The organism is Roseateles sp. GW823-FHT07B05, assembly GCF_058794515.1.
On sequence record NZ_JBXAGX010000003.1, the window covers coordinates 384,001 to 438,127 of the forward strand.

The following is a 54,127-nucleotide window of genomic DNA, read 5'->3' on the forward strand; positions in this document are numbered from 1 at the left end:
GGCGATGGCCAGCGCATGCGTGTCGTTGTTGGCGAGGTGGTCGGCCACGCCGGACAGCCGTGTGTGCACGTCGCCGCCGCCCAGGTCCTCGGCCGTGACGACCTCGCCCGTGGCGGCCTTCACCAGCGGCGGGCCGCCCAGGAAGATGGTGCCCTGGTTCTTCACGATGATGGTCTCGTCGCTCATCGCCGGCACGTAGGCACCGCCGGCCGTGCACGAGCCCATGACGACGGCGATCTGCGGGATGCCTTCAGCGGACAGGTTCGCCTGGTTGAAGAAGATGCGGCCGAAGTGGTCGCGGTCGGGGAAGACCTCGTCCTGGTTGGGCAGGTTGGCGCCGCCGCTGTCCACGAGATAAATGCAGGGCAGCCGGTTCTGCTGCGCGATCTCCTGCGCGCGCAGGTGCTTCTTGACGGTGATGGGGTAGTAGGTGCCGCCCTTCACGGTCGCGTCGTTGCAGACGATGACGCACTCCACACCCGACACGCGGCCGATGCCGGCCACGACGCCGCCGCCCGGCGCCGCGTTGTCGTAGAGGTTCAGCCCGGCGAGCGGCGCCAGTTCGAGGAACGGCGTGCCCGGGTCCAGCAGCATCTCCACGCGGTCTCGCGGCAGCAGCTTGCCGCGGGCGGTGTGCTTGGCGCGCGCGGCCTCACCGCCGCCCTGGGCGATCTGGGCCAGCTTGGCATTGAGGTCGTCGATCAACCCGCGCATGGCGTCGGCGTTGGCCTTGAAATCGGCCGAGCGGGGGTTGAGCTGGGTGGTCAGGACCGGCATGGTGTCTCCCGGCGAGCCTTGACTAAGCAAGGCTCAATTTATTGAATGACGGCCTCGTGAGCCGTTTGAGGCGCGCCAGAATAATCCAGTGGGAACATGGATGCAACGCCGACTTGAGTAATCCTCAATAGTTGCGCAGAATGTGACCGCCATGACCTCGCTCGCCGCCACGCCTCCCCAGCGCCGCTCGCCCGTCGGCCCCAAGGCCGAGCAGCGCGTGCGCGACCTGCTGCGCGTGGGCCGCGAGGTGTTCGCCGAGCGCGGCTACGAGCGCGCGACGACCACCGAGATCGCGCAGCGGCTGGGCATCTCCGAGGCCACGGTGTTCACGTATTTCCGCGGCAAGCGCGAGCTGTGCATGCGCGTCATCCAGGACTGGTACGACGAGATCATCGCGGCCATCGAGGCCGGCCTGCCGCGCGAGGCGCCGGTGCGCGAGCAGCTGGAGTTCATCGTGCTGACCCACCTGCGGCTGTTCCTGATCCAGGGCACGGGGCTGTGCGCGCTGGTGTTGTCGGAAGGCCGGACCAAGGGCCAGGACCTCGGCGAAGGCTTCGTCGAGCTGCAGCGCCGCTACACCGCGCCGCTGATGGACCTGCTGGCGCGCGGCCAGCAGGCCGGCGAGGTGCGCCAGGACATCCCGCTGCGGCTGCTGCGCTCGCTGGTGTTCGGGCCCATGGAGCACATGCTGTGGGACGTCGTCGTGGCCGGCCGGCAGATCGACGTGGAGGCCAGCGCGCGCGATCTCGTGGCGCTGCTGTGGCCGGCGCTGCAGGCGCCCGACCGGGAGCTGCAGCAGCTGCGCCGGCTGCGTGCGCAGCTGCAGGCGGCCTTAGCGGGTCAGTGACTGCACCAGCACCGTCTCGCAGACCTTGAACAGCAGCCACGCCGCCATCGCGCCCACGCAGCTGGCCAGCAGTTCCAGCAGCTGACGCAGGCCGCCGTCCAGCAGGCCCTGCCAGCCGTTGTCGGCGAGGAAGGCTGCATTGGCGCTGACGATGCGCACCAGGTCCAGCGTCAGCAGGCCGAAGACGATGAAGCACAGCGTCATCAGCGCGAAGCAGGCGCCGCGGTGCCGGCGCAGCCAGGCGACGAAGTCCGGGAACGCAACCATGGACCCTCCTCGAAAAGCTCGCGGCATTTTCGGGCATCGCTACCATGCGCCTTCCTGCAGGGGAGTGGGAGGGCTCACATGAACGGACTGAAGCTCTGGCTGGCCGCCGGCGTGCTCGCGCTGGCGGGCGGGGCGCGTGCGCAGCCGCAGGCGGCCGATGCCGACTGGCGTTACGTCATCCAGCCGGGTGACACGTTGATCACGCTGACCGACGCCTGGCTCAGCACGCCGCGCAGCTGGCGCGACCTGCAGAAGCTCAACCGCGTGCCCGACCCGCTGCGCCTGAAGCCCGGCAGCACGCTGCGCATGCCCATCGCCTGGTTGAGGCGCGAGGCCAGCGTCGCCGAAGCCACGTTCGTGCGCGGTGACGTGCGGCGCCAGCGCGGCGCGGCCGCGGAGGCGCTGGCCGCGGGTGCGTCATTGCAGAGCGGTGATGTGATCCGCACCGGCACCCAGTCCAGCGCGTCGCTGCGCTTCGCCGACGGCTCGCGGCTGCTGGTGCCGCCCGAGAGCGAGGTCGCGCTGGAGCAGCTGATGGTGCTGGGCCGTGGCGCCATTCCGGCCGTGCGGCTGGGCCTGTCCCGGGGCGGCGCCGACAGCCGCGTGGCGCCCAACGCGCAGCGCGTGCCGCTGTACGAGCTGCGCACGCCGCACGTCAACCTGGGCGTGCGCGGCACCGAGTTCCGCGTGCAGGCGGTCGGCGCGCAAAGCCGCCTGCAGGTGCTCAGCGGCGCCGTCCATGCCGACGGCCTGGGCCCCGACGTCGCTGCCGGCCAGGGCCTGCTGGCCGAGGGCACGGCGCGCAGCGTCGCGCCGCTGCTGCCGGCACCCGACCTGCGCGCGCTGCCGCGCACCGCCGAGCGCCTGCCGCTGCGGCTGGCCTGGGCCGCGTCGCCGGCGGGCGCCGTGGCGTGGCGGGCCCAGCTGTTCCCGAAGGGCGACTTCGACCGCCTGCTGCTGGACGCCCGCGTCAGCGAGCCCGCCGCCGCCTGGGGCGAGGCGCGCGAGCTGGCCGACGGCGACTACACGCTGCGTGTGCGCGCCATCGACGCCCGCGGCCAGGAAGGCGCGGCCGCCGATGCCGACGTGGCTCTGCAGGCCCGCCCCGAGCCGCCGTTCATCCAGTCGCCGGCGCCGGGCGCCGTCAGCTACAACGGCGCGATGGCGCTGGCCTGGACGCGCAACACCGCCGCGCCCGACGTGCGGCTGCAGATCGCGCGCGACGCCGGTTTCACCGACCTCGTGCTACAGCCACCGCCCCTCGCCGCCGCCGGCTTCGAGGCGAAGTTGCCCGATGGCGCCTACCACTGGCGCATCGCGTCGGTGGAGGCCGGTGGCCGCGCCGGCCCGTTCGGCGATGCGCAGGCCTTCGAGATCCAGCCCCCGCCGCCCGCGCCGCCGCCGGCCGAGCCCGACCTCAGCGGCGACCAGCTCAAGCTGCGCTGGCGCGCCGACAAGGGCGTCGCCCGCTACGAGCTGGAATGGAGCAAGACCGAGGCGTTCGACGGCGTCGACGTGCAGCGTTTCGCGACCGACAAGCCCGAGATCGCGATGCCCAAGCCGTCCTGGGGCAAGTACTTCCTGCGTGCCCGTAGCGTCAACGCGGCCGGCGCCGCCGGGCCCTGGGGCCAGACGCAGATGATCGAGGTGCCGTACCCGCGCTGGCTGTGGCTGCTGCCGCTGCTGCTCGTGCCCGTGCTTTGAAACGCTGGCCCTGGCTTGCCCTGCCCGCGGCGCTGCTGCTGTGGGGCGCGCTGACGCTGCTCGGCGCGCAGCCGCGCGTGGACCGCGCGCTGGGCGACCTGCTGGTGCGCGCCGCCGCGCCCGCACCGGGCCCGGCCGGCAGTGTCGTCGTGGACATCGACGACGCGTCGCTGCGCGCGCTGCGCGGCCCGCTGGGCGAGTGGCCGTACTCGCGCGAGGTCTATGCGCTGATGCTGGACTACCTGCGCCAGGCCGGCGCGCAGATGGTGGTCATGGACATCGTCTTTGCCGGCCCGCGCGACGGCGATGCTCGCTTCGCCAAGGCGCTGGCCGGTTCGCCGCCCGTCGTGCTGGCCGCCGCGGGGCTGGCCACCAGCCAGCGCGCGGCGCTGGAGCTGGCGCCCATGTCCACGGCCGAGGAGGCCGCGCTGCAGCGCCTGGGCGGCGCGCCGGCGGGCCGGCGCTGGGCCGGGCTGACGATGCCGGCCGACCTGCTGCTGGACGCGCTGAGCGCGCGTGGCAGCCTGGGCGTCATCTCGGCCGGCCTGGATGACGACGGCCTGCTGCGCCGGCTGCCGCTGCTGCACCAGGTGCAGGGCCGCTCGCTGCCCAGCCTGGCGCTGGCCGCGCGGCTGCGGGCCGACGGCGCGCCGGGCTGGCGGCTGGAGGGCGGCGATCTCATCGCCGGCGCGCGCCGCTGGCCCGTGGACGAGCAGGCCCGGCTGCGGCTGCGCCTGCCGCCCGATGGCGGCGAGCTGCCGCGCGTGAGCTGGCAGCGGCTGATGCGCGCCGCTTTGGGCGAATCGGACGACGCCGAGCTGGCGGCGCAGCTGGCCGGGCGCAGCGTCTTCGTCGGCAGCAGTGCCTTCTTCGCCGACGAGGTCATGGTGCCCGAGGGCCGGCTCAGCGGCACGGCGCTGAACGCCGCGCTGTTCGAGGCGCTGGGCGCCGAGCCCGCGCCGCTGCTGCGCGAGCGCGGCGCCGCGGCCTGGGCGCTGACGGCGCTGCTGCTGGCGCTGGCCGCGTTGCCGCTGTGGCTGCGCCACCAGGCGCTGGCGGCCGGGCTGGCGGTGGCCGGCATCACGCTGGCGGCCTGGGGCGGCGTGCGGCTGGGCGTGCTGCCGCTGGCGGCGCCGGCGCTGTACGCGCTGGCGCTGGCGCTGCTGCTGACGGCCGTGGAGCACGAGCGCCAGACCCGCGCCCGCGAGCGCGAGCTGACGCGCGAGCGCGAACTGGCCGAGGCGCGCAGCCGCGCCAAGACCGAGCTGCTGGCGCAGGTCAGCCACGAGATGCGCACGCCGATGAATGCCGTGCTGGGCTTCTCCGACATCCTGGCCCGTTCGCCGCTCAGCCCCCAGCAGGCGCACTACGTGGAGGTGCTGGGCCACGCCGGCCGGCAGGTGTTCGCTCTCATCAACGACCTGCTGGACAACGCCCGCATCGAGAGCGGCCGGCTGGAGCTGGCCTCGCAGCCGTTCAACCTGATGGACCTCGTGGACCTGCAGCTGGAGCTGCTGCGTGAGCGCGCCCAGGGCCAGGGCCTGTGGCTGCGCGCGTTCGCGCGCACCGAGGCCACCGGCTGGGTGCTGGGCGACCCGCAGCGCGTCGCGCAGATCGTCACCAACCTCGTCGGCAACGCCATCAAGTTCACGAAGCGTGGCGGCGTCACGGTGGAACTGTCGCGCGACGACCCGGGGCGGGTGCACATCCGCGTGCAGGACACCGGCATCGGCATCGCGCCGGACCGGCTGGAGCGCATCTTCCAGCCCTTCGAGCAGGCCGACGCGTCCATCGCCCGCGAGTTCGGCGGCACGGGCCTGGGGCTGTCCATCACGCGCAGCCTGGCGCGGCTGATGGGTGGCGACGTCGGCGTGCGCAGCACGCCGGGCGAGGGCAGCTGTTTCGACGTGACGCTGGACCTGCCCGACGCCCACCCGCCGCGCGACGAGCTGGCCGAGCTGCGCGCCGAGCGCGTCGCGCCGTCGCGGCCGCTGGCGCTGCTGCTGGCCGAGGACAACGATGTCAACGTGCTGGTCATCGAGGGCATGCTGGTGCCGCTGGGGCACCGCGTCACCCGCGTGCGCGACGGCGCCCAGGCGCTGGCCGCGCTGCGCGAGGGCCGCTTCGACCTGGTGCTGATGGACATGCTGATGCCGGTGCTGGACGGCCTGGCCGCCACGCGGCAGTGGCGCGCCACCGAGGCCGCCGAGGGCCGGCCGCGCACGCCCATCGTCGCGCTGACGGCCAACGCCTTCGACACCGACGTGCAGCAGTCGCTGGCGGCAGGCTGCGACGCCCACCTGACCAAGCCGCTCAGCCTGGCGGCGCTGCTGCAGGCGCTGGCCAAGTACGCAAAGCCCGAGTGATGTACTGGGAAGCCGCTTCTGGCTAGAGTCCGCGGCTCCCCACACCCGGAAGGCCCCCCATGATCAACCTGAACGTGAACGGCCGCGCCGTCTCGCTCGATGCCGACCCCGACATGCCCCTGCTCTGGGCCGTGCGCGAGGAGCTGCAGCTCACCGGCAGCAAGTTCGGCTGCGGCGCCGCCCAGTGCGGCGCCTGCACCATGCACGTCGGCGGCACTCCCGTGCGCGCGTGCATGACCCCCATTTCCAGCGTCCAGGCGCCGGTCACCACCATCGAAGGCCTGGCGGGCGACAAGGTCGGCCAGGCGGTGCAGGCCGCCTGGGTGGCCCACGACGTGGCGCAGTGCGGCTACTGCCAGAGCGGCCAGGTCATGAGCGCCACGGCGCTGCTCAAGGCCAACAAGAAGCCGACCGACGCCCAGATCGACGAGGCCATGGCCGGCAACATCTGCCGCTGCGGCACCTACACCCGCATCCGCGCCGCCATCCATGCGGCCGCGGCGGCCCTGGCCTGAGGAGCGCGACATGCTGAACCCACGTCGTATCGATCAAGTGCTGACCGGCGGCTCCACTGGAGTGTCCCGCCGCAGCTTCGTCACCACCACCGTCGGCGGCGCCGTCGGCCTGGCGCTGTTGCCCGGCATCGCGTCCGCGCAGGCGCCCAAGCCCGGCACCAAGCCCACCGAGCAGCCGCTGGCCTTCGTCACCATCGCCAAGGACGGCACGACGACCATCCTGTGCAACCGCATGGACATGGGCCAGGGCATCGAGACCGGCCTGGCCATGATCTGCGCCGAGGAGCTGGAGGCCGACTGGAGCAAGGTGCGCACCGGCTTCGGCGACCAGAAGGGCGCCTACGTGGACCCGCTGTTCGGCATGCACCTGACCGGCGGCTCCAATTCGGTGAAGAACAGCTTCCAGCAATACCGCGAGCTGGGCGCGCGCACCAAGGCCATGCTGGTGGCTGCCGCCGCCGAGCGCTGGGGCGTGCCGGCGTCGTCGTTGAAGGCCGAGAACGGGGTCATCTCGGGCGGCGGCAAGAGCGCCGGCTACGGCGAGTTCTTCGACGCGGCCATGAAGGGCACGGTGCCCGAGACCGTGACGCTGAAGGACCCGTCGACGTTCAAGCTCATCGGCAAGCCCACCGGCCTGGTGGTCGCCCAGGCCAAGAGCACGGGCACGCAGGCCTACGGCATGGACGTGCAGCTGCCCGGCATGGCGGTGGCCGTCATCCAGCGCCCGCCGGTGTTCAACGGCAAGGTCGCCAAGCTCGATGCCACCGAGGCGCTGAAGGTCAAGGGCGTGAAGGCCGTGCTGCCGGTGCCGCTGGACCGCGGCGGCCAGGGCGTGGCGGTGGTCGCCAGCGGCTACTGGGCCGCCAAGAAGGGCCGTGATGCGCTGAAGGTGGACTGGGACCTGGCCGGCGTCGGCAAGCCCGACACCGCTGCGCTGACCAAGCAGTACCTGGCGCTGGCCAAGACCGCCGGCACGCCGGCGCCCAAGCCCGAGTTCCAGGCCGACGTGAGTGCCTGGAGCAAGGCGCCGAAGAAGATCACGGCCGACTTCGTCTTCCCCTACCTGAACCACGCGCAGATGGAGCCGCTGGCCTGCACGGTGGACCTGAAGGCCGACCGTTGCGACGTCTACTACGCCGCGCAGATGCCCGGCCTGGACGCGATGGCGCTGGCCAAGACCGTGGGCCTCAAGCCCGAGCAGGTGCAGATCAACGTGCAGATGGCCGGCGGTGGCTTCGGCCGGCGCGCCGTGCCCACGAGCGAATGGCCGCGCGAGGCGGCCGCCGTCGCGGTGGCTCTGCAGCAGGCCGGCAAGCCCATGCCGGTCAAGGTGATCTGGAGCCGCGAGGACGACATCAAGGCCGGCTACTACCGGCCCATGACCGTGCACCGCGCCGAGATCGGCTTCGACGCCAAGGGCAACATCGCCGGCTGGCAGCACCGCATCGTCAGCCAGAGCATCCTGAAGGGCTCGCCGCTGGAGGGCTTCGGCTACCAGAAGGGCGTGGACGGCACGACCACCGAGGGCATGCGCGAGCCCTACGAGTTCCCGATGAACCTCAGCGTGCACCACCCGGACGTCAACGTGCCGGTGCTGTGGTGGCGCTCGGTCGGCTCCACGCACACGGCCTACGTGATGGAGACGCTGGTCGACGAGATCGCGTTCGCCACCAAGCAGGACCCGGTGGCCTACCGGCTCAAGCTGATGGAAGGCAACGCCAAGGCCGGGCGCCATCGCCTGGCGCTGCAGGCGGCCGTCGACAAGAGCGGCTACGGCAAGCGCAAGCTGAAGGCCGGCCAGGCCTGGGGCGTGGCGGTGCACGAGAGCTTCGAGTCGGTCGTCGCCTACGTCGTCGTCGCCAGCCTGAAGGGCAAGGGCAAGGATCGCCAGCCGGTGCTGCAGGAAGTCCACGCCGGCGTGCACTGCAACCTCTGCGTGAACCCCAAGGCCGTGGAGACGCAGGTGCAGGGCGCCGCCATCATGGCGCTGGGCACGACGATGCCGACGCACCGCGTGACGTTCAAGGACGGCGTCGTGGAGCAGAACAACTTCTACGACATGGCCATGCCGCGCATCACCGACGCGCCGCCGGTCATGACCGTCAGCATCGTGCCCAGCATGGACCCGCCCAAGGGCATGGGCGAGCCGGGCCTGCCGCCGCTGGCGCCGGCGCTCGCCAACGCCGTGGCCCGGCTGACCGGCCAGCGCCAGCGGGAGCTGCCGTTCCGCTTCGCGTGAACTTGAGGGCCGGGGCTCAGTCCCCGGCCGGCAACGTGCCCTTGAGGGTCGCGAGCATCTGCTGCACGAGGTGCTGATCCTGCGGGCTCATCTGATGGGCCCGCAGCAGCACCTCGCGTTCCATCTCGCCCATGCGCCAGTGGAACTCGCGCAGCAGCGACAGCAGCTCCTGGTGCAGCCCTGCGCTGCCCTGGCCCAGCTGTTCCACCAGCGCCTCGGGGTCGTGGGCGTCCAGCCCGGCGCTGCTGAACGACGCCTGCAGCTGCTGCAGCCGGTGCCGGCATAGCGCCACCAGGTGGCGCAGCTCGGCGCTGGCGTCGGCAAGACGGTCGTCGAAGCTGCCGCGCGCAACGCGGAAGCGCGCCAGCACCTCCACGACGTAGTGGGCCTGCGGCAGCATGTCGGCCAGCGAGGCGCGCGCGTCGGTCAGCCGTGACGACGCGCCGCTGGCGCGCGCGGCGGCGCGCAGCAGGTCCAGCGCCGCGTCGCCGAACTCGCCCGGGATGAGCTTGGCGGCGATGCTGGCGTGGATGCCCGCCGCATGGCCGTGCTCCATCAGTCCGGCCAGCCACTCGCCCACGGCCAGCGCCTGCGACGGCGGCGTGAACTGTTCGCCCTGCAGCCCGCGCGGGTAGCCGAAGCCGTCCAGCCGCTCGTGGTGGTTCAGCACCAGCTCCGCCAGCTCGGGGCCGCCGCCGTCCAGGTCGCGCAGCACGCGGTGGCCGATGACCGGGTGGCTGACGATCTGGCGCCACTGCTCGGCCTGCAGCGGCTGGCCGCGTTGCAGGAAGGCCGGCGGCAGGTAGAGCTCGCCGACGTCGTGCAGCAGGCCGGCCAGCGCGATGCGCCGGTGCAGGTCCACGTCGCCCGGCAGCAGCCGCCGCGCCAGCGCCTTGGCCACCAGCGCGACGCACACCGCGTGGCGCAGCCGGTCGGTCTGCTGGCGGGCATACAGGCTCAGCAGCGACTGCTGGGCCGGGGAGATCCTGACGCGCGGCAGCGACTGCTGCAGCGGCAGCGCGCGCTCGTCGCGGGCGAGCGCGGCCAGCAGCGGATGCTCGTCCAGCAGCGCCTCGGCCAGCAGGCCGATCTGCGCCGGCGTGACGCCACCACTGACGCCGATGCACTGCTCCAGCGGCCGCTGCAGCTTGTGCGCCAGCAGCCGCTCGCGCGTCGTGGCGTCGATGCGCGCGCCGCGCGCCAGCAGCTTGACGCCGTTGCCGGAGACGATGTCCTCGGTGGCCTCGACGTCCTGCGTGTCGGCCGCGGCGACGAGGTGGTCGAGGTAGTGCGGGTTGACTTCACCGCTGTGGGGCGCGTTCTGGGGCATGACCGCGGTGGGGTGGACGCCTTGTTCTTGTCGGCGAATTCTCGGCCGGCGCGCGGCCGGCCACAACCGACCCGCCGCGGCGCTCAGGGCGCGGGCGGGTAGCCGGCCTCGGCCAGCGCGGCGGCCAGCGCCTCGCGCGGCAGCGTGCTGTCGACGTCGGCGGTCTTGCGGTCGCGGTCGATGGCGATGCGGGCCTGGGCGTCCACGGCCTGCAGGGCTTCGGTGATGGCCGCGACGCAATGGCCGCAGCTCATGTCGGGCAGCGTGAAGTGATGCATGCGGCCATCCTAGCCGCGGCGCATTCACCGTTTGTTACCGACTCGTACAAATGGATGTCGTTCACCTGGGGGATGGCGGGGCCCGGATGCGGGGTGACGCGTCCCGGACACGGGGGACTTTGGGGGGTGGCAAGCCCTGGCACCCCTGCGGGGCAACCCTAGCATGCGCGACTTTCCGGGGCCACAAGCCCCGCGTGTCTGCACACAGGAGTACCGACGATGACGATGAACAAGCGCTGCCTCGGCGCAGCAGCAGCGGCCGTGCTGGCCATGCTGAGCGCCTGCGGAGGCGGGGACAGCAGCGGCCCGACGGCCATGGTGGCCACGGCCGACACGATGTCGCTGGGCACCGGCCAGAGCGCCTCGGCGCTGGCCAACGACACGGTGGGCGGCGCGGCCGCCCGCGTCGGCACCGGCGGCAACGCGACCATCGCCTTCACCGGCACGCTGCCGACGGGCGTCAGCGTCACCGACGGCGTGGTGGCCGTGGCCCGCGGTGCGGTGCCCGGCAGCTACACGCTGAACTACCAGCTCTGCGAGGCCGCCGCAGCCAGCAACTGCAGCGCGGCTGCCGTCACGCTGACCGTGCCCAAGCCGCCGATCACGGCCGGCGCGGACACCGCGACGCTGGGTGCCGGCGAGAGCGCCTCGCTGCTGGCCAACGACCAGCTCGACGGCATTGCCGCCGCCGGCGCCACCGTCACGGCCAGCACCACCGGCACCTGGCCGGCCGGTGTCACGCTGGGCGCGGACGGCCAGCTGCAGGTCGGCGCCACGGCTGCGGCCGGCGCGTCCACGCTGGGCTACCGCATCTGCCAGACCGCATCGCCCACCAACTGCGCCGACGGCAGCGTGAACCTCAGCGTCGTCGTGCGCGTGGCCGTCAGCGGTCGCGTGCTGGATGGCCTGACCGGCGCCGCGCTGCCCGGCATCGCCGTCACGCTGGGGGCCCGCACGGCCACCACCGACGCGCAGGGCGCGTTCAGCCTCGCCGGCGTGTCGCCCGCGGCGCGCGCTGTCGTCAACTTCACCGGCACGGGCTACGGCGAGAGCACCCGCATCGTCGCCGTGGGTGACAACGGCGCCAGCGGCGTGCTCGCGCGCCTGGTGCCCGTCACCGCCTCGGCCACGCTGGACGCCGCCACCGGCGGCACGGTCTCCAACACGGCCGGCACGGCCCGCGTCGTGCTGGCCGCGGCCAGCCTGGCCAAGGCCGACGGCAGCGCGCTGACCGGCAACGCGACGGTGCGCATCACCGCCATCGACCCGTCGCTGGACTCCAGCCTCATGCCCGGCGACTACACGACGATGAGCGGCGGCAACCCGGTGTCCATCGAGAGCTACGGCGCTCTGGGCGTGCAGATCACCGACGCCGCCGGCGCCACGGCCAACCTGCGCACCGGCCAGACGGCCACCATCCGCATCCCGCTGGCCACGCGCGACGCCAACCCGCCGGCCACCATCCCGCTGTTCCACTTCGACACGGCCAGCGGCCGCTGGGCGCAGGAGGGCACCGCCACGCTGCAGGGCACGGGCGCCAATCGCTACTACGAAGGCACGGTCGCGCACTTCAGCACCTGGAACGCCGACCGCATCAGCGAGACGGTGTGGGTCAACGGCTGCGTCAGCAATGACGCGGGCGCCCGCGTGGCTGGCGCCAGCATCACCAGCGACGGCATCGACTACAGCGGCACCAGCGGCGCGCTGACCGATGCCAACGGCGCCTTCCGCGTCGCGGTGCGCGCCAACAGCCTGGCCACGCTGATCGCGTTCCAGAGCCCGCTGCTGAGCAACACGGTGCGCGTCTCCAGCGGCAGCGGCGAGCTGACGCTGACCGACTGCCTGGTGCTGGCCGCCAACGCCACCGGCGTGTCCATCAAGCTGACCTGGGGCGCCAACCCGCGCGACCTGGACAGCCACCTGTGGACGCCCAGCGGCAGCCACGTCTATTACGGCAGCAAGGGCCAGCTGGCCGCCGCCCCGTTCGCCAACCTGGACGTGGACGACATCAGCAGCTTCGGCCCCGAGGTCGTCACGCTGACCAAGCTGATGGTGGGCACCTACAAGTACGCGGTGCGCAACTACAGCGGCTACGGCAGCGGCCCCATCGCCGTCAGCGGCGCGCGTGTGGAGCTCATCCTGCCGGGCGGCCGCACCGAGCTGTTCGTGCCGCCGGCCACCGGCGAGACCGCGCAGACCGACTACTGGACGCTGTTCGACCTGACCGTCGACGCCCAGTGCAACGTGACGCTGACGCGCACCGAGGCCTACACGGGCACCACGCCCACGGTGCCCACGTCCACGCCGGTCTACTGCTCGCGCAGCTGACCCGGCTCGTCCCCGCGCGCCCGGCGTGCGCGGGGCGCTGGCATGATCGCCGCTCCACCGGCTGGAGCGGTTGCCCATGAAGATCATTGCCCTCAGCGGCGCGCTGCGCCGCGCCTCCTACAACACCGCGCTGCTGCGCGCCGCCGCGGGCCTCGCGCCCGCGGGCGTCAGCATCGAGCTGCGCACGCTGCACGGCATCCCGCTGTATGACGGCGATGTCGAGGCCGAGGGCGTTCCGCCCGCCGTGACCGAGCTGCGCGAAGCCATCCGCGCCGCCGACGCGCTCCTCATCGGCACCCCCGAGTACAACAACTCCATCCCCGGCGTGCTGAAGAACGGGCTGGACTGGCTGTCCCGCCCCAGCGGCGAGGGCGGCAAGCTGTTCGGCGGCAAGCCCACCGCGCTCGTCGGCGCGACGCCCGGCGGCTTCGGCACCGTGCAGTCGCAGGGCGCGCTGCTGTCCGTGCTGCGCGCCTTCGGCAACGACTTCTGGATGGGCGGGCGGCTGATGGTGTCCAAGGCCGGCACGGTGTTCGACGCCGATGGCCAGCTCATCGACGACAAGGTGCGCGTGCAGCTGCAGCAGTTCGTCGAGGGTTTCGTCGGCTTCGTGCAGAAGAGGTCCGCATGAGCGCCGTGTTCGTCGAGCGCATCACCAGCCACGTCGGCGACGTCGGCGGCCTGCCCATCCAGCGCGCGTTGCCCAACAAGGGCCGCCGCGTCATCGGCGCCTGGTGCTTTGCCGACCACGCCGGCCCGGCCACGACGGTCAAGCGCATGAACGTCGGCCCGCACCCGCACACGGGGCTGTCGACCTTCAGCTGGATGATCGAGGGCGAGATCCTGCACCGCGACAGCCTGGGCTCCGAGCAGGTGCTGCGCGCCGGCCAGGTGAACTTGATGACAGCGGGCCACGGCATCTCGCACAGCGAGGAGTCGCTGTCCGACCGCATTCACCTGGCGCAGTTGTGGATCGCGCTGCCGGACGCCGAGCGCGAGCGGCCCCCCAGCTTCCAGCACTTCCCCGACCTGCCGCGCTGCGCGGTGGGTGGCTTCGACGGCACGCTGCTGGTGGGCGAACTGGACGGCCAGCGCTCGCCGGTGCCCAGCTTCACGCCGCTGCTGGGCGTGGACCTCGCGGCCGACGGGCCAGCCGATGCGGTCATCGCGCTGCAGCCCGGCTTCGAGCATGGGCTGATGCTGCTGGAAGGCGAGGTCGAGATCGCGCCGGCCGGCCATGACGCCGTTGAGACCGTCGCGCCGGGCACGCTGCTCTACATCGGGCCGGGCTGCACGTCGGTCGAACTGCGCTGCACGTCGGCCACGCGGCTGCTGCTGCTGGGCGGCGAGCCCTGGGCCACGCCGCCGCTGCTGTGGTGGAACTTCGTCGGCCGTGAGCCGCCGGAGATGCAGACCTGGGCCGAGGACTGGGCGCGCGAGGATGGCGGCCGCTTCGGCACCGTGACCGGCTATGTCGGCCCCCGCATCGCGGTGCCGCCGGTGCCTGCCTTGCGAAAGCCTTAGGCGCGTGCGCTCCTGATCAGCGCCTCGATGCGCGGGCTGGTGTTCACCGCCACCAGCTCCACCTGCGGATTCGCCTTGGCGAACACGCGGAACAGCTCGTCCGTGAAGCCGTGCCCCACGTCGGTCACGCCGTCAAAGTCGATCTCGGCCCGCTTGAACGTCGTCAGCCGTGAACCCACGCGGCGGGCGGCCGCGCGCGAGTCCAGCGCCTGGCCCTCGGTCGTCAGCAGACGCAGCTGCACGCGGGTCTGGTCGAACTCGATGCCGTCGCCGCCGATGCTCCACGCGTTCATCACGCCGTCCAGCGTGCGCGTCGTGTTCAGCGCGATGGCCATGTAGATCGAACTGCCCTGGCGCGGCAGCGCGCGGCCCTTCTTCCAGCCGGCGCTTTCCCAGGCGCGGCGCTGATAAGCCGTGTTGTTGGCGTGGATGTCGAACACGTCGGCCAGCTGGCTGCTGAAGAACAGGCCGCGGCCGGTGTGTGCGTCGGGCGCGCTGGTGAGGCGCCCCTTGCTCAGCTCCAGCATCGCGTGCTGCGGGTCTTCCAGCTGGAAGGCGGTGCAGATCTTGTCGAACACGCCGATGCCGTCGTCGCTGACGAGCAGCTGCACATGCGTGGGCGTCTGCCGCAGCGACACGGTGACGCTGCTGCCGCCTGAATGGTCGGCCGCGTTGTTGACCAGCTCGGTGAAGCCGTGCTGCACCATGCGTTCGACGTGTTTCGGCAGCGCGAAGTGCGGCGCGAAGTCGCGCTGCCAGGGCAGGTCCTCCTGCAGACCGTACAGCGTGTAGCTCCGCGCCACCTGGCGCAGCGCGCCGGGCGAGAACACCGGCCGGCGGCTGCTGCCGCTGCGGGTCAGCCAGCCGGCGTCCACCAGGCGCTTCAGCGCCGACATCGCGGCGCGGTGGCTGGCGCCGGTGCGCTCCTCGATGTGGGCCGCCAGGTCCAGCGCGTGTTCGCCGGCGGCGGCGGTGATCCAGTTGGTCAGGTGGTCGAACACCAGTCTTGTCATTTGCGCATTGTGCTGACTACTCCCATCCGTGGGGGTGGGGCATGCCCGCGCCTCCATAGAATCCCCTACCAGTTACGACCGGGTTACCAACTACGTTGGCAGCCGCAGTCGGCCCAGATTTCTCAACTCCCCCGGGGAATTCCCATGCCTCTCGTCTCCATGCGTCAGCTGCTGGACCACGCCGCCGAAAACGGCTACGGCATCCCAGCCTTCAACGTCAACAACCTGGAGCAGGTGCAGGCCATCATGGCTGCCGCCGATGAAGTCGGCGCACCGGTCATCCTGCAAGCCTCCGCCGGCGCCCGCAAGTACGCCGGTGAGCCCTTCATCAAGCACCTCATCCAGGCCGCGGCCGAGATGTACCCGCACATCCCGCTGGTCATGCACCAGGACCACGGCACCAGCCCGAAGGTCTGCGCCGGCGCCATCGACCTGGGCTTCGGCTCCGTCATGATGGATGGCTCGCTGATGGAAGACGGCAAGACGCCGTCGTCCTTCGAATACAACATGGAAGTGACCCGCAAGGTCGTCGAGATGGCGCACGCGGTCGGCGTGACCGTCGAGGGCGAGCTGGGCTGCCTGGGCAACCTCGAGACCGGTGATGCCGGCGAGGAAGACGGCATCGGCGCCGACGTCAAGCTGGACCACTCCCAGATGCTGACCGACCCCGAGGAGGCCGCCGTGTTCGTCAAGGCCACGCAGCTCGACGCGCTGGCCATCGCCATCGGCACCAGCCACGGCGCCTACAAGTTCAGCCGCAAGCCCACGGGCGACATCCTGGCCATCGGCCGCGTGAAGGAAATCCACGCGCGCATCCCCAACACCCACCTCGTCATGCACGGCTCGTCGTCGGTGCCGCAGGACCTGCTGGCCATCATCAACCAGTACGGCGGCAAGATGAAGGAGACCTTCGGCGTGCCGGTCGAGGAGATCCAGGAAGCCATCAAGCACGGCGTGCGCAAGATCAACATCGACACCGACATCCGCCTGGCGATGACCGGCGCGGTGCGCAAGTTCATGGCCGAGAACCCCGACAAGTTCGACGCCCGCGAGTGGCTCAAGCCCGCCCGCGAGGCGGCCAAGGTCATCGCCAAGCAGCGCTACATGGAGTTCGGCTGCGAAGGCCAGGCCGGCAAGATCAAGGGCCGCACGCTGGTCGACATCGCCGCCGCCTACGCGCGCGGCGAGTTGGCTCAGAAGGTGCAGTGACGACCCGTCACTGCTTCACCTACGGCTCGCTGATGTGGGCCGACATCATGGGCCGCGTCTGCGGCCATGAGGTCGCCGGCGAGCCCGCCTCGCTGGCGGGCCACCGCCGCCACCCGGTGCGCGGCCAGGACTACCCCGGCCTGCGCCCGGCCGCCGGCGCCACCGTGCCCGGCGTGCTGTACCGGGACGTCACCGAGGCCGCCTGGGCGCGGCTGGATGCGTTCGAGGGCGAGGAGTACGAGCGCGTGGACGTCGTCGTCGCGCTGGCCGACGGGCGCACGCTGCCGGCCCAGGTCTACCGCTTCCGCGATGCGTTCGCGCCGCGGCTGCTGCCGGGCGACTGGGACGCCGACGCCTTCGCCCGCGAGGGCCGGGCGCGCTTCATCGCGCGCTATGCCGGCTTCGACGCCGTCGCACCGCGCTGAGGGCCGCAACCGCGGCCGGCGGGGCGGCACCTAAAATCGCCGCCATGCCTCAAGCCCTCTACGAATCCAGCCTCACGTCCCTCCCCCTGCTCGGCCGCGGCAAGGTGCGGGAGAACTACGCCGTCGGCGAGGACCGCATCCTGATGGTCGCCAGCGACCGCCTGTCGGCCTTCGACGTCATCATGGGCGAGCCCATTCCCGGCAAGGGCGCGCTGCTGACGAAGATGGCGCTGTTCTGGTTCGACAAGCTCGACGGCATCGTGCCCCACCACCTGACCGGCGAGGACCCGCTGTCCGTCGTCACCGACGCCGAGCGCGAGCAGATCCGCGACCGCGCGATGCTGGTCAAGCGCCTGAAGCCGCTGCCCATCGAGGCCGTCGTGCGCGGCTACCTGGCCGGCAGCGGCTGGGCCGAGTACCAGAAGACCCAGAGCGTCTGCGGCGTCGCGTTGCCCGCCGGCCTGCGCAATGCCGACAAGCTGCCCGCGCCCATCTTCACGCCCGCCACCAAGGCCGAGATGGGCGACCACGACGAGAACATCTCGTTCGAGCAGGCCGCGGCCATCATCGGCACCGAGCTGGCCACGCGCGTGCGCGACATCTCCATCCAGCTCTACCAGCGCGCTGCCGACTTCGCGCTGACCAAGGGCATCATCATTGCCGACACCAAGTTCGAGTTCGGCCTGGACGCCGACGGCACGCTGACGCTGATGGACGAGGTGCTGACGCCCGACTCGTCGCGCTACTGGCCCGTCGAGAGCTACGCGCCCGGCAGCAACCCGCCCAGCTACGACAAGCAGTTCGTGCGCGACTGGCTGGAGCAGGCCACCGTGGATGGCCAGCCCTGGGGCAAGGTGGCGCCCGCGCCGGCACTGCCGGCCAGCGTCATCGCCAAGACCGTCGAGAAGTACGAAGAAGCGCTGCAGCGGCTGACGGCATGAGCGCAGCGCCGGGCCGTCCCAAGCAAGCGCGCTCCCGCTCGGCGGGACCGGCCGCAGGCCGCAGGGTGCGTCAATGAGCGCAGCGGGGCCGGTCAAGCTGCGCAGCCGGCTGGCCCAGCGGCTGGATGGCGAGATCGCCGCTGTCGCCGCGATGCCCGGCCGCAGTGCGGTGCTGCAGGCCCAGCGCGCCATCCTGTGGCTGCGGCACGGCCGCGAGGCCGAGGCCCGCGAGGAGCTGAACCGGCTGCACGCCCGCGCGCTGGCGCAGCCGCGCGTCGAGCTGGCCGCGTGGCTGCACCTGGCCGAAGGGCTGGCGGCCTACTTCACGGCCTTCGGTGGCGGTGCCCGTGATCGCGTGCGCCGCGCGCAGGTCATGGCCGGCGCCGCCGGGCTGACGGGGCTGCAGGCGCTGGCCGACGCCTGGCTCGCCCAGATGGCCTTTGTCGACCGCGACATCGACCGCCTCGTCACCCACGCGACCGCCGCGCTGGCCGCCCCCGACCATGCCGCCGCCTGCCGCGTCGCATCGGCACTGGGCATGGCCTGGGACCTGGCCAACGACGAGGCCACCGCCTCCGGCTGGTACGCCTTCGGCCGGCGCGCTGCCAGCGCCGACGGCGACGATGCCGGCCTCGCGGCGCTGCTCTACAACCAGATGCAGATGCGCGCGCTGCGCATCCGCCATGCCGCGCTGGCCGGCGAGCCCGGCGAGGCGCCGGCCGTGCTGCTGGGCGTGGACTCCATCGGCCACTTCGACGACGCCGTGGGCGGCTCCGCCCGCGCCGACCTGACGCCGCTGCTGCGCGCCCAGCTGCTCACCGTGCAGGGCGATTTCGCCGCCGCCGCCGCGCTGCTGGAGGCGCACCTGCCCGAGGCCGTCGCCACCGGCCTGGCCCGCGTGGGCGGCAGCCTGCTGGCCGACCTGGCCTGGTGCTGGGCCAACGCCGGCGAGGCGCTGCGTGCCCGCGCGCTGGCCGACCAGGCCGCCGTCGAGGTGCAGGCCGAGGACCCGCAGCACTGCGACCTCGACGAGCGCGCCGCGCTGCATGCGCGGCTGGCCCAGGTCTATGCGCGGCTGCGCGAGGAGGCGCTGGCCGCCCGCCACGCCGACGCCGCCCAGGCCGCCTGGGCCGACGACGCGGCCCAGCGCCGCCGGTGGGCCGAGCGCCTGGCATCCGCCGGGCTGGGGACGCCGCCGCGCTGAACGCGGCGAAGTGCCGCGCTTGCCCGGGTTTTCGGGCTGTCGCGCCGCAAAGGCTGCGTTACCCTCGCGCGCCATGACCGTTTCCGCCGACGACGCCATCAACGCCTTGCCGCCCGGCACCCGCTTCGGCGAGCTGGAGGTGCTGGGCACGCTGGGCGTGGGCGGCTTCGGCATCGTCTACCTGGCGCGCGACCACGCGCTGGAGCGCGAGATCGCGATCAAGGAGTACATGCCCAGCCAGTTCGCGCAGCGCGACGGCCGCTCGCAGGTCTCCGTGCGCTCCATGTCCATGCGCGAGACCTTCGAGCTGGGCCGGCGCAGCTTCGTCAACGAGGCGCGGCTGCTGGCCCGCTTCGACCACCCGTCGCTGCTCAAGGTCTACCGCTTCTGGGAGGCCAACGGCACCGCCTACATGGCCATGCCGCGGCTGGTGGGCCAGAACCTGCGCGAGCAGCGCAAGACGATGGCGACGCCGCCCCCCGAGGCCTGGGCGCGGCGCGTGTTCGACGCGGTGCTCAGCGGCCTGGAGGCGCTGCACGCCCAGCAGGTCTGGCACCGCGACGTCGCGCCCGACAACATCTTCCTGCCGGCCGATGGCAGCCTGCCCATCCTGCTGGACTTCGGCGCCGCCCGCCAGGCCATCGGCGACCGCACGCAGGTCTTCACCGCCATCCTCAAGCCCAGCTTCGCGCCCATCGAGCAGTACGCCGAGGCGACCAGCCTGAAGCAGGGGCCGTGGACCGACTTCTACGCGCTGGCCGCCGTCATGCACGAACTGCTGACCGGCCACCCGCCGCCGCCTTGCACCGCCCGCGCGATGGGCGACGAGCTGGCGCCGCTGGCCATCGAGGGGTATTCGAGCGGCTTCCTCGCCGCGCTGGACTGGGCGCTGCGCGTGCCGCCGCACCAGCGCCCGCAGAGCGCCGCCGCCTGGCGCGAGGTGCTGGACGGCCGCGCCCCGGTGCCGCCGCCGCAGGCCGCCGTGCCGCGCCCGGCGCCACCGCGGCCCGCGCCCGCCGAGCCGGCCGGCAAGCTCGACATCGAGTTCGCCGACACCGTGCAGGCGCTGCCCGAGGACATGCTGCGCACGACCCTCGTGCCGCAGCCGCCGGCCCAGGCCCGCAGCCGCCGGCCGCTGCTGCTGGCCGGTGCCGGCGTGGCGGCCGTGCTGCTGCTGGCGCTGTTCGTCGTGCAGCTGCGCGGCAACATGGCCCGGCACGCGCCGCCGGCCGTCGACGCCGCCGCGTCCGCCGCGGCCAGTGCCGCGGACCCCGTGCTGGCCGCATCCATGCCGGCCAGCGTGCCGGCGGCCATGGCCGATGCCGCGTCGGTCCCGGCGCCGCTGCCGGTGACGCGCGTGGCCACCGTGTCCGTGGGCGGCCCTGCGGCCGCGTCGTCACCCGCGCCGGCGCCGCGCCCGGCGGCCTCCGCGCCGGCACGCCGCGACAGCGCCGCGCTCAAGCCCATCGTCACCGAGAAGGCGGGCGACTTCCGCCCCGTGCCGCGCAGCCCCGTGTTCGCCGCGCCCGAGCCGGCCGCGTCCGCCGTCGCCACGCCGGTGCAGGCCGCGCCGGCATCCACCGCCGCGGCGCCGGAGCCCCGCACGGCGGCCGAGGCCTGCGGCGGCCGCGTGCTGCTGGCGCGCGCCTGGTGCATCGACCGGCAGTGCGAGAAGCCGCAGTTCCGCAACGACGCGGAGTGCGTCAAGCTGCGGGAGCTGCGCAACAGCAATGGCGGGGTACCTTGAAGCCCCTCGCCCAGTCCTGCCGCGCTGAACGCGGGCAGACCTGAGCGGTCCCCCTAGGGGACGGCGATGCTTGCGGCATTGAGCCGCAAGCACATCGCCTGCGGGCCGGCTTGGGGCGGCCCGGCGCCGGTCCGCGCGCTTTAGAACAACGCCATCGACAGCTTGCGGCGGTAGCTGTCGATCAGCGGGTCGCTCTGCACGACGGCGGCTTTGCCGGTCAGTTCCAGCGCGCCGCTCTTGGCTTCGGCGGCGGCCTTGGGCGCCGGCTTGGTCAGCAGCTCCAGGATGGCGACGTAGGTCTTGCGCGCCGCCTCGCCGTTCCAGGCCTTGTCGCGCATGATGATTTCCAGCAGCTCGTCCATGGCCTCGGTGAAGCGCTGGCCGGCCATGTGCGTCTGCGCCAGCGTGAAGCGGGCGTCGAAATCGCGCTTGTTGGCGGCGATCGCCGCCTGCAGCGCGGCCGGGTCGGCACCGGTGCTGGCCTCGAAGGCGGTCAGCCACGTGGCCAGCGCGGCCAGCCGCGGCGACGGCACCAGCGTGTCGGCCGCCTTGGCCGCCACCGGCGCGAACGCGGCGCGGGCGTCTTCCAGCAGGCCCAGCTCCAGCAGCGCCTTCACGTAGTCGAAGCGGGCGGCGTCGTTGGCCGGGTCGGTCTGCACCGCGTGGGCCAGCTTGGCCAGCGCGCTCTCCAGGTCGCCGTCGGCCATCAGGCCCTCGGCTTCGGCCAGGTCGGCCTCGGCCTCCAGCTCTTCGCCGGCCGGCACATGCTTGTCCAGGAACTCGCGGATCTGCGCCTCGGGGATGGCGCCGACGAAGCCGTCCACCGGCTGGCCGCCGACGAACATCACGCAGAACGGGATGGAGCGCACGCCGAACATCTGGCTCAGCTGCGTGGCGATCTCGGGCACCTCGTCGCTGTTCAGCTTGGCCAGCGTGAAGCGGCCGGCGTAGGCGGTCTCCAGCTTCTCCAGGATGGGGCCCAGCGTGCGGCAGGGGCCGCACCACGGCGCCCAGATGTCCAGCAGCACGGGCTGGGTCTGGGACGCGACGATGAGTTCGGCTTCGAAGTTCTGGAGGGTGATGTCGATCATGGTCGGAGGGAGTTGAGGCCCCGGCTTCTACAATTCAAGGCTTTTCTGGCCCTCGGAGTGCGTCTTGTCCATCTCAGCCCCCACGAACCCTGACGCCGTCATCGGCATCGTCATGGGCTCCAGCAGCGACTGGGACACGATGAAGCTGGCGGCCGAGATTCTGACCGAGTTCGGTGTCGCGTTCGAGGCGCGGGTCGTGTCGGCCCACCGCATGCCCGACGAGATGTTCGCCTACGCCGAGGCCGCCAGTGGCCGCGGCCTGAAGGCCATCATCGCCGGCGCCGGCGGCGCGGCCCACCTGCCGGGCATGCTGGCCGCCAAGACGACGGTGCCGGTGCTGGGCGTGCCGGTGGCCAGCCGCCACCTGCAGGGCGTGGACTCGCTGCATTCCATCGTGCAGATGCCCAAGGGCATCCCGGTCGCCACCTTCGCGATCGGCAATGCCGGCGCGGCCAACGCCGCGCTGTTCGCCGTGGCCATGCTGGCGACGGGCGACGCGGCGCTGCTGGACAAGCTCAATGCCTACCGCACGAAACAAACCGCTGTGGCCCAGGCGATGACCGAGGACCTCCGCTGATGACTGCGCTGCTCCCCGGTGCCACGACGCCTGGCGAATCCCGCCAGACGACGCTGGGCGTGCTGGGCGGCGGCCAGCTGGGCCGCATGTTCGTCCACGCCGCGCAGGCGCTGGGCTACCGCTGCATCGTGCTGGACCCGGATGCGATCAGCCCCGCCGGCGCGGTGGCGGAGAAGCACATCCAGGCCGACTACCTCGATTCCTTCGGCCTCGCCCAGCTGGCGCGCGACTGCGACGCCATCACGACCGAGTTCGAGAACGTGCCCGCGCTGGCGCTGGAGACGCTGGCGGGCATGCGCGTCGTCGCGCCGTCGGGGGCGTCGGTGGCCGTCTGCCAGGACCGCGCCGTCGAGAAGGCGCATTTCGAGGCGGCCGGCGTGCCGTGCGCGCCGCATGCCGTCATCACCAACGACATCGAGCTGGCGGCCGTCAACCCGGCGCTGCTGCCCGGCATCCTGAAGACCAGCCGCATGGGCTACGACGGCAAGGGCCAGGTGCGCGTGAGCACCGCGGCCGAGCTGGCCGCCGCCTGGGCCGACCTGAAGCGCGTGCCCTGCGTGCTGGAGCAGCTGCTGCCGCTGCGGCGCGAGCTCAGCGTGCTGGTGGCGCGCGGCGCCGACGGCCAGCTGGTGAACTACCCGGTGCAGCAGAACCTGCACCGCGGCGGCATCCTGGCCGTCACCGAGGTGCCGGCACCCGACGTGCCGGCCGACGTGCAGCAGCAGGCCGTCGCCGCCGCCCGCCAGGTCGCCGAGGCGCTGGGCTATGTCGGCGTGCTGTGCATCGAGTTCTTCTGGCTGGAAGACGGCCGCCTGGTCGTCAACGAGATGGCGCCGCGCCCTCACAACTCCGGCCACTGGACGATGAACGGCGCCAGCGCGTCGCAGTTCGAGCTGCAGGTGAGGGCGCTGGCCGGCCTGCCGCTGCCGGAGCCGCGCCAGCACTCGGCGTCCGTCATGCTGAACCTGCTGGGCGACCTGTGGTTCTCCGACGCCGGCGGCCCCACGCCGCCCGCCTGGGACCGCGTGCTGGCCCTGCCCGGCACCCACCTGCACCTGTACGGCAAGGCCGAGGCGCGCCATGGCCGCAAGATGGGCCACCTGAACATCACGGCCGACACGGCCGAGGCGGCGCGCGCAGTCGCCGTGCAGGCAGCCGCCCTGCTGGGCCTGCCCACCGACTTCTGATGCTGCTGCTGCCCGGCAACGATCCCGCCGCCATCCAGGCCGCCGCCCGGCGCCTGGCGGACGGCGAGCTGCTGGGCCTGCCGACCGAGACGGTCTACGGCCTGGCCGCCCGGGCCGACCGGGATGAGGCCGTCGCCGGCATCTTCACCGCCAAGGGCCGGCCGGCCGACCATCCGCTGATCGTCCACGTGCTGGACGCCGCCGGTGCCGAGCCGTTTGCCGACCACCTGCCCGACACCGCCCGCCGGCTGATGGACGCGTTCTGGCCGGGGCCGCTGACCGTCATCGTGCCGCGCGCGCCCGGCATGGCCGAGGCCGCCGCGGGTGGCCAGGCCACCGTGGCGCTGCGCTCGCCGGCCCACCCGGTGGCCCGCGCCGTGCTGGCCGCGGCCCGCGAGCTGGGTGTGGCGGGCGTGGCCGCGCCCAGCGCCAACCGCTTCGGCCGCGTCAGCCCGACGCTGGCGGCGCATGTCGTCGAGGAATTCGGCCCCGGGCTGATGGTGCTGGACGGCGGCGCCTGCGAGGTGGGCATCGAGTCCAGCATCGTCGACTGCAGCCGGGAGCGCCCGGCACTGCTGCGCCCCGGCCTGCTGAGCCGCGCCCGCATCGAGGCCGCACTGGGCCAGCCGCTGGCCGAGCCCGATGCCGCCGCGCCCAAGGCCTCGGGCACGCTGGCCGCGCATTACGCGCCGGCCGCCCGGGTGCGGCTGCTGGACGCCGAAGGGCTTTCTTTACGTCTGGCGGCTGCGACCGCCAGCGGGAGCCTGGAAGGGGTGGCGGTATATTCACGCGCCCAGTTGCCGGCCTGGCTCTGGCAGGCCCAGCCGTCCGACCCGGCGGCCGCGGCGCACGAGTTGTTTGCGGTGCTGCGGGCGCTGGATGCGGCCGGCGCCCGGGAAATCTGGGTCGAAGCGCCTCCGCGCGAGCCGGCCTGGGATGGCGTCCGTGACCGGCTCAGCCGGGCCGCCGCCGCCTTCACTGATTGAGTTTTGTCCCTGAGTTCATCGTCATGCACCGAGTTGTCTCCCAGAAATTGAAGCGCGGCCTGACCCTGGCCGCGGTGGCGGCTGCGGCGCTGATCGCCGGCTGCGGCGGCGGGGGCACCTCGCAGATCGAACCGTTCGCGCCGACCCGCATCATTGCCTTCGGCGACGAGAGCGGCACCATCCTGCAGAGCGGCAAGAAGTACGGCATCAACGCGCTGAACACGGACACCAAGCAGGTCGAGTGCTCGCTGAACCCGGTCTGGACGCAGCAGCTGGCCGCCGGCTTCGGCTTCGTCTACCAGCAGTGCAACACCAGCTTCGTCGCACTGCCGCAGGGCGTCATGTACGCCGCCGCCGGCAACAAGGTGGCCGACGTGCGCGACAAGATCGATGCACACCTGTCCAACGACCGTTTCGGCCCCAGGGACCTGGTGGCCATCATGGTGGGTGTGAACGACATCGTGGAGCTGTACAAGCAGTTCCCGGCGGTCAGCCGCGAATCGCTGCTGGGCGAGGCCAAGGCGCGCGGCAAGCTGCTGGCCGAGCAGGCCAACCGCATCGCCAATGCCAACGGCCGTGTGCTGGTAGCTACCATCTTCGAAGTGGGTCAGACGCCCTTCGGCCTGAAGGAACGCGAGCAGCAGACCGACATCGACCGCGCCCTGTTCCTGGACGAGCTGAGCGCCGCGTTCAACACGTCCATGCGGCTGAACCTGCTGAACGACGGCCGGCTGGTGGGTCTGGTGCTGGTGGACGAGACCATCCAGCGCTTCGTGCGCTTCCCCTACCTGGGCAGCTTCACGAACGTGACGGAAGCCGCCTGCCGCACCGACGTGGCACCGCAGGACTGCACGATCGACACGCTGAAGCCCGACGCCTCGCCGCAGACCTGGCTGTGGGCCGGCGACACGCTGCTGGGGCCGGCGGCACAGCAGCAGGTCGCCAACCTGGCGCTGTCGCGCGCCAAGAACAACCCGTTCTGACGGCGCGCGGCCCGGGCGGGGTCAGGCGCCCGGCGTGCGCAGCTCGCGGCGCAGGATCTTGCCGACGTTGCTCTTGGGCAGCTCGTCGCGGAACTCGATGAACCTGGGCCGCTTGTAGGCCGTCATCTGCTGGGCGCAATAGCTGGCCAGGTCTTCCTCGGCCAGCGCCGGGTCGCTCTTGACGACGAACAGCTTGACGGCCTCGCCGGACTTGGCGTCCGGCACGCCGACAGCGGCGCATTCCAGCACGCCGGGGTACAGGTTGACGACCTGCTCGATCTCGGTCGGGTACACGTTGAAGCCGCTGACGAGGATCATGTCCTTCTTGCGGTCGACGATGCGCACATAGCCGCGCTCGTCCATGATGCCGATGTCGCCGCTCTTGAAGAAGCCGTCGCCGTACATGACGTTGGCGGTCTCGTCCGGGCGCTTCCAGTAGCCGGCCATGACCTGCGGGCCGCGGATGCAGATCTCGCCGCGCTCGCCCAGGGGCAGGTCTTGCCCGTCGTCGTCGCGGATGGTGATCTCGGTGCCCGAGATGGGCAGGCCGATGCTGCCGTTGAAGGCGCGCTGGTCCAGCGGGTTGATCGTGGCCGCCGGCGCGGTCTCGGACAGGCCGTAGCCCTCGACAACCGGGCAGCCGGTGACCTTGAGCCACTTCTCCGCCGTGGCCTGCTGCACGGCCATGCCGCCGCCGTTGGAGATGGTCAGTTCGGAGAAGTCCAGCCGCGCGAAGGCGGGCTCGTTGGCCAGCGCGTTGAACAGCGTGTTGACGGCCGGGAAGATGTGCACCTTGTGGCCGCGCAGCGTCTCGATGAAGCCGGGGATGTCGCGCGGGTTGGGCACCAGGATGTTCAGGTGGCCCATGCGCGCGCCGAGCATGAAGCAGGCCGTCAGCGCGTAGATGTGATACAGGGGCAGCGCGCAGACGTTGGTGAACTGCACGTCGCCGTTGTCGTAACCGGGCACCGTGGACAGCATGGGCTGGAACCAGGCCTCCACCTGCAGGATGTTGGCGACGATGTTCCGGTGCAGCAGCGTGGCGCCCTTGGACACGCCGGTGGTGCCGCCGGTGTATTGCAGGAAGGCGACGTCGTCGGGGCCCAGCTCGGGCTTCTTCAGGTGCAGGCGGTCGCCGTGGGCCAGCGCCTCGTTGAAGCGCACGACAGTGCGGCCGTCGCCGACGGGCAGGCGGAACTCCGGCACCATCTTCTTCAGATGACGCACGGCGAAGTTGATCAGCGGGCCCTTCCACCAGCTCAGCAGGTCGCCCATCGACGCCAGCACGACGTGGTGCACGTCGGTGGCGTTGAGCACCTCGGCCAGCGTGTGCGCGAAGTTCTCCAGCACGACGATGGCGCGCGCGCCGGAGTCCTTCAGCTGGTGCTCCAGCTCGCGCGGCGTGTACAGCGGGTTCACGTTCACGACGACGAAGCCCGCGCGCAGGATGCCGGCGATGGCCACGCCGTACTGCAGCACGTTGGGCATCATGATGGCGACGCGGTCGCCCTGCTTGAGGCCTTGCGCCTGCAGCCACGCGCCCAACTGCACCGACAGCCGGTCCATCTCGGCGAAGCTCATGCGCTGGCCCATGCAGACGGCCGCGTCGCGGCGCGCATGCTGGCGGAAGGCCTCGTTCAGCAGGTCCACCAGCGAGCGGTAGGCGCCCGTGTCGACCTGCGACGGCACGCCCGGCGGGTAGCCGGCCAGCCAGGGCTTGTCGCGGGATGTCACCTGCGTGACGTCGGCAAGAACGGCGGTCATTCGAGGCCCCTTCGCATGCTCTGCGTGCTTTGCGTGAAGCCGCTGATGGTGGGACTGCCAGTTACATCAAGCTAGGGGAGTTGCCCTAGGACGGACGTATCGGCTTGAAAGAGGCCGCGTGCCAATGTGTCTTCGCGCTGTCGCACAGTGGACAGGAACTCGCCCGCGCCGCGCATCGCGCGGAAGGTGTCGAAGCCGCTTTCGAGGAAGTGCTGCAGCGCACCCAGGCCGGCCATCTGCGCGGGCCCGCGCATCAGCCGCAGCGACTGGCGCAGCAGCGGCTTCCGGGTGAGCTTGTCGAGCGACTCGCCGACGGCCATCGTCAGCTCGATCTGCTGCTGGCGCGTGGCCGGGTCGCTGCAGGCGCGCCACGCGATGGCGTACTCCTCGGCCGTGACGTCGGGCGACATCAGGTGCTCGGCCATGCGCGTGTCCAGCCGCTCCGACAGCGCATGCAGGCGGGCGAGCCGGGCGACGGTGTCCACCACCTCGTCGGGGAACAGCCTCGTCAGCGTCGGGATGACGCGGGCGAACTGCGCGTCGCGCTGGCGGTAGTCGTCGGGGCCGTAGAGCTCGTGCAGGAAGAAGCGCGTGGCGGCCTCGTAGCGCGGGTTGGCGAGCAGGTCGGCGTAGGTGCGGGCGAAGCGGCGCTGCTGGTAGGTCTTGACGGCCTGCACGCGCGCGTCGAGCCCGGGGTCGGCGGCGCGCCGCTCGCGCTCGGCGTCGACGGCGCGCAGCTCCTTCAGCAGGGATTCGGCACTGAGTTCATCCATGGGGCCGCCTCATTTTGCCCGCTTAGACTGGCCCGATGAATGGGCGCTTGCAGAGGATCTGGGTGTTGCTGCGGCTGGCCGCGGCGCTGTGGGTGGGCTGGCGCTTCGGCTGGATCTGGGGCGCGGCGACGCTGGGCCTGCATGCGGCGGTGCTGGCGTTCGCGTTCGCGCAGCTGCGCTGGGTCAACCGGCCCGCGCCGGCGTGGGGTCAGCTCTTGCGCGCCTGGGCTGGCGAGGTCGCCGCCAGCGAGCTGGCGTTCTCCTGGCGCCAGCCGTGGCGGGAGTGGGCCGAGCCCGACCACCTGCCCGCCGGCGCCACGCAGGGCGTGCTGCTGGTGCATGGCTTCTCGTGCAACCGCGGCCGCTGGAACGGCTGGATGAAGCTGCTGCGCGCGCGGGGTGTGGCCTTCGTCGCGCCGACGCTGGAGCCGGCGTTCGGCAGCATCGACGCCTACGCGGACGAGATCGAGGCCGGCGTGCGGAAGCTCAAGGCCCTGACGGGGCGCATGCCGCTGCTGTGCGCGCACAGCATGGGCGGCCTGGCGCTGCGGGCCTGGTGGCGAAAGTACGGCGCCGGGCACGAGGCGCCGCACGTCATCACGCTGGGCTCACCCCACCAGGGCACGCGCATGGCGGCGCTGGGGCTGGGCGTCAACGCGGCTCAGATGCGCCAGGGCAGCGCCTGGCTGGCGCAGCTGCCGGGGCTGCCCGACGTGGACTGCTTCTGGACGCCGTGTGACCAGATCGTCAACCCGGCCGAGCGCGCCGTGCTGCCCGGCGCGCGGGCGCACCGGCTGGACGGCGTGGGCCACATGGGCCTCGTGCATGCGCCCGAGGCCTGGCAGCTCGTTCAGGACGCGCTGGCTTCTTCCTTCAGCACGCCGCGGCGGATCTGATCGAGCTCGATGCTCTCGAACAGCGCCTTGAAGTTGCCCTCGCCGAAGCCCTCGTTGCCCTTGCGCTGGATGAGCTCGAAGAAGATCGGGCCGATGACTTCCTTCGTGAAGATCTGCAGCAGCAGCTCGTTGTCCACGCCCAGGTGCGTGGCGCCGTCGATGAGGATGCGCAGGCGGCGCAGCTCGGCAACGTTCTCGCCGTGGCCCGGCAGGCGCTTGTCGATCAGGTCGAAGTAGGTCTCGATGGTGTCCTGGAAGGCCACGCCCGTGCCCTTCATGCCCTCGACGGACTTGTAGATGTCCGTCGTGCCCAGCGCCACGTGCTGGATGCCCTCGCCGTGGTACAGGTCCAGGTACTCGGCGATCTGGCTCTTGTCGTCGGAACTCTCGTTGATCGGGATGCGGATCTTGCCGCAGGGGCTGGTCATGGCCTTGCTCTTCAGGCCGGTCAGCTTGCCCTCGATGTCGAAGTAGCGCACCTCGCGGAAGTTGAAGAAGCGCTCGTAGAACTCCGACCACTCCTTCATGCGGCCACGGAAGACGTTGTGCGTCAGGTGGTCGATCTCGGTCAGGCCGTGGCCCACCGGGTTGGGGTCCACCGGCTGGCCGGCGGCGTCCAGCAGCGGCACGAAGTCGACGTCGTAGATGCCGATGTTGCCGATGGCACCCGGCTTGGCGCCGCCCTTGCCCTGCCAGCGGTCGACGAAGTAGATCAGCGAGTCGCCGATGCCCTTGATGGCCGGGATGTTCAGCTCCATCGGGCCGGCCTTGTTGTCGAAGCCCCAGGCGCCCAGCTCCAGCGCGCGCTGGTAGGCGTGGGCGGCGTTCTCCACGCGGAAGGCGATGGCGCAGATCGACGGGCCGTGCAGCCGCGCGAAGCGCTGCGCGAACGAGTCGGTCTCGGCGTTGATGATGAAGTTGACGCCGCCCTGGCGATACAGCGTCACGTTCTTGTGGCGGTGGCGGGCCACGGCCGTGAAGCCCATCGTGCGGAACAGCTCGCCCAGCCCGGCCGGGTCGGGCGCGGCGAACTCGATGAACTCGAAACCGTCGGTGCCCATGGGGTTGTCCCAGGGGGTGAACTTGGCCATGTCTGCCTCGTGAGCTGTGCTGTGGAAGCTGAAAATTCTGCGGCGCAGGGGGCGCAGAATTCATGCAATTTGTGGCGCCATGTCTTGATGTGGCGCAAAAATCATGCGTATTTGGCTGCCATGGCGCCGGCTGGCCGCCAGGCCATGGCCTGCCAGGATGGTTTTCAGGCGCCCGCTGCGGCGCAGCCGGGCCATGCCCTCGCCGAAGGCGGCTGAGCCGCACGGAAGCTGCACAATTTCCCGCATGGACGCCCCCCTCGAGCTCGACACCATCGATCGCCGCATCCTGCGCGCGCTGCAGGCCGATGGCCGGCTCACCTACGACGCGCTGGCCGCCGAGGCGGGGCTGTCGTCGTCCGCCGTGTTGCGCCGCGTGCGCCGGCTGGAGGAGGCGGGCTTCATCGGCAGCTACGTGGCGCTGGTGCCGCCCGAGCGTGTGGGCCTGGGCCTGACGGCCTACCTCAATGTGCGGCTGGAGAAGCAGACCGAGAGCCCGCTGCGCAATCCGCGCGATCTCTTTCGTGCGGCCGTGCAGACCTGGCCCGAGGTGGTGGAGTGCGCCGCGCTGACCGGCGAGATGGACTACCTGCTGCGCGTGCTGGTGCAGGACATGCAGCACTACGCCCGCTTCATCAGCGACACGCTGCTGATGCACCCCAGCGTGCAGGACTGCAAGACCAGCTTCGTGCTGGAGCGGCTGAAGAACACCACGGCGGTACCAGTCTAGGGGGGTGAGGCGCCGGCGCTTGAACCGGCGCGATGCCGGGCAGAACTCATGGCCCAGGGTCGACGCCGCAGCCTGCGGCGGGCCCTGTCAGCCCATCCACCTCAGGAGTTCTGCATGCGTCTTCTTGCTCACACCGCCGCCCTTGCCCTGCTGGGCCTGCCGCTGGCCAGCCACGCGCTGGACGGCGTCACCGACCCCAAGGGCGACTTCCTCGCCACCTTTGGCGGCAGCGCCGCCGCCAGTGCCGACCTGGACGTCGTCGCCGCCACCGTGTTCTACAACGCCAGCACCGACACCTTCACGCTGAGGGCCACGATGGACGGCAACGTGGGCAGCACCGCCACGGGTCTGTACGTCTGGGGCGTGAACCGCGGCGCCGGCACGGCCGGCTTCGCCAACAACCTGGGCCTGAACGGCGTGCGCTTCGACCGCGTCGTCCTGCTCAACCCCAACGGCACGGGCACCGTGGCCGGCGCCGGCGCACTGCCGACGGGCTCGGTCGTCATCAGCGGCAAGACCATCACCGCCACCGTCAGCGGCGCGCTGCTGCCCAGCACCGGCTTCGCGAACAAGCTGGACTACACCTTCAACCTGTGGCCGCGCAACACGACCTTCGCCGGCGTGAGCGCCATCTCCGACTTCGCGCCCAACAACGCCAACTTCACGGCCACGCCGGTGCCGGAGCCGGCCAGCGCCGCGCTGCTGCTGGGCGGCCTGGGCCTGGTGGCGGCCTACCGCCGCCGTCAGTCGAAGTCGTGAAGCAGCTTTAGGGTGTGGGCTTCGCCGAGGTTCAGCAACTCGGCGATGTCGTGCAGGTCGTCCGGCACGCCTGCATCGTCCCAGCCCCGGGCCGTGTGCCGCGCCAGGCGCACGGCCAGGTGCACGCAGCGCACCTGCGGGTCGCGCGCATGCTTGTCGTTGGTGATGCGCATCAGCAGGTCCGGCAGGTGCCAGCGCTTCATCAGCGCCTGCTCCAGGTCGGCCAGCTCGATGCCCAGCACCTGGCGCTGCGCGGCCGCGCTGCGCATCGAGTGGTCGGCGTCCTGCAGCGCGGCGATCTGCAGCGCCAGGTCGGGCGCGTGCAGCCACAGCAGCATCTCGGCAAAGTCGTGCAGCAGCGCCGCGCTGTGGATGACGGCGGCGTCCGGGTCGGCGCGGTGCGCCGCGAACCCCAGCGCGAAGCGCGACGCGCGCTCGGCGCGCTGCATCACGCGCGCCAGCCCCAGCAGCGCGTCCTCGTGGTCGGCCAGCGCGGCCTCCATCGTCGGCTGCGGCCCGAAGGCGCGGAAGAACGGCGTGATGCCCATCAGCACCAGCGCGGCGGTCACGGTCTCGGTGTCGGCCATCAGCCGGCCGCGCTTCAACTCGCTGGCGTGGGCGATGACCTTCAGCGACATCAACGGGTCGGTCGAGATCGTCTCGGCCAGCCCGTGTGCGTCCACGTCGTCCTCGGTGGCGCGCATCAGCTCCAGCGCCTCGGCCGTCTCGGCCAGCACGGGGATCTCGGCGGTCGCAAAGGCTTCCACCCAGGCATCGAGGCTGGGCAGCGGGCGGGTCAGGCGCAGCGGGGCGGACATGATGTCCGGATGCTAGGACGAGGACGGGCCGCATGCTCGTCACATGCGGCCCGGTTTTCGGCCTCAGTTCACAGCCTGCGCACGCCGTCCAGCTGCGCGGTCAGCTGGCCGTCGACGTACAGCGCCCCTTCGGGCGCGCCGGCTTCGGCGTAGAACTCCAGCTGATGGCGGGCGCGGCGGCGGCGGTAGGCGGGCGAGAACACCAGCCGGATCGCGCGCGCCGCGCGCTTGATGCGGACCCAGCGGCGGGCCCAGGCGTCGTGGGTGTCGGCGGCGTCGGGGCCGCGCAGTTCGATCAATCTCATGAGGGTCTCCTTGGCACTCGCCGGCGGCCCTCATCACATGGATCGAGGGGCGGGCGGTGCGGCTGATTCAGGGGCTGTCGTCGGGGAAGCGGTCGCGCAGCAGCCGTCGCAGTTCCAGGCGGGCCTGCTGGCGCAGCGCATGGGCGTCGGTGGCGCTCTGGTGTCGGCCGGCCTGGCGTTTGAGCGCCGGCGCGACGAGCGGATTGCGCGGTTTGCGCAGCGTCAGCTTCATGGGTCGCGGGGAGGTGAATTGGGGCATGGAGTGCTCCGGTTGGGGCCGCGCGGGGCGCAGCGGGCAATGCAGCGGCTCGACCCGGCAGGGCCTGCGTTTGCGCGAAAGAGTCGGGGTGCCCGGGGCTTGCTGCTCGAGGCAAGCGGGCCGGGTGGTCAAGGCTTGGGAGGGGTGGCACTCGCCATGACGTTCGGGGACTGCAACGTCACAACTTGCGCAAATGATAAACAAACGTTGCTCTTGCGCAAGCGGTTTTTATCCAACATCCCTAACGTGCGGGGGCGCAGCCGTCCAATGACGGAGGCGCGGAACGATCAGCGTTTCTTGGCCTTGAGCGGCGCGATGCCGGACTGCAGCCGGCGCCATTCATCCAGCTCGGCCTGCGAGCTGGGCGCCGCCTTGGCCGCCGCGCGGGGCGGTGGCGGCGCGGCGGGCTGGGGCGTGAGCACCTCGCCCAGCAGGTCCAGCAGCCGCGTGCGGGCGCGCTGCGGGTGGCGGCGGTAGTACGTCAGCACCAGGCCGACGATGAAGCGCTCGTCGTCGTCCTGCGGCAGGCTGGGCGAGGGCTCGGGCGGCGGCGGGGCGACGTGGCCCATGGCCGCGGCCATCGACGAGAGCGGCGCCGGGGCGGGCGCGGCGCCATGCTCGATGTCCATCCAGCCCGGCGTCTTGTGGCACAGCTGCTCGAACTGCCGCGCCAGCCGCTCGCCGATCTGGCGCGAGCGGCCCTTGATCTGGCTCCAGTAGCTGGGCTGGATCTGCAGCTTCTCGGCAAAGCGCCGCTCCAGGCCACGCAGGGTGGCGGCATCGGGGTGTTTGACGGTGGCGCTGACGAACTCTTCGAACAGCCGCATCGCGTTGTCCAATCGGATCTGCGCGACGTCGCGGGGGGCGCTGGGCATGGGGGGTGATGATAAATGACCGTTCACCAAGCCCCCGGGGCCCGGCGGTCATCCCTCCGGCTCGTCCGTGCCCTTGTACGCGGTGGTCAGCGCCGCCTGGGTGTGGGGCGGCACCGCCTCGTAGTGCGACAGCAGCAGCGTGTAGCGCCCTTCGCCGGCCGTCATCGCGTTCAGCCGCGTCTGGTAGCTGGCCAGTTCGGCCAGCGGCGCCAGGCCCTGCACGATGAGGCTGCCGGGCACGGCGGCGCGGGTGCCGTTGACCTGGCCGCGGCGCGAGGCGAGGTCGCCGGTGATGTCGCCGATGCCGTGCTCCGGCGCGGTGATCTCGACCTGCACGATGGGCTCCAGCACCAGTGGCTGCGCGGCCCGCACGGCCTCGATCAGTGCGCGGCGGCCGGCGGTGACGAAGGCGATCTCCTTGCTGTCCACCGAGTGGTGCTTGCCGTCAAAGACGACGACGCGCAGGTCGACGAGCGGATAGCCGGCGATGACGCCGCTGACCAGCGCGGAACGCACGCCCTTCTCGACGGCGGGCATGAACTGGCCCGGGATGGTGCCGCCCTTGACCGCGTCGACGAACTCGAAACCGGCGCCGCGCGGCAGCGGCTCGACGCGCAGGTAGACCTCGCCGAACTGCCCCGCGCCGCCGCTCTGCTTCTTGTGGCGGTAGTGGCCCTCGGCGGGCGCCGAGATGGTTTCGCGGTAGGCGATGCGCGGCGGCTCGGTGACGACCTCGCCCTTGTAGAGCTCGCGCACGCGCTCCAGCAGCAGGCGCAGGTGCAGCTCGCCGAGGCCGTAGACCAGCGTCTGGTGGGTCTCGCCTGCCTGCTCGATGCGCAGGCAGGGGTCTTCGTCCACCAGCCGGGCCAGCACCTCCCACAGCTTCTGCTCGTCGCCGCGGCGTGCGGGCGCGATGGCCAGGCCGTGCACCGGGGTCGGGAAGTCCAGTGCCTTCAGGAAGATGTGCTCGTCCTCCTGCGCGTCGTGCAGCACGGCGTCGAAGGCGAGGTCGTCCACCTTGGCGATGGCGCACAGGTCGCCCGGCAGCGCCTCGTCGATGTCGATGTGTTTCGCGCCCTGCAGCATGAACAGGTGGGCCACGCGGATGGGCTTGCGGGCATGGCCCACGTACAGCTGGCCGCCCTTGGCGACGCGGCCCTGGTGCACGCGCAGCACGCCCATCTTGCCGAGGTAGGGGTCGGCCACGATCTTGAAGACATGCGCCAGCACGTGCGCGGCCGGGTCGGGCGTGGCGGGGTAGGGCAGGGGCCCGGGGCCCTTGCCCTCCAGGAACGGCGGCGGGTTGCCCTCGGCCGGGTTGGGCATCAGCGCCTCAATGGCCGCCAGCAGCTCGCCGACGCCGGCGCCGGTCTTCGCGGAGCAGAAGCACACCGGGATCAGGTGGCCCTCGCGCAGCGCCTGCTCCAGCGGCGCGTGCAGCTCCTTCGGGTCGACGTCGCCATCGGTCAGGTAGCGGTCGACGAAGGCGGCGTCCACTTCCACGACCTGCTCGACGAGGGCGCGGTGCGCGTCGGCCACGGACGAAAAATCGGCCTCTCCCGAGGCCGCAAAGAAGCAATCCGCCACGCGCCGGCTGCCGTCGGCCGGCAGGTTCAGCGGCAGGCACTCCTTGCCGAACACCTCGCGGATCTGCGTCAGCAGCCCGGGCAGGTCCACGCCCGGCGCGTCGATCTTGTTGACGACGATGAGCCGCGCCAGCCCGCGCTCGCCGGCCGCGGTCAGCAGGCGCTGGGCCATCAGCTCGATGCCGTTCTGCGCGTTGATGACGACCAGCGCCGTGTCCGCCGCCTCCAGCGCGGGCAGCGCCTGGCCGACGAAGTCCGGCGCGCCGGGTGTGTCGATGGCATGCACGCGAATGCCGCCGTGCGTGAAGTGCGCGAGGCTGGACTGCAGCGAATGGCCCAGGCGCTTTTCCAGCGGGTCGTGGTCGCTGACCGTGCTGCCGCGCTCGATGCTGCCGGCCTGCGGGATGGCGCCGGCATGCGCCAGCAGCGCGTCCAGCAGCAGCGTCTTGCCGGCGGCCGCGGGGCCCACCAGCGCGACCGTGCGGATCGCGCTCACTCGTGAATCCAGGGCCATCGGACTCTCCTCGTGTGGAGCGGCCAGCGTAGGGGATGCCGCATCGCGCGGCAAGCGCAGAATCGCGCCGATGCAAGCCCGACTCAGCGCCCTCCTGTTCGCCCTGCTGGCCGCTTCGGCCCAGGCCCAGCCCACCCCGGCCGACGACCTGCCCGCCATGCTGGCCGAGGTCAGCCCCGCGCGCATCGAGGCGCGCATCCGCAAGCTGGTGGGCTTCGGCACGCGACACACGCTGTCGGACATCGCGTCCGACACCCGCGGCATCGGCGCCGCGCGGCGCTGGATCACCGCCGAGCTGCAGGCCTGCGCGAAGGCGCCGGGCAGCCGGCTGAAGGTGGAGGAGCAGAGCTTCATCGAGCCCGCCGGCGCGCGGGTGCCGCAGCCGACCGAGCTGGTCAACATCGTCGCGACGCTGCCCGGCCGCGGCGTCAGCAAGGGGCGGCTGCTGGTCGTCAGCGGCCACTACGACTCGCGCAACAGCGACGTGATGGACGCGCTGGGCGAGGCGCCGGGCGCCAACGACGACGCGTCGGGCACGGCCGTCATCATGGAGCTGGCCTGCGTGATGGCGACGCGCCAGTTCGACGCGACGCTGGTCTTCATGGCCGTGCCGGGCGAGGAGCAGGGCCTGCTGGGCGCCGCGCAGTGGGCCCGCGATGCGCGCGCCGAGGGGCTGAACGTGGAGGCCATGGCCACCAACGACATCGTCGGCAGCTCGCGCGGCGACGCCGGCCAGCGCGACCCCAAGCGCATGCGGCTGTTTGCCGACGGGCTGGACCCGCTGGTGCGGCTGCTGATGCAGGCGCAGGCCAACCGGCCCGCGTCCGCCGCGGACCAGAAGGCCTTCACCGCGATGCAGGCCGAGCTGCTGCCGCTGCTGCAGGCCGGCGCCAACGAGGACCTGCCGACCCACCAGCTGGGCCGCCACCTGAAGGCGGCCGCCGAGGCGGCGATGCCCGGCTTCACGGTGCAGCTGATCCAGCGCCGCGACCGCTACCTGCGCGGCGGCGACCACCTGCCCTTCCTGGAGCGCGGCTACGCGGCCGTGCGCTTTTCGGAGCCCTTCGAGAACTTCGCCCATCAGCACCAGAACCCCAGGACGGAAAACGGCGTCGTCTACGGCGACCTGCCCGAGTTCGTCGACTTCGCCTATGTGGCCGACGTCACGCGCGCGAACCTGGCCGGCTTCGCGACGCTGGCCTGGGCGCCGGCGCCGCCGAAAGGCGTGCGGCTGGACGCCAGCGGGCTGACCAACGACTCGACGCTGGAATGGCAGGCCGGCGACGACCCCGAGGTGGCCGGCTACCGTGTCGTCTGGCGTGACACCGATTCGGCCACCTGGCAACAGGCCCGCGATGTGGGCAAGACCACGCGCGTGACGCTGCCGGTGTCCAAGGACAACGTCATCTTCGGCGTGCAGGCGCTGTCGAAGAAGGGCTACGCCAGCCTGGCGAGCTACCCGCTGCCCAAGCGCTAGCCGGCCAGCACCAGCTCGCCGTCGGGGTAGCGCGAGGCCATGAAGTCCACGAAGGCCTTGACCTTGGGGCTGGCCAGGCGGCGCGACGTGTGCAGCACCCACAGCGCCACGTCCGGGCCCACGGCCCCCCAGGCCGCGAGCGCGCCGCTGGCCAGCTGCGGCCCGACGATGGACCGCGGCAGCAGCGTGACGCCCGCGCCGGCCAGCGCGGCGTCGCGCAGCATCAGCATCGACGACAGCCGCAGCACGGGCACCGGCGCCAGCACGAGCCCGCTGCCCTCCAGTGCCCAGGTGTCGCCGTCGCGGAAGGCGTTGACGACGGCCTCCACGCGCACCGGCTCGGCTCCGGGCGGCGGCATGGCGATGGACGGCGCCGCCACGACGACGAGGCGGTCAGTCGCGAAGCGCCGGCCGACGAGGGCCGTGTCCGGCCGCGGGTTGGGGCGGATCGCCACGTCGAACTGCTCGTCGACGAGGTTCACGACGCGGTCTTCGGCCACCACATCGACGGTGACGTCCGGGTAGAGGCGCCGGAACTCGGCCGTCAGCCGCCCCATCGCCAGCTGCGCGAACAGCACCGGCGTGGCGATGCGCAGCCGCCCGCTGACCCGGCCCGTGCCCTCGCGGGCGGCGGTGAGGGCGTCGGCCACCTCGTGCAGCGGGCCTTCGGTGCGGCTCAGCAGCAGCTGGCCGGCCTCGGTCAGCTCCAGCCCCTTGGCGCTGCGCTCGATGAGGCGCACGCCCAACTGCTCCTCCAGTTCGGCCACGCGCCGGGACAGCGTCGCCTTGGAGCGCCGGCTGGCGCGGCTGGCCCGCCCGAAGCCGCCGTGGGTGGCCACGAGGTTGAAGTCGGCCAGCGCGTTCAGGTCCATGTGTTTTGAAATCAAGACGGTTTGTCTTGATTTTGGCGTCTGTGTTTATCGGATGCAACGGCCTATCTTTCGTTCCGTGCTTTCCCACAACCCTTCTGAATCACGGAGTTTTCCCATGAGCATCCTCGTCATCGGCGCCACCGGCACCATCGGCTCCCTCGTCGTCCAGGGCCTGGCCCACCAGGGCGCGGACGTCACCGCGCTGGTCCGCAAGACCGGCACGCTGTCGCTGCCCGCAGGCGTCAAGGGCGCCGTCGCCGACCTCACGGACGTGGCCTCCATGCGCCGCGCCATGGCCGGCGTGCGCACGCTGTTCCTGCTGAATGCGCTGGCCGCCGACGAGGTGACCCAGTCGTTGCAGGCATTGAATGTCGCCCGCGAGCTGGGCATCCAGCGCATCGTCTACCTGTCGGTCATCAACGCGGACCTCTACACCGATGTGCCGCACTTCGCCGGCAAATACACGGTGGAACGCATGATCGAGTCGCTGGACCTGCCGGCCACCATCCTGCGGCCGGCCTACTTCATGCAGAACGACGTGCAGATCCAGCCCGTCGTCGAGGGCTACGGCGTGTTCCCGATGCCCATCGGTGCGGTGGGCTGCGCGATGGTGGATGCGCGCGACATCGCCGATGTCGCCGTGGCCGAACTGCTGCGCCGCGACCGCGCGCCGGCGCCGCTGCCGCGCCTGACGCTGGAAGTCGTCGGCCCGGAAGTCATCAACGGCCCGCAGGCGGCGGCCGTGTGGAGCCAGGCGCTGGGCCGCGACATCCACTACGCCGGCGACGACGTGCAGGCCTTTGAGGCGCAACTGGCGCAGAACGCGCCGGGCTGGATGGCCTACGACCTGCGGCTGATGATGAGCCGCATCCAGCAGATCGGCCAGCTCGCCGCCGACGGCGCCGTGCAGACGCTGGAACAGCGGCTGGGCCGGCCGCTGCGCACCTACGCGGCCTTCGTCGCCGAACGCGTGGCGGCCACGCCGGCGGCTTAAAGAAAGCCCAGGCTGCGCCGGCTGCCGAAGTTGGGCAGGTTGGGCAGGATGGTGTCCAGCTGCGTGGCGCTGGCGCCCATCCAGCCCAGCAGCGTGGCGGCGTACTGGTCCACCGAGCTGGTGGGAATCCAGCGGCCGTGCTGCTCCCAGCTGTCCACGCCGACGTCGTCCGGCCCGCCCAGCGCCAGCGTCGGGTAGCTGCCGTAGAAGCCGCCCTTGACCGCGCCGCCCAGCACGAGGTGGTGGTTGCCCCAGGCGTGGTCGGTGCCGCTGCTGTTGTTGGGCTTGAAGGTGCGGCCGAAGTCGCTCTGCGTGAACGTGGTGACCGCATCGGCCAGCCCCAGCGCCGTCAGCGCGGCCTGGAAGCAGGCCAGCGCGTCGCCCAGCTGCTTGAGCAGCCCGGCGTGGTGGCCGGAGACGGCGTCGCTGCCGATCTGGCCGCCGTGCGTGTCGAAGCCGCCCAGTTGCGCGAAGTAGATCTGCCGGCTGCCGCCCAGCGTGGCGCGCACGTCCAGCAGCTTGGCCGCCTGGTAGAGCTGCTTGGCCAGGCCCGTCGTCACGTTGCCGTTGGCGATCAGCGGCGCGAACGCGGCGTCGATGGCGGCGTTGCTGCCGGCCTCGCCCGGCTTGCGCTTGACCAGCGGGCCCAGCTGCTCCGACAGCGCCATCGCGTCGCGCTGCTGCTTTTCGAACGCGCCGGCCAGGTCGGTGTCGGTCTCGGCGGACACGGCCTTCAGCGCGTCCAGCTTCAGCGCGTTGGGCTTCCAGGTCAGGTCCGACGCGGCCAGACCGGCGGCGCCGAAGCCGTCCCCCGGGCCGGGCAGCACCAGCGGCGCGGCCAGCTCCGACAGGCCGAAGCGGCCGTTGCCGCCGACGCTGATGACCGGCTGCGCCAGCCCCAGCGTGGCCGATGCGCGGCCGCCCCAGCCGGTGCGGCTCTGCGCATCGGTGCTGCCGGACTCCCACAGCACCTGCTGGTCGCTGTGCGAGAACAGGCTGGGCGGCGTCACCTGCGACTTGCCGGCGTCGGCGCGGTACTGCGCCTTGGTCAGCGGCGCGCTCAGCGGGCCGACGTTGAACTGCACGGCCATGCGGCCGGCGGCGAACAGCGGGTTCAGCGCGGCCAGGCTGGGGTGCAGGCCGTAGTCGCTGGTGCCCAGCCGCCCCAGGCTGCCCTGCGGCAGCGCCAGGCCGGCGCGCACGCGGGCGTAGTCGGCGTAGCGCGTCGTGTCCATCGGCGCGACGGTGTTCATGCCGTCGTTGCCGCCGTACAGGAAGATGCAGACCAGCGCCTTGAAGTCGGCCGCGCGGGCCGGGCGCAGCGGCGCGAGCGCGCCCAGCGTGCCCAGGCCCAGCGCGCCGGCAAGCAGGCGGCGGCGGCTGGGGGCGTGGTGGTGATGGTGGGACATGGAATGGACTCCCCGGCTCAGCGGACGATCTGGTACTGGGGCGCCGCGAACACGAGGTAGGCGGCCGTCTTCACGCGGTTGCGTTGCCAGGTCTTGGCGTCGGTCTTCTCGGTCCACCAGGACACGGCCTCCAGCACCTTGGCGCGTGCCGTGCTGGGCAGCGGTTCGCCATGGGCCAGCAGCGACAGGCGGTCGACCAGCTTGGCGGCGTCGGTGGCGTCGGCGTCGAACGCGTCCAGCGTCACCTGCGTGCCGGTCGCACCGGGCACGTTGGCCACCGGCTGCGAGCCGCCCCAGTTCAGCAGATAGGTCAGGTAGTTCAGCCGCTCCAGCGACGTGTTGGCGTTGTGGATGCCGAAGGCGCCGCCGGTCAGCTGCGTGCCGGGCACGGGGTAGTCCGGCGGGTAGAAATTGAAGACCGACGGCGAACGGAAGACGTGCTGGCGCAGCGTCTCGCCCCACCACCAGCCCAGCGCGTCGCCGTCGGTCTTGCCATTCAGCGCACGCAGCACGCCGGTCATCATCAGCACGGGTTCGCGCAGCCGGCCGCCGGCGCTGCCGGGCGCGGCGTCGCCGCGGGCCTCGGCGTCCAACAGCACGGCAGCCACCGTGGCCGCCAGGTCACCGTGCTTGCCGGCGCCGAAGCTCACGCCGTCCTTGCTGAACTTGCCGCTCTGGAACGCCGTGCTGACGCGCGTCACATAGCCGGCCGAGGGGTTGGAGCGCACCAGGGCCTGGATGAGCTGGCGGCCGATGAAGGGCGCCGCGTTGGGGTGGGCCAGCAGGCTGTCCAGCACGGCGTCCAGCGCCTGCGCGGGCGTGCTGCCGGCGGCCTTCTTGCCGCCGGCCAGCAGCGGGCGCTCGGCGGTGTCGTGCAGGCTGGCCAGCGGCGCCATCTCGCCGTCGTAGAACTGGCAGTTGGCGCCCTTGGGCTGGCAGGTCCACTTGGACTTGCCGCCGGCCGGGTAGGTCCAGCCCGTCAGCGCATAGGCGTAGTTGCGCACCATTGCGTTGTCGTAGGTGGGCTGGCACTTGCCGCCCTTGAGGCTGCCGTCGGCCTCCAGCAGGCAGGTGCCCAGGGAGAACAGCTGCAGCAGCTCGCGCGCGAAGTTCTCATTGGGCGCCGCCTTGTCGTTGTTGACGCCGTTCAGGTAGTCGCCCATCACCGGGCTGAGCGCCACGTGGCGCAGCACGTCGCGGTAGTTGCCGAAGGAGCTGTCCAGCAGCGCGTTCTGGTAGCGGCGCAGGCCGTAGGTGCCTTCCACCTCCAGGTTGCTGACGACGACGATCTGCTGCAGCGCAAAGGCCACGCGCTGGCGCAGCTGGTCGGGCTGGGCGACGGCGTTGCGGTAGAAGTCCCACAGCAGCGGCATGCTGGAAAACGCATCGCGCCAGCAGTTGTCGCCCTGGTTGGCTGCCTGGTCGCAGAAGCCCACGCCGGTGGTGTCCGTGTGCACGGCGCTGGTGCCGCCCAGCGTGTAGCGCGACGTGGCCGGCAGCTGCTGCTGCGCCTGCACCCAGGCGGCGGCGCTCTGCGTGCGCATCTGCGTGACCAGCGCCTCGGTGGCGCCGAAGCTGGCCTGCGAGGCCAGCCGCACGGCGTCGCGCTGCGTCATCGGCGGCGTGGCCGGGGTGGCGGCGACCGGCGGTGTCGTGATGCCGCCGGCGGGCGTGCTGGTGGGGCTGCTGCCACCTCCGCCACCGCCGCAGCCGGCCAGCAGCGCGGCGATGGAGATGGCCCACGCACTGGCGGGGGCGGCCCGGCGAGGGCGGGCAAGGGCAGGAAGGAGCAGGCGCATGGGATGGCGGCAAGGACGGCGGCCGCGCATGATGGCCGCGCCGGCGCAACGGCCGTAACGCCAGGTTGCCATGCCGTCGATGCGCTTACCAACGGCAACAAGCCGGCGCTTGATGTGCAGGGCGGCGTGATATCCCACACGGCTGTTGCGCGCCACACTGGCCCGCATCCTTCGCCGCAGGAGCCCCGCATGAACCCCACGCCTCTTCTCCGCCGCGCCGTGCTGTGCTGCCTGGCGTTGCTGTCGGCCTGCGGTGGTGGCGGCGGCAGCGCCCCGCCGGTGGCGGCCCCGGCGTCTTCGCCCGCGTCCGCGCCCACCGGCCCCGCCCGGGCCACGGCGCAGCCGGTGCGGCTCACCAACCCCTGGGGCCTGGCCCAGTTGCCCGACGGCAGCTGGCTGGTCACGCAGCGCACCGCCGGCCTCGTGCGCGTCGCGGCAGACCTGGCGACCAGCCAGCCCGTCACCGGCGCCCCTGCCGTGGACAGCGCCGGCCAGGGCGGGCTGCTGGATGTGGCACTGGACCCGGACTTCGCCACCACCGGCCTGGTCTTCCTCAGCTACGCCGAGCCCGGCAGCGGTGCCGAGGCGGGCAAGGCCGGCACCGCGGTCGCGCGGGCGCAGCTGGTTGGCAATGCGCTGCAGGGGCTGACGGTCATCTTCCGCCAGGCGCCCAAGGTGGCCGGCAGCGCGCACTACGGCTCGCGGCTGGTGTTCGCGCGCGACAAGACGCTGTTCATCACGCTGGGCGAGCGCCAGCTGGGCAGCCCGGCGCAGGACGTGGCGCAGACGCTGGGCAAGGTGGTGCGCGTGAACCGCGACGGCAGCCTCCCGGCCGACAACCCGTCCTTCGGCGCCGGCGCCCGGCCCGGCCTGTGGAGCCTTGGCCACCGCAACCCGCAGGGCGCGGCGCTGCACCCGGTGACCGGCGAGCTGTGGGTTAGCGAGCATGGCGCGCAGGGCGGTGACGAGATCAACATCGCCCGCGCAGGTGGCAACCACGGCTGGCCCACGGTCAGCTACGGCTGCAACTACGGCGACCCGGTGGGCACCGCCTGCGCCATCGGCGGCGGCGTGCACGCGCCGCGCTTCGTCGAGCCGCTGACCTGGTGGGTGCCGACCTCCATCGCGCCGTCCGGCATCGCGTTCTACGGCGGTGCGATGTTCCCGGAGTGGCAGGGCAACCTGTTCGTCGGCGCGCTGGCCGGCCAGGCGCTGTGGCGGCTGACGCTGTCGGGCGACGCCGTCACCAGCCGCGAGAAGCTGTTCGAGGACCTGGGCGAGCGCATCCGCGCCGTGAAGCCCGCGCCCGACGGCGCGCTGCTGCTGCTGACCGACAGCGGCAAGCTCATTCGGATCGCGCGCTGACCGGGCTTGGGGCTAGCAGGGCTGTCCAGCGGTTTGCGCGGTGCACGACGCCGCATCCAACTGCAGCACCAGCCCGCTCGGCGTGCGTGCGGTCATGCGCAGCAGCTTGTAGTCGGCGGCCGCCAGTGCCAGCGCGCCCAGCGTCGGGTTCAGCGCTGCCTTGAGCGTGGTGGGCGCCAGGTCCAGCGCGGCCAGCACATTGCCGCAGTTGGCGTCCAGCGAGCACAGCTGCACGCGGCTGACGACGGCATCGCCGCGCGGGAAGGTCCAGTCCGCGGTGAAGTTGGCCTTGGCGTTCGCCGCGCCCTTCAGCGCGGTCAGCGCCGTGCCGGTGGCGGCGGCCAGCGCCGGCCAGGGCTGGCCGCTCATGTTGGATGCCGTGATGGGCAGCTGGCCCGCCACGTCGATGCTGACCGCGCCGCCGTCGGCGCCCGCCAGCGGCGTGCTGCAGGCGCCGTCGCTGAACAGCGCGATCTTCATCACGCGGCCGGCGCGCACGAAGTTGCGCGCCGTCGCGTCGCCGGCCGCGCCGCTGGGCACGGGCAGCGTGACGACATCGACGCCGCGCGTCGCGCCGCTGGCCGGGTCCAGGCTGGGCGTCGCGTCGCTGGCGCTGATGCTCCACAGGCTCAGGTAGGTCGCGGTCGCCACCGGCTTGAACAGCGCCAGCGTCACGTCGCTGCCGCCGGTGTCCTTCTGCGTCGCGCGGGCGCACTGCAGGCCGGGGTAGGCGGGGATGCGGATGTCCAGGAAGCGGCCGTAGCTGTCGGTGGCGGTCTGGTCCACGCGGCGCTTCAGCACCAGCCGCGCCGTGGCGCTGGCCTGCACCTCCAGCCGGTTGCCCAGCAGCAGCCAGCCTGACGAGCGTTTCACGACGGTCTGGTCGATGCCGATCTGGCGCAGCACGTCCTTGGGCGTCGTGCCGGCCGGCGCGTTGGCCTTGGGCGCGGCGGTCTTGAAGATCAGCTTCACGCGGCACACCGGGTCGGTGCCGGTGAAGTCGCAGCGCGTCGGCACGGCCGGCAGCAGCGTGGCGCCCTCCAGCGATTCGGTGTCGCCCACCAGCAGGCCGCCCATGTGGCCACACAGCACCTGCACGGCCTGGTCACCGGTGAAGGTGGTCACCAGGTCGGCGCTGGCGCGGGCGGCCGTGTCCAGCAGCGGCTTGATGCCGTCGGTGGGGTTGGGGCACTTGAGGGCGACGGCCATGGCCGCGCCCAGCGCGCGGAACAGCGTGTCGATGCCGGCGTGGTCCACCTTGGCGGCCGATGCGTCGGTGGCCAGGCTGCCGCTGGTGGTGCCGGGCTCCAGGTAGGCCCAGCCGCTGCCCAGCGCGGGGCTCAGCGTCACGTAGGCCTTGGTGTCCAGGCCCCAGCTCACGTCGATGGCGTCCAGCACGCGGTCGTAGCCGGTGTGCGTACCGGGCGTCAGCGTGCCGGCCAGCAGGTCGAAGTCGGCGGCCAGACCGGCGTCGGTCAATGCCGATGCGATGACGGTGCGCACCTGCGTCTGCGCCGCGGCGAGCGCCGTGGCGGTGAGGCCCTGCACGGCGCCGGTCATCAGCGCCTCGGGCGGCTGGCCGCTGGCCAGCACGGTGACGGCGCTGGTCAGCGGCGTCAGGTTCAGTGTGCCGCCGTTGGGCGTGGCGCCCCACAGGCACATCGCGCGGTCGCCGGCCATGCCGCAGGCCTGCACACGGAACGGGCCGGCGCCGGTCAGCGTGATGGGGCCGTAAGCGCCCGTTGCCGCCGTCACGTCCTTGCCGCTGGCGATGACCTTGCCGGTCTCGTCCAGCACGGTCACCTTGCCGCCGGTCAGCGCCAGGCCGGCGGCGGCGATGCCCGACAGCGGGGAGGGCGGTGGCGGAGGCGGTGGCGGCGTGGGTGTCGGGCTGGGCGCGGGGGTGGGCGTGGGTGATGGCGCAGGCGTCGGAGTCGGCGCGGGAGCCGGCGTGGGGGTGGGCGACGGTGCGGGCGTCGGCGCCGGGGAGGGCGCCGGGGACGGCGTCGGTGCCGGCGAAGGCGCTGGCGCGGGGGACGGCGTTGGTGAGGGGGATGGTGCGGGAGCCGGCGTGGGCGTTGGCGACGGGGCCGGTGTGGGCGCCGGCGTCGGCATGGGCAGCGGGCTGGGCGTGGCGACCGGCGGCGGGGGCGTGATGGGGGTGTCGGTGCCGGCCGAGCCACCACCACCACCGCAGGCGGCCAGCGCCAGCATCACGGGCCAGGCACAGGCCGAGCGCCAGGAGGGCGCCGGCGGGGGAGTCAGCGGGGGCAGCGGGGAAGGAACGGCGTCAGGCATCCGGCCAGCCGCGCGGAGGCGGCACAACGGTCAGGGTCAGCCTGACTGTAGGCCGCCCGGCGCCGGGGTGATGGCCGGAACTGCGTGCCTGACGTGTGGTTTTGCGCCCGATCGGCGCTCAGTCGCGGTGGCCGTGGCCCCGGTCGTGGTGGTGATGATGGTGGTGGCGATGCCGGTCCTCGCGGCGCCAGCCGTCGTCGCGCCGCACGATGACGTTCTGGCGGTACCAGCCGTCCTGCACGAAGTACACCGGCGCGCCGCAGGCGCCGTACTGGCCGCAGTGGCGACGCCAGTCGTGGCGGTGGCCCGGCGGCACCCACAGGTAGACCGGTTCACGGTAGACCGGCCGGCCGATCACGACCGGCTGCGGCGCCACCAGCACGGGCTGCGGGTAGCGGCCGATGTCCACGCGGCCATAGATGCCGGGCTGGCTGAAGCCGATGGACACGCCGACGTCGCCGGCCTGCGCGGGCAGCGCGGCCAGGCCCAGCAGGGCCGGGGCCAGCCAGCGGGTGAGGGAGAGGTGGAAGTCGGTCATGGGGGCTCCTTGGCGGCCGCAGCCGCGGGTGCGTATTGAACGCGACGGCGCGCCGCTCGGTTGGCGCCGGCGCTGTAACAAAGGGCAGACGAGGCCCCGTCCTACAGGGCGGCCGGGGCTGCCCGCCGGCTGCCTAGGTTGCCGCGGCGCTCTTGCCGTCGGCGGGCTTGGCGGCGGGCTGGTCACGGCCGTCGGCCACGGCACGCAGCGACACCTGCAGCCCGCGCGACAGCTGGGCCTGCCATTGCCGCAGCGTGTCGACGGCCTGGCGCATCGCGCTGCTGGCCTGCACGTCCAGCGGGCGCGGGTCGTCGGCGGCGTTCAGCAGGCCGCTGGTCAGCAGCCCGCCCACCAGCGCGATGGCGATCAGCACCTGCAGGCCCCGGCGCTCGGGCGGCGTGGGCAGCGCGGCGGCGTCGGGCCCGCCGCGGAAGCGGTGCAGATGGGTGTGCCAGCCTTCGGAATGCGGGGTGATGGGGAAGCGCATGAGGCCCTCCTTGTCCGGCCTGGAATGGCGCCACGCGGTGGGCGGCGCCTTGGCGGCAGTGTGGGGGCGGGCGCTGCCGGGACCTGTCAGCAGCGGCAGGCCGCGGGTGTAGGACGTCAGGCCGCGGGTTCGGCCGCGGGGGTGTCCTCGGGCGGCTGCAGGTCGGGCCGGCGCGGCAGCCGCGCCAGCACCAGCGTGCCGCGGCCGGGCGAGGACAGCAGCTGCAGCGTGCCGCCCAGGCTCTCGATGCGGTAGCGCATGCCCAGCAGGCCGTGGTGGCCGGCGCCCACGGCGTCGGGGTTGAAGCCCTGGCCGTCGTCGCGGATCTGCAGCTGCAGCCAGCCGTCCGCCTCGCCCAGCGACACGCGCACCTGCCTGGCCTTGGCGTGGCGCAGCACGTTGGTCAGGGCCTCCTGCACCAGCCGGTACAGCGCCAGGCGGTCGGCGTCGTCGGTGGGGCAGTCGGCCAGCTCCAGGTTGAGCTGCAGGCCGGAGCGCTGCGCGAACTCCCGCGTCAGGATCTCCAGCGCCGGGATCAGGCCCAGGTTGGACAGCGCCGACGGCCGCAGGTCCTCGATGATGCGGCGCTTCAGCGCGATGCCCTGGTCCAGCAGCTCGCTCATGTGCCGCAGGCGCTCGTCGATGTCGGGCGCGGCTTTGGCCAGGCGGCGCACGCGGGCCACGTCGAGCTTGGCGGCGGTCAGCAGCGCGCCCAGCTCGTCGTGCAGCTCGCGGGCCAGCCGGGCGCGCTCGTCCTCGCGCACGGTCTGCAGGTGGCGGGCCAGCTCGGTCAGCTCGGCGGTGCGGTGCGCCACCTCGCCGTCCAGCCGGTCGCGCTCGCTGGCCAGCTCCAGGGCATGCTCGCGCCGCGCCTTGTGCAGCGCCTCGTTGCGGCGCAGGAAGACGGCCAGGCCGAACAGGCTCAGCACGGTCAGCCCGTGCGTGCCCAGTCGGCCGTAGGTCAGCGAGCGGTAGACAGCCTCGCGCTCCAGCGCGATCTGGCCCAGCTCGTGGCGGTCCAGCTGGCTGACGGCGTCGCGCACCGCCTGCATCTTCTCGCGGCCGATGTCCGACTCCACCAGCCCCTGCCAGGCCGGCGTGTTGCCCTCGCGGTAGAGCTGGATGACCAGCTGCAGCTCCGACAGCTTCTCGTTGGCGCGGCGGCTGGCGTCGGCCACCAGCGCGGCCCATTCGGAGCTTTCGTACTGGCCGCGCAGCCGCTGCAGCACGCCGGGCAGTTCGTGCTCGGCCAGCTGCACGGGGGCCAGGTAGTCCTCGCGCCCGGTCAGCAGGAAGCCGCGCTGGGCGGTCTCGGCGTTGGTCAGCAGCGCGCGCAGGCGCAGGCTGTCGTCGCGGGCGCGGTGGCGCGCCTGGGCCTGGGCGAGCGCGCGATCGGCGCCCCAGAAGGCGGCCTCGCTGACGCCCATGACGGCCGCCGCCGCCAGCGCGGCGATGGCCACGGCCAGGCCGCGCTTGCGGCTGGCGGTCTCCAGCCAGGGGTCGAGGCGGCGCAGCACCACGTGCCGCTCAGCTCGCTGCCGCCGAAGGGCGCGCGGCCGGGCCGCGTTCGGCCAGCTCGGCGCAATAGCTGATGAGGTCGTCCAGCTCGCGGCTCTTGTCGAACACGCGCTCGGCGCCGAGGCTGGCGCAGCGCCGCCGCATCTCCTCGGTGGCGTAGTTGGTCAGCACGACGCGGTGCGCCTGCACGCCCAGCCGCTGCGCGGCCTGCAGCACGCCCAGGCCCGTGCCGGAGCGCAGGAAGACGTCGACGATGAAGAGGTCGGCGCCGGCCTCGTCGGCCTGGCTCATCCAGCGCACGGCGCCGGCCTCGTCGGCGACGGAGCCCACCACCTCCACCTGGGCCAGCTCTTCCAGCGTGGCGACCAGGTTTTCCAGGATGACCGGGCTGTCTTCGACGATGAAGGCTTTGAGTGCTGGCATGGCCCGGCGCTGCGCTGTTCTTTGCGTGATGGGGTCAAGTATGAACCGCTTCGGTCTGGGTCCGGGCGGGGTGGGCAACGCGTTGCGTTGTAGGAATTGTCCTAGGCGCCGCCCCGCGCTGGGCAGCGCGGGGCGGACGCGGGAGGTCAGGGCCGGATGGCGATGTCGTTGCGCACGGCCACGACGCCGGAGGTTTCGCGCGCCAGCTTCTCGGCCATGGCCTTTTCCTCCGCGCTCTTCGCGAAGCCCGCGAGCTGCACCGTGCCCTTCAGCGTCTCGACGCTGATGGCCATGGCGCTGACCGTCGGGTCGGCGGCGAACTTGGCCTTGACGCGGGTGGTCAGCGCGGTGTCGTCGATGTAGCTGCCGGCGGTCTGCTGGTCGCGGGCGACGGCGCAGCCGCTGGTGGCGCCCACGGTGGCGATGAGGGCGGCGGTGAGGGCCAGGGTCAGGACGGGCTTGGTCAGCATGTGATGCTCCTTTTGGTTGGCGGCCCACCCTGGGGCCGTGGCATCACTATCCGTTCTGCGTGCAGGCGGCCGGATAGTCCCGCGGCGGGGCGCGCTGTCAGACATCTCCGACATGTTTGTAGGACACCGGCCGCTGCCGGCGCGCCGTGGCGGCTGCTACGCTGGACTCATCACCACCAACAAGACAGGCGCAACATGATCCGCATCGGAATCGTCGACGACCACGCCATCGTGCGCACCGGGCTGCGCCAGTTCCTGTCCGACCACGTCGACCTGCGCGTCACCGGCGAAGGCAGCAGCGGCCACGAGGCGCTGGACATGGCACGCAAGGGCGACGTGGACGTGCTGCTGCTGGACATCTCCATGCCCGACCAGAGCGGCGTGGACGCGCTGGCGGCCATCAAGGCGCGCTTCCCGGAGCTGCCGGTGCTCATCCTGAGCGGCTTCCCCGAGGCGCACTACGCGACGACGCTGCTGCGCCAGGGCGCCAGCGGCTACCTGAACAAGGAGTGCGACCCCGACGAGATCGCCAATGCGATCCGCCTGGTGTCGCGCGGCCGCCGCTACATCAGCCCGGCCGTGGCCGAGCAGCTGGCCGACAGCGTGGTGGGCGGCAGCGCGGCCAACGGCGCGCCCGACAAGCCGCTGCACGAGGTGCTGTCGGAGCGCGAGTTCCAGGTCTTCCTGCGGCTGGCCCAGGGCGAGACCGTGGGCCACATCGCCGAGGCGCTGTTCCTCAGCGTCAAGACCGTCAGCACCTACCGCACCCGTGTGCTGGAGAAGCTCAAGCTTGCGACCAACAGCGACCTGACCTACTACGCACTGAAGAACGGCCTGATCCAGTGAGAAAGGCCCCGCGCAGGGGCCTGGATGCAGCAACGGGCCCCGCGGGGCCCGTTGTCATGTCAGTCGTGCCGCGGCGTGGCGGCGTCGGCGGGCGTGTCGTCCAGCATCCACGGCTGGGCCGACTCGTAGCCCAGCACCGGGTCGGCGGTGGCGTTGTCAGCGCGCGACCACCAGCGCGTCAGCGCGGACAACAGCGGGCGGCCGGCGGCCGGCGCGGTGGATTCGTTGGGGGTGAAGTGCTCGGCCATGGTCGCCTCCGGGTGTGGACGTTGCCGGAGCATCGATGCCCATGGGCGGGCCGCGCATAGTCCGGCGACGCGGGGGCGTGTCGGACGACGCTGACAACCGCGGCCCTGGAAAGCCATGAGGCGAGACGCGTGCGGGTGTGAACACAATCGCGCCGTTATCAGGGAGATGGAAATGCGCATGAAGACTGCGGCCGCCGCCGGTGTGGCCGCCTGGCTGTGCTGTCTGGCACCGGCGCTGGCTGCGGACAAGGTGCCGGCCAAGGCCGCGGCGCGGCCGGCGACCAAATTGCCGCCCGCAAGCGCGGTGGCGTCACGACCGCCGGTTGCCGCTTCCGCACCGGCCGTACCCGTCATCACGGAGGACTTGAGAGCAGAGATGAGCCGGGTGTTCAAGGCCTACGTCACGCCGCGCTTCACGGTGCAAGATGGCGATGAGCTTGATCCTGAGACCAAGGCGGCTGCCCGCGACATGCAGGCTGAACACCTGCCGCGAGTTCAGGCTCTGATGGAACGATGGCTGACCGAGGAGCTGCAGTTGGTTTCCAACGGGCGCAGCGCGTTGCGCCGCATGCAGGCGCGACTGACCAATGAGTTCGCGCTTTGGGGCCGGGACAGCGTGGGGGAGGCGCAGGACGCGGCGCTGGCCCAGGTGCTGCAGGTGCCAGGTATGTGCCGGCCGCCCAGCTCCAATGCCGGCGAGTTGGTCATGCGGTTGGCCCGGCTGCGCAGTCTCCCGGCCGCGCAACGTCAGCAGGCTGTGCAGGCCGAGCGAGAGCTGCTTGCCCGTTGGGGCAAGCCCCGTGCGGTCAACGATGCCGAACCGCTGGCGGCCGAGGACGCGCTGCTGCAACTGCGCGCCACCGGTCAGGCGCCCAAGGTGCCGCTGCCGCCGGTGCTGGCCTTCCATTACCTGGGTGACGACGACGACCGGCGTGGTGATCCGGTCGTGGCAGATCCGTCGACGCGTTGCGCCCTGCACCAGTGGGCCGGGGCCAATCCGGCGCAGTTCCGCGCGGCCATGGCCATGCAGGGCGCCGATTTCTACGGGATCGATCGCCGTGGGGCCGCGGCGCGCAAGGACGAGGACGGGGGCTATCCCAGTATCGCCACCTTCCTCGGCACGCGCGGCGTCGTCACGGTCGAGGCGGAGGTGAATCCCGAGGGTCGCGTGGTGCGGGCCAAGGTTGTCAAGCGGGACGTCAGGGTGCCCGGCATCAGTGGCGTGCGGCCATTTGCTCATGAAGGCACGCTGGATCTGGCCTCGCTGGCCAGGGCGCGTGAGGTTGACTGGTCAGCCGCCGCTCCCAAGCAAGGGCTGAACAAGGTGACGCGGGAAATCGGGTGGACTCTGTCATGGGAATGACGCGAAGGTTGATGGCGTGGGCACTGGTGGCGGCCCAGGGGCTGGCATTGGCACAGGCCTCGCCGCCGGCAGCGCCTGCGCTGGCCGATGGCATCAAGGAACAGGCGGCCGAGGCGATGTTCTGGGCGGACTGGGACGAACTGGAACGGCTGTATGCCGCCGCCAGAACAGAGTTGCATCGAGGCGAGGAGGGGCTCCTTCTCGCCAGTTGCCGTTTCGGCTTCGGTCTCGGCAACCGCTACGAAGGCGAGTCTCAGCCTTATCACGATGCCCGCGTGGCCTCCACGCTGGCGTGGGCGCGCAGCCGCCCGGAGTCTCCACTCGCGCATGCCGTGCATCTCGCTGCGCTCACTGACAGCGCCTGGTTCATCCGGGGCGCGGGATACGCGAAATCGGTATCGGACCAACGCTTCGACGAGTTCCGCGCCAAGGTGGGTGAGGCGCTGGCCTACGCCAGGACGCATTCGGCCGTGATGGCGCGGGACAACTACTACATCCGTCCGCTGTTGACGTTGTTGCGCAGCGCGGGCGTGGGTGTCGGCGCGCAGCTGGAAATTGCGCGCCAGGCCATGCGCAAGGACGCCACGGATGAATGCATCTATCAAAGCGCCATCGACAGCCTGATGCCCAAGTGGGGGGGTAGTCCGGAGCTGCTGGAGCGATGGATTCGCGAGTCGATGAAAGGCTTGCCCGACGCGGATGCGCTGAAGCGCTACACACGGCTCTACAACACCGCGGCGCACAGCGACTACGAGCAATCCTTGTTCGACGGCAGCCTGGCCCGTTGGCCACTGATGCGTGATGGCTTGCGTGACATCCTCGCCGAGTCGCCGAACAGTCGCTACTGGAAGAGTCGGCGGGCCTACTTCGCCTGCATGGTGAAGGACCGCGAGGTGGCCGTGCCGGCGCTGGAGGCCATCGGGGCCACCCCGGATGTCGAGGCCTGGGGCCATACCGGCCAGCGCAACTACCAGGCCTGCAAGCGCTGGGCGCTACAGAGCTAAGGCGTCCGCCAGGATCAGCGCCGCCTGCGGCACGGCCGTCGTGCCCAGCAGCCGGCCGTCGCCGCCGAAGCGGGTGGCGATGAAGGCATCGGCCGCGGCGGTGGACGACTGTTCGCGCATCAGCAGCGCCTGCGCGCACAGCACCAGGCCCTGCGCGACGCGGCGGGCCTGGGGCTCCAGCGCGGCGGGGTCGCCGGTCAGCAGCCGCTGCAGCGCGCGGGCCTCGGCCTGCACCGCGGCGTCGGGGCAGGCGGCGAACTCGTCCAGCAACGCCAGCGCCACGTCGGGCTCGCGGGCCACGGCGCGCAGCACGTCCAGCGCCATCACGTTGCCCGAGCCTTCCCAGATCGAGTTGACCGGCGCCTCGCGGTACAGCCGCGCCAGCACGCCGTCCTCCACGTAGCCGTTGCCGCCCAGCAGCTCCATCGCCTCGCCGGTGCATTCGACGGCGCGCTTGCAGACCCACAGCTTGGCGGCCGGCGTCATCAGCCGCTGCCACGCGGGCTCGCCCTGCTCGAAACCCTGCGCCAGCCGCAGCATCAGCCGCATGGCGGCCTCGCTTTCCAGCGCGAGGTCGGCCAGCACGGTCTGCATCAGCGGCTGTTCGGCGAGGTGGCGGCCGAAGGCGTGGCGTTCGCGCGCGTTGTGCAGCGCCTGCACGAGGCCGGCGCGCAGCAGTGCGGCGCTGCCGATGACGCAGTTCAGCCGCGTGTAGCCGGCCATCTCGATCAGCGTCGGGATGCCGCGGCCCTCGTCGCCGACGCGCTGCGCCCAGGCGCCGTGGAACTCGACCTCGCTGCTGGCATTGCTGCGGTTGCCCAACTTGTCCTTGAGCCGCAGCACGTGGATGGCGTTGCGCGCGCCGTCGGGCGTGTGGCGTGGCAGCCAGAAGCAGGTGGGGCCAGCGCCGGTGCGGGCCAGCACGAGGTGGGCGTCGCTGGTCGGCGCGGAGAAGAACCACTTGTGGCCGGTGAGGGCGTAGCTGCCGTCTGCCTGCTCGACGGCGCTCGTCGTCACGCGGCGCAGGTCCGAGCCGCCCTGCTTCTCGGTCATGCCCATGCCGACCCAGATCGAGGCCTTGTCGGCGATGGGCAGGTCGCGCGGGTCGTGC

General features: G+C 72.0%; 52 protein-coding genes (2 of these 52 running past the window's edge). 26 read left to right on the forward strand and 26 right to left on the reverse strand.

Features of this window, described 5'->3' with window-relative positions:
• Nucleotides 1-777, reverse strand: the beginning of a protein-coding gene (locus tag AC1Q7O_RS09980) for a carboxyl transferase domain-containing protein (RefSeq protein ID WP_492658894.1). The gene continues 831 nt to the left of window position 1, outside the view; 777 of the gene's 1,608 nt are visible here — the first part of the coding sequence; its start codon is at nt 775-777; its stop codon lies beyond the left edge, outside the window.
• A 151-nt stretch (nt 778-928) separates the two neighbouring features.
• On the opposite strand from AC1Q7O_RS09980, the gene AC1Q7O_RS09985 reads away from it, so the two are divergent.
• A complete protein-coding gene (locus tag AC1Q7O_RS09985) occupies nt 929-1,624 on the forward strand; it encodes a TetR/AcrR family transcriptional regulator (RefSeq protein WP_492658893.1) in 696 nt (231 codons plus the stop codon).
• Here AC1Q7O_RS09985 and AC1Q7O_RS09990 read toward each other — a convergent pair.
• Nucleotides 1,610-1,891, reverse strand: coding sequence for a hypothetical protein (locus AC1Q7O_RS09990; protein WP_492658892.1), 282 nt, complete (start codon nt 1,889-1,891; stop codon nt 1,610-1,612). The genes AC1Q7O_RS09985 and AC1Q7O_RS09990 overlap by 15 nt on opposite strands.
• A 78-nt stretch (nt 1,892-1,969) precedes the next feature.
• Here AC1Q7O_RS09990 and AC1Q7O_RS09995 point away from each other — a divergent pair, with 78 nt between their 5' ends.
• Genes AC1Q7O_RS09995 through AC1Q7O_RS10010 form a run of 4 tightly spaced genes read left to right on the forward strand, consistent with a single transcriptional unit; the run spans nt 1,970 to nt 8,715 of the window.
• The gene (locus tag AC1Q7O_RS09995; protein WP_492658891.1) at nt 1,970-3,595 is read left to right on the forward strand and encodes a FecR domain-containing protein; all 1,626 of its coding nucleotides are present in this window, start codon (nt 1,970-1,972) and stop codon (nt 3,593-3,595) included.
• On the forward strand, nt 3,592-5,961 hold the full coding sequence (locus tag AC1Q7O_RS10000) for a hybrid sensor histidine kinase/response regulator (protein ID WP_492658890.1): 2,370 nt from the start codon (nt 3,592-3,594) through the stop codon (nt 5,959-5,961). The genes AC1Q7O_RS09995 and AC1Q7O_RS10000 overlap by 4 nt, the downstream gene beginning before the upstream one ends.
• Before the next feature lie 59 nt (nt 5,962-6,020).
• Entirely contained in the window at nt 6,021-6,476 is a 456-nt protein-coding gene (locus AC1Q7O_RS10005) for a (2Fe-2S)-binding protein (protein ID WP_492658889.1), read from the forward strand.
• Nucleotides 6,477-6,486: 10 nt separating this feature from the next.
• Nucleotides 6,487-8,715, forward strand: coding sequence for a xanthine dehydrogenase family protein molybdopterin-binding subunit (locus AC1Q7O_RS10010; protein WP_492658888.1), 2,229 nt, complete (start codon nt 6,487-6,489; stop codon nt 8,713-8,715).
• A 16-nt stretch (nt 8,716-8,731) separates the two neighbouring features.
• On the opposite strand, the gene AC1Q7O_RS10015 is transcribed toward AC1Q7O_RS10010, so the two are convergent.
• A complete protein-coding gene (locus AC1Q7O_RS10015) occupies nt 8,732-10,045 on the reverse strand; it encodes an HD-GYP domain-containing protein (RefSeq protein ID WP_492658887.1) in 1,314 nt (437 codons plus the stop codon).
• 83 nt (nt 10,046-10,128) lie between these two features.
• Nucleotides 10,129-10,323: a heavy-metal-associated domain-containing protein gene (locus AC1Q7O_RS10020; RefSeq protein WP_492658886.1), complete on the reverse strand. Its 195-nt coding sequence runs from the start codon at nt 10,321-10,323 to the stop codon at nt 10,129-10,131.
• 219 nt (nt 10,324-10,542) lie between these two features.
• Here AC1Q7O_RS10020 and AC1Q7O_RS10025 point away from each other — a divergent pair, with 219 nt between their 5' ends.
• From AC1Q7O_RS10025 to AC1Q7O_RS10035, 3 genes are all read left to right on the forward strand, one after another.
• The gene (locus AC1Q7O_RS10025) at nt 10,543-12,651 is read left to right on the forward strand and encodes a carboxypeptidase regulatory-like domain-containing protein (RefSeq protein WP_492658885.1); all 2,109 of its coding nucleotides are present in this window, start codon (nt 10,543-10,545) and stop codon (nt 12,649-12,651) included.
• 76 nt (nt 12,652-12,727) lie between these two features.
• Entirely contained in the window at nt 12,728-13,282 is a 555-nt protein-coding gene (locus AC1Q7O_RS10030; protein ID WP_492658884.1) for an NADPH-dependent FMN reductase, read from the forward strand.
• Nucleotides 13,279-14,175, forward strand: coding sequence for a pirin family protein (locus tag AC1Q7O_RS10035; RefSeq protein WP_492658883.1), 897 nt, complete (start codon nt 13,279-13,281; stop codon nt 14,173-14,175). The genes AC1Q7O_RS10030 and AC1Q7O_RS10035 overlap by 4 nt, the downstream gene beginning before the upstream one ends.
• Here AC1Q7O_RS10035 and AC1Q7O_RS10040 read toward each other — a convergent pair.
• Entirely contained in the window at nt 14,172-15,188 is a 1,017-nt protein-coding gene (locus AC1Q7O_RS10040) for an STAS-like domain-containing protein (protein ID WP_492658882.1), read from the reverse strand. The two genes, AC1Q7O_RS10035 and AC1Q7O_RS10040, sit on opposite strands and share 4 nt — an antisense overlap.
• Nucleotides 15,189-15,332: 144 nt before the next feature.
• Here AC1Q7O_RS10040 and fba point away from each other — a divergent pair, with 144 nt between their 5' ends.
• From fba to AC1Q7O_RS10065, 5 genes are all read left to right on the forward strand, one after another.
• Nucleotides 15,333-16,397, forward strand: coding sequence for a class II fructose-bisphosphate aldolase (fba, locus tag AC1Q7O_RS10045; RefSeq protein ID WP_492658881.1), 1,065 nt, complete (start codon nt 15,333-15,335; stop codon nt 16,395-16,397).
• Nucleotides 16,394-16,822: a gamma-glutamylcyclotransferase family protein gene (locus tag AC1Q7O_RS10050; RefSeq protein ID WP_492658880.1), complete on the forward strand. Its 429-nt coding sequence runs from the start codon at nt 16,394-16,396 to the stop codon at nt 16,820-16,822. The genes fba and AC1Q7O_RS10050 overlap by 4 nt, the downstream gene beginning before the upstream one ends.
• Before the next feature lie 44 nt (nt 16,823-16,866).
• Nucleotides 16,867-17,763, forward strand: coding sequence for a phosphoribosylaminoimidazolesuccinocarboxamide synthase (locus AC1Q7O_RS10055; RefSeq protein WP_492658879.1), 897 nt, complete (start codon nt 16,867-16,869; stop codon nt 17,761-17,763).
• Between the two features lie 73 nt (nt 17,764-17,836).
• The gene (locus tag AC1Q7O_RS10060; RefSeq protein WP_492658878.1) at nt 17,837-18,967 is read left to right on the forward strand and encodes a hypothetical protein; all 1,131 of its coding nucleotides are present in this window, start codon (nt 17,837-17,839) and stop codon (nt 18,965-18,967) included.
• A gap of 73 nt (nt 18,968-19,040) precedes the next feature.
• A complete protein-coding gene (locus AC1Q7O_RS10065; RefSeq protein ID WP_492662689.1) occupies nt 19,041-20,714 on the forward strand; it encodes a serine/threonine protein kinase in 1,674 nt (557 codons plus the stop codon).
• Between the two features lie 140 nt (nt 20,715-20,854).
• Here the strand turns inward: AC1Q7O_RS10065 and AC1Q7O_RS10070 are convergent, their stop codons facing one another.
• Nucleotides 20,855-21,805, reverse strand: a complete 951-nt coding sequence (locus tag AC1Q7O_RS10070) for a tetratricopeptide repeat protein (RefSeq protein ID WP_492661564.1) — start codon at nt 21,803-21,805, stop codon at nt 20,855-20,857.
• A gap of 112 nt (nt 21,806-21,917) precedes the next feature.
• Between AC1Q7O_RS10070 and purE the strand changes: the two genes are divergently transcribed.
• Genes purE through AC1Q7O_RS10090 form a run of 4 tightly spaced genes read left to right on the forward strand, consistent with a single transcriptional unit; the run spans nt 21,918 to nt 25,538 of the window.
• The gene (purE, locus tag AC1Q7O_RS10075) at nt 21,918-22,382 is read left to right on the forward strand and encodes a 5-(carboxyamino)imidazole ribonucleotide mutase (protein WP_492661567.1); all 465 of its coding nucleotides are present in this window, start codon (nt 21,918-21,920) and stop codon (nt 22,380-22,382) included.
• Nucleotides 22,382-23,569 carry a 5-(carboxyamino)imidazole ribonucleotide synthase gene (locus AC1Q7O_RS10080; RefSeq protein ID WP_492661563.1) on the forward strand — a complete coding sequence of 396 codons (1,188 nt, stop codon included), beginning with the start codon at nt 22,382-22,384 and terminating at the stop codon, nt 23,567-23,569. Before purE ends, AC1Q7O_RS10080 begins: the two co-directional genes overlap by 1 nt.
• Nucleotides 23,569-24,555, forward strand: coding sequence for an L-threonylcarbamoyladenylate synthase (locus AC1Q7O_RS10085; protein ID WP_492661562.1), 987 nt, complete (start codon nt 23,569-23,571; stop codon nt 24,553-24,555). The genes AC1Q7O_RS10080 and AC1Q7O_RS10085 overlap by 1 nt, the downstream gene beginning before the upstream one ends.
• Nucleotides 24,552-25,538 carry an SGNH/GDSL hydrolase family protein gene (locus tag AC1Q7O_RS10090; protein WP_492661561.1) on the forward strand — a complete coding sequence of 329 codons (987 nt, stop codon included), beginning with the start codon at nt 24,552-24,554 and terminating at the stop codon, nt 25,536-25,538. The genes AC1Q7O_RS10085 and AC1Q7O_RS10090 overlap by 4 nt, the downstream gene beginning before the upstream one ends.
• Before the next feature lie 21 nt (nt 25,539-25,559).
• On the opposite strand, the gene AC1Q7O_RS10095 is transcribed toward AC1Q7O_RS10090, so the two are convergent.
• Together AC1Q7O_RS10095 and AC1Q7O_RS10100 are read right to left on the reverse strand one after the other, a co-directional pair.
• On the reverse strand, nt 25,560-27,302 hold the full coding sequence (locus AC1Q7O_RS10095) for a long-chain-fatty-acid--CoA ligase (RefSeq protein ID WP_492661560.1): 1,743 nt from the start codon (nt 27,300-27,302) through the stop codon (nt 25,560-25,562).
• Between the two features lie 71 nt (nt 27,303-27,373).
• Nucleotides 27,374-28,075 (reverse strand): DUF8198 family protein, encoded by a 702-nt coding sequence (locus AC1Q7O_RS10100; protein ID WP_492661559.1) that lies wholly within the window; start codon nt 28,073-28,075, stop codon nt 27,374-27,376.
• A 35-nt stretch (nt 28,076-28,110) separates the two neighbouring features.
• Between AC1Q7O_RS10100 and AC1Q7O_RS10105 the strand changes: the two genes are divergently transcribed.
• Nucleotides 28,111-28,971, forward strand: a complete 861-nt coding sequence (locus AC1Q7O_RS10105; protein ID WP_492662690.1) for an esterase/lipase family protein — start codon at nt 28,111-28,113, stop codon at nt 28,969-28,971.
• On the opposite strand, the gene hppD is transcribed toward AC1Q7O_RS10105, so the two are convergent.
• Both hppD and AC1Q7O_RS10115 read right to left on the reverse strand, forming a co-directional pair.
• Nucleotides 28,926-30,062: a 4-hydroxyphenylpyruvate dioxygenase gene (hppD, locus tag AC1Q7O_RS10110; protein ID WP_492661557.1), complete on the reverse strand. Its 1,137-nt coding sequence runs from the start codon at nt 30,060-30,062 to the stop codon at nt 28,926-28,928. The genes AC1Q7O_RS10105 and hppD overlap by 46 nt on opposite strands.
• A 60-nt stretch (nt 30,063-30,122) precedes the next feature.
• The gene (locus AC1Q7O_RS10115; RefSeq protein WP_492661556.1) at nt 30,123-30,308 is read right to left on the reverse strand and encodes a hypothetical protein; all 186 of its coding nucleotides are present in this window, start codon (nt 30,306-30,308) and stop codon (nt 30,123-30,125) included.
• On the opposite strand from AC1Q7O_RS10115, the gene AC1Q7O_RS10120 reads away from it, so the two are divergent.
• Nucleotides 30,307-30,789: an Lrp/AsnC family transcriptional regulator gene (locus AC1Q7O_RS10120; RefSeq protein ID WP_492661555.1), complete on the forward strand. Its 483-nt coding sequence runs from the start codon at nt 30,307-30,309 to the stop codon at nt 30,787-30,789. The two genes, AC1Q7O_RS10115 and AC1Q7O_RS10120, sit on opposite strands and share 2 nt — an antisense overlap.
• Before the next feature lie 114 nt (nt 30,790-30,903).
• A complete protein-coding gene (locus AC1Q7O_RS10125) occupies nt 30,904-31,548 on the forward strand; it encodes a PEP-CTERM sorting domain-containing protein (RefSeq protein ID WP_492661554.1) in 645 nt (214 codons plus the stop codon).
• Here the strand turns inward: AC1Q7O_RS10125 and AC1Q7O_RS10130 are convergent.
• The 5 genes from AC1Q7O_RS10130 to fusA all read right to left on the reverse strand — a co-directional run bounded on the left by AC1Q7O_RS10130 (nt 31,533) and on the right by fusA (nt 35,905).
• Nucleotides 31,533-32,366 carry an HDOD domain-containing protein gene (locus tag AC1Q7O_RS10130; protein WP_492661553.1) on the reverse strand — a complete coding sequence of 278 codons (834 nt, stop codon included), beginning with the start codon at nt 32,364-32,366 and terminating at the stop codon, nt 31,533-31,535. The two genes, AC1Q7O_RS10125 and AC1Q7O_RS10130, sit on opposite strands and share 16 nt — an antisense overlap.
• Nucleotides 32,367-32,434: 68 nt before the next feature.
• Nucleotides 32,435-32,671, reverse strand: a complete 237-nt coding sequence (locus AC1Q7O_RS10135) for a hypothetical protein (protein ID WP_492661552.1) — start codon at nt 32,669-32,671, stop codon at nt 32,435-32,437.
• A gap of 67 nt (nt 32,672-32,738) precedes the next feature.
• Nucleotides 32,739-32,903, reverse strand: a complete 165-nt coding sequence (locus AC1Q7O_RS10140) for a hypothetical protein (protein ID WP_492661551.1) — start codon at nt 32,901-32,903, stop codon at nt 32,739-32,741.
• Nucleotides 32,904-33,217: 314 nt separating this feature from the next.
• Nucleotides 33,218-33,805 carry a hypothetical protein gene (locus AC1Q7O_RS10145; protein WP_492661550.1) on the reverse strand — a complete coding sequence of 196 codons (588 nt, stop codon included), beginning with the start codon at nt 33,803-33,805 and terminating at the stop codon, nt 33,218-33,220.
• A 48-nt stretch (nt 33,806-33,853) separates the two neighbouring features.
• The gene (gene fusA / locus AC1Q7O_RS10150; protein ID WP_492661549.1) at nt 33,854-35,905 is read right to left on the reverse strand and encodes an elongation factor G; all 2,052 of its coding nucleotides are present in this window, start codon (nt 35,903-35,905) and stop codon (nt 33,854-33,856) included.
• A gap of 70 nt (nt 35,906-35,975) precedes the next feature.
• Between fusA and AC1Q7O_RS10155 the strand changes: the two genes are divergently transcribed.
• Nucleotides 35,976-37,382, forward strand: coding sequence for a M28 family metallopeptidase (locus AC1Q7O_RS10155; RefSeq protein ID WP_492661548.1), 1,407 nt, complete (start codon nt 35,976-35,978; stop codon nt 37,380-37,382).
• Here AC1Q7O_RS10155 and AC1Q7O_RS10160 read toward each other — a convergent pair.
• Nucleotides 37,379-38,254, reverse strand: a complete 876-nt coding sequence (locus AC1Q7O_RS10160) for a LysR family transcriptional regulator (RefSeq protein WP_492661566.1) — start codon at nt 38,252-38,254, stop codon at nt 37,379-37,381. The two genes, AC1Q7O_RS10155 and AC1Q7O_RS10160, sit on opposite strands and share 4 nt — an antisense overlap.
• A gap of 115 nt (nt 38,255-38,369) precedes the next feature.
• On the opposite strand from AC1Q7O_RS10160, the gene AC1Q7O_RS10165 reads away from it, so the two are divergent.
• Entirely contained in the window at nt 38,370-39,248 is an 879-nt protein-coding gene (locus tag AC1Q7O_RS10165) for an SDR family oxidoreductase (protein WP_492661547.1), read from the forward strand.
• Here AC1Q7O_RS10165 and AC1Q7O_RS10170 read toward each other — a convergent pair.
• Nucleotides 39,245-40,657: a DUF1501 domain-containing protein gene (locus AC1Q7O_RS10170; protein WP_492661546.1), complete on the reverse strand. Its 1,413-nt coding sequence runs from the start codon at nt 40,655-40,657 to the stop codon at nt 39,245-39,247. The two genes, AC1Q7O_RS10165 and AC1Q7O_RS10170, sit on opposite strands and share 4 nt — an antisense overlap.
• A 17-nt stretch (nt 40,658-40,674) precedes the next feature.
• On the reverse strand, nt 40,675-42,456 hold the full coding sequence (locus tag AC1Q7O_RS10175) for a DUF1800 family protein (protein ID WP_492661545.1): 1,782 nt from the start codon (nt 42,454-42,456) through the stop codon (nt 40,675-40,677).
• Nucleotides 42,457-42,645: 189 nt separating this feature from the next.
• Here AC1Q7O_RS10175 and AC1Q7O_RS10180 point away from each other — a divergent pair, with 189 nt between their 5' ends.
• On the forward strand, nt 42,646-43,821 hold the full coding sequence (locus AC1Q7O_RS10180; RefSeq protein ID WP_492661544.1) for a PQQ-dependent sugar dehydrogenase: 1,176 nt from the start codon (nt 42,646-42,648) through the stop codon (nt 43,819-43,821).
• 12 nt (nt 43,822-43,833) lie between these two features.
• On the opposite strand, the gene AC1Q7O_RS10185 is transcribed toward AC1Q7O_RS10180, so the two are convergent.
• The 6 genes from AC1Q7O_RS10185 to AC1Q7O_RS10210 all read right to left on the reverse strand — a co-directional run bounded on the left by AC1Q7O_RS10185 (nt 43,834) and on the right by AC1Q7O_RS10210 (nt 49,555).
• On the reverse strand, nt 43,834-46,119 hold the full coding sequence (locus AC1Q7O_RS10185) for a hypothetical protein (RefSeq protein WP_492662691.1): 2,286 nt from the start codon (nt 46,117-46,119) through the stop codon (nt 43,834-43,836).
• 118 nt (nt 46,120-46,237) lie between these two features.
• On the reverse strand, nt 46,238-46,657 hold the full coding sequence (locus AC1Q7O_RS10190; protein ID WP_492661542.1) for a hypothetical protein: 420 nt from the start codon (nt 46,655-46,657) through the stop codon (nt 46,238-46,240).
• 133 nt (nt 46,658-46,790) lie between these two features.
• Nucleotides 46,791-47,144 (reverse strand): hypothetical protein, encoded by a 354-nt coding sequence (locus tag AC1Q7O_RS10195; protein WP_492661541.1) that lies wholly within the window; start codon nt 47,142-47,144, stop codon nt 46,791-46,793.
• Nucleotides 47,145-47,260: 116 nt separating this feature from the next.
• Complete coding sequence (locus AC1Q7O_RS10200; protein ID WP_492661540.1) at nt 47,261-48,661, reverse strand: CHASE3 domain-containing protein; 1,401 nt, start codon at nt 48,659-48,661, stop codon at nt 47,261-47,263.
• A 10-nt stretch (nt 48,662-48,671) separates the two neighbouring features.
• Nucleotides 48,672-49,085: a response regulator transcription factor gene (locus AC1Q7O_RS10205; RefSeq protein WP_492661539.1), complete on the reverse strand. Its 414-nt coding sequence runs from the start codon at nt 49,083-49,085 to the stop codon at nt 48,672-48,674.
• Nucleotides 49,086-49,231: 146 nt separating this feature from the next.
• Nucleotides 49,232-49,555: a BON domain-containing protein gene (locus AC1Q7O_RS10210; protein WP_492661538.1), complete on the reverse strand. Its 324-nt coding sequence runs from the start codon at nt 49,553-49,555 to the stop codon at nt 49,232-49,234.
• A gap of 195 nt (nt 49,556-49,750) precedes the next feature.
• Between AC1Q7O_RS10210 and AC1Q7O_RS10215 the strand changes: the two genes are divergently transcribed.
• Nucleotides 49,751-50,401, forward strand: coding sequence for a response regulator (locus AC1Q7O_RS10215; RefSeq protein WP_492661537.1), 651 nt, complete (start codon nt 49,751-49,753; stop codon nt 50,399-50,401).
• Nucleotides 50,402-50,460: 59 nt separating this feature from the next.
• Here AC1Q7O_RS10215 and AC1Q7O_RS10220 read toward each other — a convergent pair whose 3' ends face one another.
• Nucleotides 50,461-50,649, reverse strand: a complete 189-nt coding sequence (locus AC1Q7O_RS10220) for a hypothetical protein (RefSeq protein ID WP_492661536.1) — start codon at nt 50,647-50,649, stop codon at nt 50,461-50,463.
• Nucleotides 50,650-50,821: 172 nt separating this feature from the next.
• On the opposite strand from AC1Q7O_RS10220, the gene AC1Q7O_RS10225 reads away from it, so the two are divergent.
• Together AC1Q7O_RS10225 and AC1Q7O_RS10230 are read left to right on the forward strand one after the other, a co-directional pair.
• On the forward strand, nt 50,822-52,012 hold the full coding sequence (locus AC1Q7O_RS10225) for an energy transducer TonB (RefSeq protein ID WP_492661535.1): 1,191 nt from the start codon (nt 50,822-50,824) through the stop codon (nt 52,010-52,012).
• A gap of 11 nt (nt 52,013-52,023) precedes the next feature.
• On the forward strand, nt 52,024-53,016 hold the full coding sequence (locus AC1Q7O_RS10230; RefSeq protein WP_492661534.1) for a hypothetical protein: 993 nt from the start codon (nt 52,024-52,026) through the stop codon (nt 53,014-53,016).
• Here AC1Q7O_RS10230 and AC1Q7O_RS10235 read toward each other — a convergent pair.
• Nucleotides 53,005-54,127, reverse strand: partial view of an acyl-CoA dehydrogenase family protein gene (locus AC1Q7O_RS10235; protein ID WP_492661565.1) — the 3' portion only. 464 nt of this gene lie beyond the right edge of the window; only the last 1,123 of its 1,587 coding nucleotides appear in the window; its start codon lies off the right edge, out of view; the stop codon is at nt 53,005-53,007. The genes AC1Q7O_RS10230 and AC1Q7O_RS10235 overlap by 12 nt on opposite strands.

Bases quoted from the DNA above. Each gene is read 5' to 3' on its own strand.
- AC1Q7O_RS09985 (WP_492658893.1), top strand. From the start codon at position 929: ATGACCTCGCTCGCCGCCACGCCTCCCCAGCGCCGCTCGCCCGTCGGC.
- AC1Q7O_RS09990 (WP_492658892.1), bottom strand. From the start codon at position 1,891: ATGGTTGCGTTCCCGGACTTCGTCGCCTGGCTGCGCCGGCACCGCGGC.
- AC1Q7O_RS09995 (WP_492658891.1), top strand. From the start codon at position 1,970: ATGAACGGACTGAAGCTCTGGCTGGCCGCCGGCGTGCTCGCGCTGGCG.
- AC1Q7O_RS10005 (WP_492658889.1), top strand. From the start codon at position 6,021: ATGATCAACCTGAACGTGAACGGCCGCGCCGTCTCGCTCGATGCCGAC.
- AC1Q7O_RS10010 (WP_492658888.1), top strand. From the start codon at position 6,487: ATGCTGAACCCACGTCGTATCGATCAAGTGCTGACCGGCGGCTCCACT.
- AC1Q7O_RS10015 (WP_492658887.1), bottom strand. From the start codon at position 10,045: ATGCCCCAGAACGCGCCCCACAGCGGTGAAGTCAACCCGCACTACCTC.
- AC1Q7O_RS10020 (WP_492658886.1), bottom strand. From the start codon at position 10,323: ATGCATCACTTCACGCTGCCCGACATGAGCTGCGGCCATTGCGTCGCG.
- AC1Q7O_RS10025 (WP_492658885.1), top strand. From the start codon at position 10,543: ATGACGATGAACAAGCGCTGCCTCGGCGCAGCAGCAGCGGCCGTGCTG.
- AC1Q7O_RS10030 (WP_492658884.1), top strand. From the start codon at position 12,728: ATGAAGATCATTGCCCTCAGCGGCGCGCTGCGCCGCGCCTCCTACAAC.
- AC1Q7O_RS10035 (WP_492658883.1), top strand. From the start codon at position 13,279: ATGAGCGCCGTGTTCGTCGAGCGCATCACCAGCCACGTCGGCGACGTC.
- AC1Q7O_RS10040 (WP_492658882.1), bottom strand. From the start codon at position 15,188: ATGACAAGACTGGTGTTCGACCACCTGACCAACTGGATCACCGCCGCC.
- fba (WP_492658881.1), top strand. From the start codon at position 15,333: ATGCCTCTCGTCTCCATGCGTCAGCTGCTGGACCACGCCGCCGAAAAC.
- AC1Q7O_RS10055 (WP_492658879.1), top strand. From the start codon at position 16,867: ATGCCTCAAGCCCTCTACGAATCCAGCCTCACGTCCCTCCCCCTGCTC.
- AC1Q7O_RS10060 (WP_492658878.1), top strand. From the start codon at position 17,837: ATGAGCGCAGCGGGGCCGGTCAAGCTGCGCAGCCGGCTGGCCCAGCGG.
- AC1Q7O_RS10065 (WP_492662689.1), top strand. From the start codon at position 19,041: ATGACCGTTTCCGCCGACGACGCCATCAACGCCTTGCCGCCCGGCACC.
- AC1Q7O_RS10070 (WP_492661564.1), bottom strand. From the start codon at position 21,805: ATGATCGACATCACCCTCCAGAACTTCGAAGCCGAACTCATCGTCGCG.
- purE (WP_492661567.1), top strand. From the start codon at position 21,918: ATGGGCTCCAGCAGCGACTGGGACACGATGAAGCTGGCGGCCGAGATT.
- AC1Q7O_RS10080 (WP_492661563.1), top strand. From the start codon at position 22,382: ATGACTGCGCTGCTCCCCGGTGCCACGACGCCTGGCGAATCCCGCCAG.
- AC1Q7O_RS10085 (WP_492661562.1), top strand. From the start codon at position 23,569: ATGCTGCTGCTGCCCGGCAACGATCCCGCCGCCATCCAGGCCGCCGCC.
- AC1Q7O_RS10095 (WP_492661560.1), bottom strand. From the start codon at position 27,302: ATGACCGCCGTTCTTGCCGACGTCACGCAGGTGACATCCCGCGACAAG.
- AC1Q7O_RS10100 (WP_492661559.1), bottom strand. From the start codon at position 28,075: ATGGATGAACTCAGTGCCGAATCCCTGCTGAAGGAGCTGCGCGCCGTC.
- AC1Q7O_RS10105 (WP_492662690.1), top strand. From the start codon at position 28,111: ATGAATGGGCGCTTGCAGAGGATCTGGGTGTTGCTGCGGCTGGCCGCG.
- hppD (WP_492661557.1), bottom strand. From the start codon at position 30,062: ATGGCCAAGTTCACCCCCTGGGACAACCCCATGGGCACCGACGGTTTC.
- AC1Q7O_RS10120 (WP_492661555.1), top strand. From the start codon at position 30,307: ATGGACGCCCCCCTCGAGCTCGACACCATCGATCGCCGCATCCTGCGC.
- AC1Q7O_RS10115 (WP_492661556.1), bottom strand. From the start codon at position 30,308: ATGCGGGAAATTGTGCAGCTTCCGTGCGGCTCAGCCGCCTTCGGCGAG.
- AC1Q7O_RS10125 (WP_492661554.1), top strand. From the start codon at position 30,904: ATGCGTCTTCTTGCTCACACCGCCGCCCTTGCCCTGCTGGGCCTGCCG.
- AC1Q7O_RS10130 (WP_492661553.1), bottom strand. From the start codon at position 32,366: ATGTCCGCCCCGCTGCGCCTGACCCGCCCGCTGCCCAGCCTCGATGCC.
- AC1Q7O_RS10135 (WP_492661552.1), bottom strand. From the start codon at position 32,671: ATGAGATTGATCGAACTGCGCGGCCCCGACGCCGCCGACACCCACGAC.
- AC1Q7O_RS10140 (WP_492661551.1), bottom strand. From the start codon at position 32,903: ATGAAGCTGACGCTGCGCAAACCGCGCAATCCGCTCGTCGCGCCGGCG.
- AC1Q7O_RS10145 (WP_492661550.1), bottom strand. From the start codon at position 33,805: ATGCCCAGCGCCCCCCGCGACGTCGCGCAGATCCGATTGGACAACGCG.
- fusA (WP_492661549.1), bottom strand. From the start codon at position 35,905: ATGGCCCTGGATTCACGAGTGAGCGCGATCCGCACGGTCGCGCTGGTG.
- AC1Q7O_RS10155 (WP_492661548.1), top strand. From the start codon at position 35,976: ATGCAAGCCCGACTCAGCGCCCTCCTGTTCGCCCTGCTGGCCGCTTCG.
- AC1Q7O_RS10160 (WP_492661566.1), bottom strand. From the start codon at position 38,254: ATGGACCTGAACGCGCTGGCCGACTTCAACCTCGTGGCCACCCACGGC.
- AC1Q7O_RS10165 (WP_492661547.1), top strand. From the start codon at position 38,370: ATGAGCATCCTCGTCATCGGCGCCACCGGCACCATCGGCTCCCTCGTC.
- AC1Q7O_RS10170 (WP_492661546.1), bottom strand. From the start codon at position 40,657: ATGTCCCACCATCACCACCACGCCCCCAGCCGCCGCCGCCTGCTTGCC.
- AC1Q7O_RS10175 (WP_492661545.1), bottom strand. From the start codon at position 42,456: ATGCGCCTGCTCCTTCCTGCCCTTGCCCGCCCTCGCCGGGCCGCCCCC.
- AC1Q7O_RS10180 (WP_492661544.1), top strand. From the start codon at position 42,646: ATGAACCCCACGCCTCTTCTCCGCCGCGCCGTGCTGTGCTGCCTGGCG.
- AC1Q7O_RS10185 (WP_492662691.1), bottom strand. From the start codon at position 46,119: ATGCCTGACGCCGTTCCTTCCCCGCTGCCCCCGCTGACTCCCCCGCCG.
- AC1Q7O_RS10190 (WP_492661542.1), bottom strand. From the start codon at position 46,657: ATGACCGACTTCCACCTCTCCCTCACCCGCTGGCTGGCCCCGGCCCTG.
- AC1Q7O_RS10195 (WP_492661541.1), bottom strand. From the start codon at position 47,144: ATGCGCTTCCCCATCACCCCGCATTCCGAAGGCTGGCACACCCATCTG.
- AC1Q7O_RS10205 (WP_492661539.1), bottom strand. From the start codon at position 49,085: ATGCCAGCACTCAAAGCCTTCATCGTCGAAGACAGCCCGGTCATCCTG.
- AC1Q7O_RS10210 (WP_492661538.1), bottom strand. From the start codon at position 49,555: ATGCTGACCAAGCCCGTCCTGACCCTGGCCCTCACCGCCGCCCTCATC.
- AC1Q7O_RS10215 (WP_492661537.1), top strand. From the start codon at position 49,751: ATGATCCGCATCGGAATCGTCGACGACCACGCCATCGTGCGCACCGGG.
- AC1Q7O_RS10220 (WP_492661536.1), bottom strand. From the start codon at position 50,649: ATGGCCGAGCACTTCACCCCCAACGAATCCACCGCGCCGGCCGCCGGC.
- AC1Q7O_RS10225 (WP_492661535.1), top strand. From the start codon at position 50,822: ATGCGCATGAAGACTGCGGCCGCCGCCGGTGTGGCCGCCTGGCTGTGC.
- AC1Q7O_RS10230 (WP_492661534.1), top strand. From the start codon at position 52,024: ATGGCGTGGGCACTGGTGGCGGCCCAGGGGCTGGCATTGGCACAGGCC.